General features: G+C 60.0%; 60 protein-coding genes and 1 pseudogene (1 of these 61 only partly in view). 31 read left to right on the forward strand and 30 right to left on the reverse strand.

Going from position 1 to position 54777, the window contains the following annotated elements; translation table 11 throughout:
- The 5 genes and pseudogenes from PMI11_RS37970 to tsaD all read right to left on the reverse strand — a co-directional run.
- Positions 1 to 153 (reverse strand): annotated as a pseudogene (locus PMI11_RS37970) (methyltransferase); the annotation flags it as partial.
- 6 nt (positions 154 to 159) lie between these two features.
- Positions 160 to 591, reverse strand: a complete 432-nt coding sequence (locus tag PMI11_RS05890) for an EVE domain-containing protein (RefSeq protein WP_007814468.1) — start codon at positions 589 to 591, stop codon at positions 160 to 162.
- Between the two features lie 5 nt (positions 592 to 596).
- On the reverse strand, positions 597 to 890 hold the full coding sequence (locus tag PMI11_RS05895; protein ID WP_007814473.1) for a YciI-like protein: 294 nt from the start codon (positions 888 to 890) through the stop codon (positions 597 to 599).
- Positions 891 to 899: 9 nt separating this feature from the next.
- Positions 900 to 1883 (reverse strand): NAD(P)H-dependent glycerol-3-phosphate dehydrogenase, encoded by a 984-nt coding sequence (locus tag PMI11_RS05900; protein WP_007814475.1) that lies wholly within the window; start codon positions 1881 to 1883, stop codon positions 900 to 902.
- Positions 1880 to 2977: a tRNA (adenosine(37)-N6)-threonylcarbamoyltransferase complex transferase subunit TsaD gene (tsaD, locus tag PMI11_RS05905; RefSeq protein WP_007814477.1), complete on the reverse strand. Its 1098-nt coding sequence runs from the start codon at positions 2975 to 2977 to the stop codon at positions 1880 to 1882. The genes PMI11_RS05900 and tsaD overlap by 4 nt, the downstream gene beginning before the upstream one ends.
- Positions 2978 to 3049: 72 nt before the next feature.
- On the opposite strand from tsaD, the gene hemC reads away from it, so the two are divergent.
- Genes hemC through PMI11_RS05935 form a run of 6 tightly spaced genes read left to right on the forward strand, consistent with a single transcriptional unit; the run spans position 3050 to position 8885 of the window.
- Positions 3050 to 3979, forward strand: coding sequence for a hydroxymethylbilane synthase (gene hemC, locus PMI11_RS05910; protein WP_007814479.1), 930 nt, complete (start codon positions 3050 to 3052; stop codon positions 3977 to 3979).
- A gap of 5 nt (positions 3980 to 3984) precedes the next feature.
- Complete coding sequence (locus PMI11_RS05915) at positions 3985 to 4701, forward strand: uroporphyrinogen-III synthase (protein WP_007814481.1); 717 nt, start codon at positions 3985 to 3987, stop codon at positions 4699 to 4701.
- A gap of 59 nt (positions 4702 to 4760) precedes the next feature.
- Positions 4761 to 6035 (forward strand): COG4223 family protein, encoded by a 1275-nt coding sequence (locus PMI11_RS05920; RefSeq protein ID WP_193385597.1) that lies wholly within the window; start codon positions 4761 to 4763, stop codon positions 6033 to 6035.
- Between the two features lie 2 nt (positions 6036 to 6037).
- Positions 6038 to 7645 carry a heme biosynthesis protein HemY gene (locus PMI11_RS05925; protein ID WP_007814485.1) on the forward strand — a complete coding sequence of 536 codons (1608 nt, stop codon included), beginning with the start codon at positions 6038 to 6040 and terminating at the stop codon, positions 7643 to 7645.
- Positions 7646 to 7663: 18 nt separating this feature from the next.
- Entirely contained in the window at positions 7664 to 8149 is a 486-nt protein-coding gene (locus PMI11_RS05930; RefSeq protein WP_007814487.1) for a tellurite resistance TerB family protein, read from the forward strand.
- Positions 8136 to 8885 carry a glutamine amidotransferase gene (locus tag PMI11_RS05935; protein WP_007814489.1) on the forward strand — a complete coding sequence of 250 codons (750 nt, stop codon included), beginning with the start codon at positions 8136 to 8138 and terminating at the stop codon, positions 8883 to 8885. Before PMI11_RS05930 ends, PMI11_RS05935 begins: the two co-directional genes overlap by 14 nt.
- On the opposite strand, the gene PMI11_RS05940 is transcribed toward PMI11_RS05935, so the two are convergent.
- The gene (locus PMI11_RS05940; protein ID WP_007814491.1) at positions 8866 to 10110 is read right to left on the reverse strand and encodes an MFS transporter; all 1245 of its coding nucleotides are present in this window, start codon (positions 10108 to 10110) and stop codon (positions 8866 to 8868) included. The genes PMI11_RS05935 and PMI11_RS05940 overlap by 20 nt on opposite strands.
- Positions 10111 to 10173: 63 nt before the next feature.
- On the opposite strand from PMI11_RS05940, the gene PMI11_RS05945 reads away from it, so the two are divergent.
- Both PMI11_RS05945 and PMI11_RS05950 read left to right on the forward strand, forming a co-directional pair.
- Entirely contained in the window at positions 10174 to 10563 is a 390-nt protein-coding gene (locus tag PMI11_RS05945) for a YggT family protein (RefSeq protein WP_037070792.1), read from the forward strand.
- Positions 10560 to 10871, forward strand: a complete 312-nt coding sequence (locus tag PMI11_RS05950; protein WP_007814496.1) for a DUF167 domain-containing protein — start codon at positions 10560 to 10562, stop codon at positions 10869 to 10871. Before PMI11_RS05945 ends, PMI11_RS05950 begins: the two co-directional genes overlap by 4 nt.
- A 57-nt stretch (positions 10872 to 10928) precedes the next feature.
- Here the strand turns inward: PMI11_RS05950 and ppa are convergent, their stop codons facing one another.
- The 4 genes from ppa to PMI11_RS05970 all read right to left on the reverse strand — a co-directional run bounded on the left by ppa (position 10929) and on the right by PMI11_RS05970 (position 16386).
- Positions 10929 to 11465 carry an inorganic diphosphatase gene (gene ppa, locus PMI11_RS05955; protein WP_007814499.1) on the reverse strand — a complete coding sequence of 179 codons (537 nt, stop codon included), beginning with the start codon at positions 11463 to 11465 and terminating at the stop codon, positions 10929 to 10931.
- Positions 11466 to 11612: 147 nt separating this feature from the next.
- Positions 11613 to 12119 carry a GNAT family N-acetyltransferase gene (locus tag PMI11_RS05960; protein ID WP_007814501.1) on the reverse strand — a complete coding sequence of 169 codons (507 nt, stop codon included), beginning with the start codon at positions 12117 to 12119 and terminating at the stop codon, positions 11613 to 11615.
- A gap of 198 nt (positions 12120 to 12317) precedes the next feature.
- Positions 12318 to 14138: a translational GTPase TypA gene (gene typA / locus PMI11_RS05965; RefSeq protein WP_007814503.1), complete on the reverse strand. Its 1821-nt coding sequence runs from the start codon at positions 14136 to 14138 to the stop codon at positions 12318 to 12320.
- Between the two features lie 160 nt (positions 14139 to 14298).
- Positions 14299 to 16386, reverse strand: coding sequence for a M3 family metallopeptidase (locus tag PMI11_RS05970; RefSeq protein ID WP_007814504.1), 2088 nt, complete (start codon positions 16384 to 16386; stop codon positions 14299 to 14301).
- A gap of 206 nt (positions 16387 to 16592) precedes the next feature.
- Here PMI11_RS05970 and PMI11_RS05975 point away from each other — a divergent pair, with 206 nt between their 5' ends.
- Positions 16593 to 17039, forward strand: coding sequence for a hypothetical protein (locus PMI11_RS05975; protein WP_007814507.1), 447 nt, complete (start codon positions 16593 to 16595; stop codon positions 17037 to 17039).
- Here PMI11_RS05975 and PMI11_RS05980 read toward each other — a convergent pair whose 3' ends face one another.
- Both PMI11_RS05980 and PMI11_RS05985 read right to left on the reverse strand, forming a co-directional pair.
- The gene (locus PMI11_RS05980; RefSeq protein WP_007814508.1) at positions 17040 to 17681 is read right to left on the reverse strand and encodes a LysE family translocator; all 642 of its coding nucleotides are present in this window, start codon (positions 17679 to 17681) and stop codon (positions 17040 to 17042) included.
- A gap of 137 nt (positions 17682 to 17818) precedes the next feature.
- Positions 17819 to 19042, reverse strand: a complete 1224-nt coding sequence (locus tag PMI11_RS05985; protein WP_007814510.1) for an argininosuccinate synthase — start codon at positions 19040 to 19042, stop codon at positions 17819 to 17821.
- A 188-nt stretch (positions 19043 to 19230) separates the two neighbouring features.
- On the opposite strand from PMI11_RS05985, the gene PMI11_RS05990 reads away from it, so the two are divergent.
- Together PMI11_RS05990 and PMI11_RS05995 are read left to right on the forward strand one after the other, a co-directional pair.
- Positions 19231 to 20082: an SDR family NAD(P)-dependent oxidoreductase gene (locus PMI11_RS05990; RefSeq protein ID WP_007814511.1), complete on the forward strand. Its 852-nt coding sequence runs from the start codon at positions 19231 to 19233 to the stop codon at positions 20080 to 20082.
- Between the two features lie 85 nt (positions 20083 to 20167).
- Positions 20168 to 20809, forward strand: coding sequence for a LysE family translocator (locus tag PMI11_RS05995; protein ID WP_007814513.1), 642 nt, complete (start codon positions 20168 to 20170; stop codon positions 20807 to 20809).
- Between the two features lie 8 nt (positions 20810 to 20817).
- Here the strand turns inward: PMI11_RS05995 and PMI11_RS06000 are convergent, their stop codons facing one another.
- The 5 genes from PMI11_RS06000 to PMI11_RS06020 form a co-directional block, all read right to left on the reverse strand.
- Positions 20818 to 21612 (reverse strand): ABC transporter ATP-binding protein, encoded by a 795-nt coding sequence (locus PMI11_RS06000; RefSeq protein WP_007814516.1) that lies wholly within the window; start codon positions 21610 to 21612, stop codon positions 20818 to 20820.
- Positions 21609 to 22487: an ABC transporter permease gene (locus PMI11_RS06005; protein ID WP_007814517.1), complete on the reverse strand. Its 879-nt coding sequence runs from the start codon at positions 22485 to 22487 to the stop codon at positions 21609 to 21611. Before PMI11_RS06005 ends, PMI11_RS06000 begins: the two co-directional genes overlap by 4 nt.
- 224 nt (positions 22488 to 22711) lie before the next feature.
- Entirely contained in the window at positions 22712 to 23665 is a 954-nt protein-coding gene (locus tag PMI11_RS06010) for an ABC transporter substrate-binding protein (RefSeq protein WP_007814520.1), read from the reverse strand.
- A gap of 93 nt (positions 23666 to 23758) precedes the next feature.
- Entirely contained in the window at positions 23759 to 24994 is a 1236-nt protein-coding gene (gene rlmN / locus PMI11_RS06015; protein WP_007814522.1) for a 23S rRNA (adenine(2503)-C(2))-methyltransferase RlmN, read from the reverse strand.
- 258 nt (positions 24995 to 25252) lie between these two features.
- Entirely contained in the window at positions 25253 to 25777 is a 525-nt protein-coding gene (locus tag PMI11_RS06020; RefSeq protein WP_007814524.1) for an invasion associated locus B family protein, read from the reverse strand.
- A 336-nt stretch (positions 25778 to 26113) separates the two neighbouring features.
- Here PMI11_RS06020 and PMI11_RS06025 point away from each other — a divergent pair, with 336 nt between their 5' ends.
- Positions 26114 to 26674: a sigma-70 family RNA polymerase sigma factor gene (locus tag PMI11_RS06025; protein WP_007814526.1), complete on the forward strand. Its 561-nt coding sequence runs from the start codon at positions 26114 to 26116 to the stop codon at positions 26672 to 26674.
- 100 nt (positions 26675 to 26774) lie between these two features.
- Here the strand turns inward: PMI11_RS06025 and PMI11_RS06030 are convergent, their stop codons facing one another.
- Both PMI11_RS06030 and PMI11_RS06035 read right to left on the reverse strand, forming a co-directional pair.
- The gene (locus PMI11_RS06030) at positions 26775 to 27167 is read right to left on the reverse strand and encodes a YkvA family protein (protein WP_007814528.1); all 393 of its coding nucleotides are present in this window, start codon (positions 27165 to 27167) and stop codon (positions 26775 to 26777) included.
- Between the two features lie 64 nt (positions 27168 to 27231).
- On the reverse strand, positions 27232 to 27537 hold the full coding sequence (locus PMI11_RS06035) for a 4a-hydroxytetrahydrobiopterin dehydratase (protein WP_007814530.1): 306 nt from the start codon (positions 27535 to 27537) through the stop codon (positions 27232 to 27234).
- 35 nt (positions 27538 to 27572) lie between these two features.
- Here PMI11_RS06035 and PMI11_RS36335 point away from each other — a divergent pair, with 35 nt between their 5' ends.
- A complete protein-coding gene (locus PMI11_RS36335) occupies positions 27573 to 28073 on the forward strand; it encodes a low molecular weight protein-tyrosine-phosphatase (RefSeq protein WP_007814532.1) in 501 nt (166 codons plus the stop codon).
- Here PMI11_RS36335 and thpR read toward each other — a convergent pair.
- Entirely contained in the window at positions 27980 to 28573 is a 594-nt protein-coding gene (gene thpR / locus PMI11_RS06045) for an RNA 2',3'-cyclic phosphodiesterase (protein ID WP_007814535.1), read from the reverse strand. The two genes, PMI11_RS36335 and thpR, sit on opposite strands and share 94 nt — an antisense overlap.
- A gap of 68 nt (positions 28574 to 28641) precedes the next feature.
- Positions 28642 to 29286 carry an arylesterase gene (locus PMI11_RS06050; RefSeq protein WP_007814537.1) on the reverse strand — a complete coding sequence of 215 codons (645 nt, stop codon included), beginning with the start codon at positions 29284 to 29286 and terminating at the stop codon, positions 28642 to 28644.
- 71 nt (positions 29287 to 29357) lie between these two features.
- On the opposite strand from PMI11_RS06050, the gene PMI11_RS06055 reads away from it, so the two are divergent.
- The 4 genes from PMI11_RS06055 to PMI11_RS06070 all read left to right on the forward strand — a co-directional run bounded on the left by PMI11_RS06055 (position 29358) and on the right by PMI11_RS06070 (position 34194).
- Positions 29358 to 30077, forward strand: a complete 720-nt coding sequence (locus PMI11_RS06055; RefSeq protein ID WP_007814539.1) for an ABC transporter ATP-binding protein — start codon at positions 29358 to 29360, stop codon at positions 30075 to 30077.
- The gene (locus PMI11_RS06060) at positions 30074 to 32617 is read left to right on the forward strand and encodes an ABC transporter permease (RefSeq protein ID WP_007814541.1); all 2544 of its coding nucleotides are present in this window, start codon (positions 30074 to 30076) and stop codon (positions 32615 to 32617) included. Before PMI11_RS06055 ends, PMI11_RS06060 begins: the two co-directional genes overlap by 4 nt.
- Positions 32618 to 32796: 179 nt before the next feature.
- Complete coding sequence (locus PMI11_RS06065; protein WP_007814543.1) at positions 32797 to 33525, forward strand: Bax inhibitor-1/YccA family protein; 729 nt, start codon at positions 32797 to 32799, stop codon at positions 33523 to 33525.
- A gap of 111 nt (positions 33526 to 33636) precedes the next feature.
- Positions 33637 to 34194 (forward strand): GNAT family N-acetyltransferase, encoded by a 558-nt coding sequence (locus PMI11_RS06070; protein ID WP_007814546.1) that lies wholly within the window; start codon positions 33637 to 33639, stop codon positions 34192 to 34194.
- Positions 34195 to 34200: 6 nt separating this feature from the next.
- On the opposite strand, the gene PMI11_RS06075 is transcribed toward PMI11_RS06070, so the two are convergent.
- The 3 genes from PMI11_RS06075 to acnA form a co-directional block, all read right to left on the reverse strand.
- Positions 34201 to 34602: a DUF2794 domain-containing protein gene (locus PMI11_RS06075; RefSeq protein ID WP_007814548.1), complete on the reverse strand. Its 402-nt coding sequence runs from the start codon at positions 34600 to 34602 to the stop codon at positions 34201 to 34203.
- Positions 34603 to 34875: 273 nt separating this feature from the next.
- A complete protein-coding gene (locus tag PMI11_RS06080; RefSeq protein ID WP_007814549.1) occupies positions 34876 to 35616 on the reverse strand; it encodes a DUF1223 domain-containing protein in 741 nt (246 codons plus the stop codon).
- Positions 35617 to 35852: 236 nt separating this feature from the next.
- Positions 35853 to 38543 (reverse strand): aconitate hydratase AcnA, encoded by a 2691-nt coding sequence (gene acnA, locus PMI11_RS06085; protein ID WP_007814550.1) that lies wholly within the window; start codon positions 38541 to 38543, stop codon positions 35853 to 35855.
- Positions 38544 to 38804: 261 nt separating this feature from the next.
- Between acnA and ccmA the strand changes: the two genes are divergently transcribed.
- Genes ccmA through PMI11_RS06110 form a run of 5 tightly spaced genes read left to right on the forward strand, consistent with a single transcriptional unit; the run spans position 38805 to position 41693 of the window.
- The gene (gene ccmA / locus PMI11_RS06090; RefSeq protein WP_007814551.1) at positions 38805 to 39449 is read left to right on the forward strand and encodes a heme ABC exporter ATP-binding protein CcmA; all 645 of its coding nucleotides are present in this window, start codon (positions 38805 to 38807) and stop codon (positions 39447 to 39449) included.
- Complete coding sequence (gene ccmB, locus PMI11_RS06095; RefSeq protein ID WP_007814552.1) at positions 39446 to 40105, forward strand: heme exporter protein CcmB; 660 nt, start codon at positions 39446 to 39448, stop codon at positions 40103 to 40105. The genes ccmA and ccmB overlap by 4 nt, the downstream gene beginning before the upstream one ends.
- Before the next feature lie 48 nt (positions 40106 to 40153).
- Positions 40154 to 40915 (forward strand): heme ABC transporter permease, encoded by a 762-nt coding sequence (locus PMI11_RS06100; RefSeq protein ID WP_007814553.1) that lies wholly within the window; start codon positions 40154 to 40156, stop codon positions 40913 to 40915.
- A gap of 2 nt (positions 40916 to 40917) precedes the next feature.
- Positions 40918 to 41088: a heme exporter protein CcmD gene (gene ccmD, locus PMI11_RS06105; protein ID WP_007814554.1), complete on the forward strand. Its 171-nt coding sequence runs from the start codon at positions 40918 to 40920 to the stop codon at positions 41086 to 41088.
- Positions 41085 to 41693 carry a DsbE family thiol:disulfide interchange protein gene (locus PMI11_RS06110; RefSeq protein WP_007814555.1) on the forward strand — a complete coding sequence of 203 codons (609 nt, stop codon included), beginning with the start codon at positions 41085 to 41087 and terminating at the stop codon, positions 41691 to 41693. Before ccmD ends, PMI11_RS06110 begins: the two co-directional genes overlap by 4 nt.
- Here PMI11_RS06110 and PMI11_RS06115 read toward each other — a convergent pair.
- From PMI11_RS06115 to PMI11_RS06140, 6 genes are all read right to left on the reverse strand, one after another.
- Positions 41690 to 42277 (reverse strand): DUF2585 domain-containing protein, encoded by a 588-nt coding sequence (locus tag PMI11_RS06115; RefSeq protein ID WP_007814556.1) that lies wholly within the window; start codon positions 42275 to 42277, stop codon positions 41690 to 41692. The two genes, PMI11_RS06110 and PMI11_RS06115, sit on opposite strands and share 4 nt — an antisense overlap.
- A complete protein-coding gene (locus PMI11_RS06120; RefSeq protein WP_007814557.1) occupies positions 42274 to 42918 on the reverse strand; it encodes a septation protein A in 645 nt (214 codons plus the stop codon). Before PMI11_RS06120 ends, PMI11_RS06115 begins: the two co-directional genes overlap by 4 nt.
- 59 nt (positions 42919 to 42977) lie before the next feature.
- A complete protein-coding gene (gene ftsY, locus PMI11_RS06125; protein ID WP_007814558.1) occupies positions 42978 to 44516 on the reverse strand; it encodes a signal recognition particle-docking protein FtsY in 1539 nt (512 codons plus the stop codon).
- A gap of 15 nt (positions 44517 to 44531) precedes the next feature.
- On the reverse strand, positions 44532 to 45806 hold the full coding sequence (gene mtaB, locus PMI11_RS06130; protein ID WP_007814559.1) for a tRNA (N(6)-L-threonylcarbamoyladenosine(37)-C(2))-methylthiotransferase MtaB: 1275 nt from the start codon (positions 45804 to 45806) through the stop codon (positions 44532 to 44534).
- Positions 45803 to 46705, reverse strand: a complete 903-nt coding sequence (gene dapF, locus PMI11_RS06135; protein WP_007814560.1) for a diaminopimelate epimerase — start codon at positions 46703 to 46705, stop codon at positions 45803 to 45805. Before dapF ends, mtaB begins: the two co-directional genes overlap by 4 nt.
- Before the next feature lie 168 nt (positions 46706 to 46873).
- Positions 46874 to 47098: a hypothetical protein gene (locus PMI11_RS06140; RefSeq protein WP_193385598.1), complete on the reverse strand. Its 225-nt coding sequence runs from the start codon at positions 47096 to 47098 to the stop codon at positions 46874 to 46876.
- A 485-nt stretch (positions 47099 to 47583) separates the two neighbouring features.
- On the opposite strand from PMI11_RS06140, the gene ffh reads away from it, so the two are divergent.
- The 9 genes from ffh to leuC all read left to right on the forward strand — a co-directional run.
- Positions 47584 to 49167, forward strand: a complete 1584-nt coding sequence (gene ffh, locus PMI11_RS06145) for a signal recognition particle protein (RefSeq protein WP_007814562.1) — start codon at positions 47584 to 47586, stop codon at positions 49165 to 49167.
- Between the two features lie 16 nt (positions 49168 to 49183).
- Positions 49184 to 49504 (forward strand): chorismate mutase, encoded by a 321-nt coding sequence (locus PMI11_RS06150; protein WP_007814564.1) that lies wholly within the window; start codon positions 49184 to 49186, stop codon positions 49502 to 49504.
- Positions 49505 to 49553: 49 nt separating this feature from the next.
- Entirely contained in the window at positions 49554 to 49922 is a 369-nt protein-coding gene (rpsP, locus tag PMI11_RS06155; protein ID WP_007814565.1) for a 30S ribosomal protein S16, read from the forward strand.
- A 126-nt stretch (positions 49923 to 50048) separates the two neighbouring features.
- Complete coding sequence (rimM, locus tag PMI11_RS06160; RefSeq protein ID WP_007814567.1) at positions 50049 to 50618, forward strand: ribosome maturation factor RimM; 570 nt, start codon at positions 50049 to 50051, stop codon at positions 50616 to 50618.
- Between the two features lie 7 nt (positions 50619 to 50625).
- Entirely contained in the window at positions 50626 to 51327 is a 702-nt protein-coding gene (gene trmD, locus PMI11_RS06165) for a tRNA (guanosine(37)-N1)-methyltransferase TrmD (protein WP_007814570.1), read from the forward strand.
- A gap of 199 nt (positions 51328 to 51526) precedes the next feature.
- Positions 51527 to 52063, forward strand: a complete 537-nt coding sequence (gene rplS, locus PMI11_RS06170; protein ID WP_037070794.1) for a 50S ribosomal protein L19 — start codon at positions 51527 to 51529, stop codon at positions 52061 to 52063.
- A 146-nt stretch (positions 52064 to 52209) separates the two neighbouring features.
- Positions 52210 to 53007, forward strand: a complete 798-nt coding sequence (locus PMI11_RS06175) for a basic amino acid ABC transporter substrate-binding protein (RefSeq protein WP_007814573.1) — start codon at positions 52210 to 52212, stop codon at positions 53005 to 53007.
- 18 nt (positions 53008 to 53025) lie between these two features.
- Positions 53026 to 53844, forward strand: coding sequence for an amino acid ABC transporter permease (locus tag PMI11_RS06180; RefSeq protein ID WP_007814575.1), 819 nt, complete (start codon positions 53026 to 53028; stop codon positions 53842 to 53844).
- Positions 53845 to 54088: 244 nt separating this feature from the next.
- Positions 54089 to 54777, forward strand: the beginning of a protein-coding gene (gene leuC / locus PMI11_RS06185) for a 3-isopropylmalate dehydratase large subunit (RefSeq protein WP_007814578.1). Its footprint extends 721 nt past the window's final position; the window shows 689 of its 1410 coding nt (coding positions 1-689); its start codon is at positions 54089 to 54091; its stop codon lies beyond the right edge, outside the window.

A 54777-nucleotide genomic window follows, 5' to 3' on the forward strand; every position in this document is an offset into this window, starting at 1 on the left:
CGGCGGCGGCAGGCCGATCGCCTCCAACTCCTCTTCCGTCTTTAGCCAAAGCTCATGGGCCTCGCTGGCCAGGTACAGCCGGATTTCCGGCACATGCGGCGGCGCAAGCAGGCTGGTATTGGCGCGGATGAAGGTTTCCGGGTCGGTTTTCAAAACTACTCAGCGCGGCGGGTTTTCGAAACCGCCCATGCGGCAGACCTCAGCCCATTCGTCATCCGTCACCGGCTGCACGGAAAGCCGCATCGAGGTGACCAGCGACATCTCGGACAGCTTCTCGTTTGCCTTGATGTCCTTCAGCGTCACCGGCTTCGGCACATCCATGACCGCGCGGATATCGACACAATCCCAGCGATCGTCGCCCTTCGCAGTCGAATCCGGATGCGAGAGCGCGCAGACCTCGACGATACCGACGATCTCCAGCCCGTCATTGGAATGGTAGAAGAAACCCTTGTCGCCGATCTGCATGGCCCGCATGTTGTTGCGCGCAAGGTAGTTGCGCACACCGGTCCATTCGGTGCCCTTCTCGCCGGCCGCCTTCTGCTGTTCCCAGGACCAGGCTGCGGGCTCGGATTTATAAAGCCAGTGCGCCATGTCCTTTAAGCCTCCGGCTTGTTGAAGACCCAGTTGAAGGGCTTCACCTCGACGCTTTCGAACAGGCCGGCGAGTGCATAGGGATCGGCAGCGCCGAGTGCCTTGGCATCATCAGCCGTTTCGGCATGGACCATCACGAGGCTGCCGTTCGGCTTGCCTTCCGCATCGAGGAACGGGCCTGCCATGGCAAGCTTGCCTTCGGCATTGAGCTTGTTGAGATAATCAAGATGGGTCGAGCGCGTTTCCATGCGCACGTTGAGATGGCCGGGCTTGTCCTTGCAGAGAAGGGCGAAAAGCATGTCTGTCTCCTATTCGGTCGTAATCGGACGTGTCATCAATTGTTCGATGGCTTCGGATATGCCGAGCTTGCCTTCGATGATCGCTGATACCGCATCGGTGATCGGCATCTCGACGCCGAGCTCTTCGGCTAGCCGCGAGGCAACCGCCGCAGCAAAAGCCCCTTCCACCAATTCGCCGCGCGAAGGGTCGACCTTTTCGCCGCGCCCGAGCGCAATGCCGAAACGCAGGTTGCGCGACTGATGGCTGGTTGCCGTCAGCACGAGATCGCCCAGGCCGGAAAGCCCCCGCGCCGTATCGGCATTGCCGCCCTTGGCGACGATGAAGCGCGACATCTCGGCAAGCCCGCGGGCAATCAGCGCCGCACGCGCCGAATCGCCGATACCGCGGCCTTCGACAATGCCGCAGGCAATCGCCAGTACATTCTTCAATGCTCCGCCAAGCTGCACGCCGATACGGTCTGCCGAGGCATAGAGCCGGAAGGTGCGGCCAGAAATCGCCTGCGCCAGCCGCTCGGCAACCTGCATGTCGGCCGCAGCGATCGCCATGGCCGTCGGCAGCCCCTTGGCTATGTCGGCAGCAAAGCCTGGACCCGAGAGTACGCCAACCGGATGATCAGGCAATTCCCGCTCCAGCATGTCGGTCAAAAGCGCACCGGTCTTCCGTTCGATGCCCTTCGCGCAGGTGACCACAACGGCATCCTTAGCCAGGTAAGGACCATATTGCCGCGCGGCGTCCGCCTGCGCCTGTGACGGCATGGCAAAGAGCACGATGCCTGCACCGCCGATTGCATCCGCCTCAGCAGAGAATTCCAGTGTTTCCGGCAGCGGGATGCCGGGCAGAACAGCATCATGCAGCCGCTCTGCCTTGAGGTCTTCGATCAGCGACGGATCGCGGCCGACAAGGATTACCGAATTTCGCCCGGTCAGGGCGACCACGGCCGCAAGCGCCGTGCCGAAAGCTCCAGATCCGACGACGGCGATGCGCTCGCTCATGCCTTGGCTCCACGCTTTCCGGACCCGAGCATGGTCTCTGCCTTGGTATCGAGCGGCCAGCGCGAACGCGGCTGCACATCGAGATCGTCAGGCGCAACGCCCTTCGCCATGCGCTCCAGCCCGGCCCACGCAATCATCACGGCATTGTCGGTGCAGAGGCGGAGCGGCGGCGCAATGAAGCGGAAGCCATTCTTGTCGCAAAGCGCCTGAAGGGTGCTGCGGATTTCCAGATTGGCGGCGACACCACCAGCCACCACAAGCGCAGGCTTTTCCGGGAGGCTTGGAAATTCCGTCTTGAACCGCTGCAGGCCGCGGCCGATGCGATCCTTCATCGTGCGGGAAATCGCCTTCTGGAAGGAGGCGCAGATATCGGCGACATCCTGATCCGTCAGCGGCGCAATCTCGGTCGCCGCCTGGCGCACGGCCGTCTTCAGGCCCGAGAAGGAAAAATCGAGCCGCGCCTCGCCGACAAGTGGCCGCGGAAAATTGAAACGATCGGCATTGCCGTCCTGCGCCATCTGCTCCACCGCCGGCCCGCCGGGATAGGGAAGGCCAAGCAGTTTCGCCGTCTTGTCGAAGGCTTCGCCCAGCGCATCGTCGATCGTCGTACCCCAGCGCTCGTACTCGCCGATGCCGCGCACGAGGATGAGCTGCGTATGGCCGCCGGAAACCAGCAGCATGAGATAGGGAAAGGAAAGACCGTCCGTCAACCGCGCCGTCAGCGCATGGCCTTCGAGATGGTTGACTGCATAAAGTGGCTTGCCGGCCGCCTTGGCGATCGCCTTGCCGGTCATCAGCCCGACAAGCAGCCCCCCGATGAGGCCAGGCCCTGACGTCGCGGCGATCGCATCGACATCCGAGAGCGACACATTGGCGCGCTTCAGAGCCTCGTCGATCAGCTCGTCCAGCGCTTCGACATGGGCACGCGCGGCGATCTCCGGCACCACGCCGCCATAGGCGCTATGCTCGTCCAACTGGGAAAGAACGACATCCGACAGCACGTTGGAGCGGCCTTCCGCATCGCGCTCGACGACTGCAGCAGCGGTCTCGTCGCAGCTTGTCTCGATGCCGAGGATGCGCAGAAAGGGAGCCATGAAACCTGTTCGTTGATTGCGATAGGGGATAAACCTGTTTACGAGAACTCCGGTAACAACGGATCAAAGCGGATGCAAACAAAACCTTTCCGGATCGGCACACGCGGCAGCCCGCTGGCGCTCGCGCAGGCACACGAAGCCCGCGACCGGCTGATGGCAGCCCACAATCTGCCGCAGGAGATGTTCGAGATCGTCGTGCTGACGACCAAGGGCGATCGTATCACCGACCGCTCGCTGGCCGAGATCGGCGGCAAGGGACTTTTCACGGCAGAACTGGAGCAGCAGCTCGTCGCCGGCGATCTCGATCTTGCCGTGCATTCGAGCAAGGACATGCCGACTGTCCTGCCGGAAGGTCTCTATCTCTCCGCCTACCTTCCGCGCGAAGATATCCGCGACGCTGTCGTCGGCCGCACCGCGCCGAAGCTGATTGACCTGCCGCATGGTGCGACCGTCGGTTCATCCTCGCTTCGCCGTCAGGCGCTCATCCGCCGCATGCGGCCGGATATCAATGTCATTACCTTCCGCGGCCTCGTCGACACGCGCCTGCGCAAACTGCAGGAAGGCCAGGTCGATGCGACGCTTCTGGCGCTTGCCGGCCTCAAACGCCTCGGCAAGGTCGAGGTGATCACCGATATCCTCGACCCCGACAGCTTCCCACCGGCACCCGCCCAGGGCGCTATCTGCATCGAAAGCCGCATCGGCGACACAAGGATCGACGAGCTGCTGGCGCCGATCAATGATGCGCCGACCTTCGACACGGTCTCCTGCGAGCGCGCCTTCCTTGCCGCCCTTGATGGCTCCTGTCGCACGCCGATCGGCGGTTACGCCGTCTGCGAGGGTGATCAGATCCGCTTCTCGGGCCTCATCCTCACGCCTGACGGCCGCCACCAGCATGCAATCACCATCGACGGCAACCGCCGCGACGCCGCTGCACTTGGCACCCGCGCCGGACAGGACGTGCGCGCAAGGGCGGGCAGCAGCTTCTTCGAGGACTGGAGCTAGCCTGCATGCGCGTGCTTGTCACCCGTCCGGCGCATTCGGGCGAGCGCACCGCTCAACGTTTGCGCGAGCTGGGTCACGAGCCACTATTGCTGCCGCTCACCCGTCCCGTCCACGACATGGCGGCCGCTCGGCAGGCTCTGGAAACAACCACTGGGGCGATAGCCATTACGAGCGCCGAAACGGTGCGCACCTTGCAGTCTCTGGGGGAGGCGCTGGCACCTCACCTTTCGCGCCGTCTCTTTGCCGTTGGCGAAACGACGGCCGACGAGGCTCGCAAGCTGGGGTTCCATTCTGTCACGGCGTCGTCGGGCAGCGGCCGCGAGCTGGCCGAGCTGATCGCGGCAAACGAGGCCGACAGGCTTCTCTATCTCGCCGGCAGTCCGCGCGCCGAGACCTTCGAGACGCGTCTGACGGAGCTCGGGCGGCAATTCTCGGTGGCCGAGTGTTACCGGATGGAGCCTGTCACGCCCAGCCCAGAGGCCGTCGCAGCTCTCCTGACGAACAGCCCTCCTGATGCTGTTCTTTTCTATTCTCGCCACACGGCCGGAAATTTCTTTCATATCCCGCAGGTAGAGTCCCTTTTGCTGCAGTTGCCGAAAATCCGTCTCATTTGCCTCAGCAATACTGTTGCGGAAGCTGTTCCACCGGTTTTGAGAACAGTCCTGGAGATTTCGCCGATGCCGGATGAAAAAAGCCTTTTGTCGCTGCTTAGAAGGCTTTAGCCGCCCAAATTTGATCTAACCTCTTCCCTTAATTGCCATCCCTGTCTAGTTTCGTTGCAATGCAGGATAATGAGGACCTCATGGTATCGGGAAATCCGCCACGCCACTCGAAGAGCTCCGACAAGCCGGTCACGATTGACCTGGACGCGCAGGACTTCGCCTCGGCGACTGATCCTGAAAAGCCTGCTGAAGAAGCCGCACAAGCAGCCGATGACGCACCTGTCACTGAGGCCGTAGCCGCTGCGGAAGCCGGCGGTGAACCGCTGTCGGAACACGAGAGCGACCGCGCTGCCGGCGCGCAGGAAGAGCCCCTCCCGAAGGAGCCCCCGCTATCGGAACCGGTACAGCCGCCTCCGCCACAGAAGGGCGTCATCACGTCGGGCCTGATTGCCGCCGGCATTTTCGGCGGCCTTGTCGCCCTGCTTGGCGCCGGCGCGATTCAATATGCCGGTTATCTGCCGGGCTCCTCCACCCAGCAGACGAACTCTCCGGAAGTGGCCGACCTATCCGGCGAGATCGAAGGCCTCAAGCAATCGGTCGCAAGCCTTGCCGCCAATCCGATGCCAGCCGTCGATAACAGTGCCCTCGAAAAGCGCATCGCAGCTCTCGAAGCGGCCCCTCAGACACCGGCGTCCGGCACATCGACCGACTCGGCCGATGTCGAAGCACTCAACCAGAAGATTGCAGATCTGGCCGCTCAGATTGAGCAGTTGAAGACGAGCCTTGCGCAGACCACCGAACAGCAGGCCTCAAACGGCGCCGATATTACGAGCCGCCTTGCCGAAGCCGAAAAGAAGCTGAACGAGCCGCGCGAGGATGTCGCCGTTGCCCGCGCCATCGCCGCCGCAGCTCTCAAGGCCGCGATCGACCGCGGTGGCCCCTTCATCGCCGAACTCGATACATTTGCCGGCGTAGCACCCGATGATCCGGCTGCAACCGATCTGCGCGGCTTTGCCGAGACCGGCGTGCCCTCACGCGCCGAACTGATCCGTCAGGTTCCCGATGTCGCCAACGCCATCGTCGAATCCGTCAATCAGCCGGATCCCAACCAGAGCTGGTCGGACCGGCTTATGTCGAGCGCCAAATCCCTGGTCTCGGTCCGCCCCGTCGGCAATGTCGAAGGCGAAAGCGTTGAAGCGATCGCCGCGCGCATGGAGGACAAGGTGAAGAACGGCGATCTGCCCGGCGCAGCCACCGAATGGAACAGCCTGCCTGCTGTCGCCAAGCAGGCTTCCGCCGCCTTCAAGCAGTCGCTCGAAGCTCGCATCCGCGTCGAGGATCTCGTTGGCGGTGCTCTCTCCAAGGCCGTTTCCGGCACCGGCAGGGAAGGATGAGCATGGTCCGCCTGATTATCTTCGCGCTCCTCGTCCTCATTCTCGCCTATGGTTTCTCCTGGCTTGCCGATCGCCCCGGCGATCTGTCGCTGATCTGGGAAGGCCAGATCTACCAGACCAAGCTGATCGTCGCGGCAAGCGCCATCATCGCGCTGATCGCCGCCGTCATGGTGGCCTGGTGGTTCGTCCGCCTGATCTGGACTTCGCCGCATTCCGTGACGCGCTTTTTCCGCGCTCGCAAACGCGATCGCGGCTACCAGGCCCTCTCGACCGGCCTCATCGCTGCCGGCGCAGGCAATGCCCTGCTCGCCCGCAAGATGGCTGCCCGCTCGCGCGGCCTCATCCGCGCCGATCAGGAACCGCTGATCAATCTCCTGGAAGCACAGGCCGCTCTCATCGAAGGCCGCTATGATGAAGCGCGTTCCAAATTCGAGGCCATGGCCAACGATCCTGAAACGCGCGAACTCGGCCTGCGCGGTCTTTACCTGGAGGCCAAGCGCCTCGGTGCCAACGAAGCTGCCCGCCAGTACGCCGAAAAGGCAGCCGATAACGCGCCCTACCTGCCCTGGGCCGCTCAGGCGACGCTCGAATATCGCAGCCAATCCGGTCGCTGGGATGACGCCATCCGTCTGCTGGAACAGCAGAAAGCCGCCAAGGTTGTCGAAAAAGCAGAGGCAAACCGCCTGCATGCCGTGCTGCTGACGGCCCGTGCCGATGACAAGCTGGAAAGCAACCCTGCCGGCGCCCGCGACGATGCCCTGCAGGCACTGAAGCTGTCCGCCGATTTTGTACCCGCCGCCCTGATTGCCGCAAAGGCGCTGTTCCGCGAAGGCGGCATCCGCAAGGCGGCCTCCATTCTCGAACAGACCTGGAAGGCTGGACCGCATCCCGAGATTGGCCGCGTCTATGTCCGCGCCCGCAGCGGCGATTCAACACTTGATCGCCTGAAGCGCGCCGAACGACTGGAGAGCATGCGGCCGAACAATGTCGAATCTCTCCTCGTCATCGCACAGGCGGCGCTTGACGCGCAGGAATTCTCCAAGGCCCGCGCCAAGGCGGAAGCTGCCGCCCGCATCGAGCCCCGCGAGGCGGCCTTCCTCTTGCTTGCGGATATCGAGGAAGCAGAGACCGGCGATCAGGGCCGCGTGCGCCATTGGCTGGCACAGGCGCTGAAGGCACCGCGCGATCCAGCCTGGGTTGCCGATGGTTTCGTTTCCGACAAATGGCTGCCGGTTTCGCCGGTGACCGGCCGTCTCGACGCCTTCGAATGGAAGGCACCGTTCGGCCAGCTTGAAGGACCGGTCGAGGAAGGTTCGACCGCCTCTATCGAAACGGCGCTGAAGACCCTACCGCCGCTGCGCGAAACCCGACCGGAAAGCGTGGTCAACGACCACCGCATCATCGAGCTGGAACGGGCAGCGACGATTGCCGAAGCCGTGCGCCCGGCAACTCCGGCACCCGCACCGGCAAAAGCAGCCGAACCGTCCGCGTCCCGGCCGGCTCCTTCCACATCTGAACCAAAACCCTTTTTTGGCGGCCTGCCGGATGACCCCGGCGTCCGCGATCCCAAGATGGAACCGGAACCCAAGACTCGGCTCCGCCTTTTCTGAAATGGAACGAAAAACCGTATGTTCGAACGCTTTCAGGCATTCTTCCAGAATCTGACCGCCGACCGCCCCAAAGCAGGCTTTGCCCCCGATGACCCGCGCATCGCAGTTGCTGCACTCTGTATGCAGGTCATGGAAGCCGACGGCCAGATCAAGGACAGCGAAAAGAAGCGGCTGCGCAAACTCCTGAAGGAGCAATATGCGCTCGACGGCAAACAGCTCGATGCGCTGATGGCCGCGGGGCTGGAAGCCGAAAGCTCGGCGGTTGATTATTTCCGCTTCACCTCCGATCTAAAGAGACATCTCAATACCGAGCAGCGTCTGGAGCTGATCGGTATTCTCTGGGATATCGTCTATGCCGACGGCGAGCGAAGCGAAATGGAAGACCATGTGATCTGGCGGATTGCCGATCTCCTGGGTGTGTCTTCCCGTGAGCGCATTCAGAAGCGGCAGGAGGCGGCCGCAAGGGTTACGAACGCACAGGTGGTGCAGGATGACGCTGACTGACAGAAGCATGAGACGCGACAGGCGCCCTATTCTCATCATTCTTCATCAGGAGCGCTCCAGCCCCGGTCGTGTCGGACAGCTTCTCGTCGAGAAAGGTTATGATCTCGATATTCGTCGCCCGGTCCTTGGCGACCCCCTGCCTTGCACCCTTGAAAACCATGCCGGTGCGGTGATTTTCGGCGGCCCGATGAGCGCCAATGATCCAGACGAATTCGTCAAGGCGGAGATCGACTGGCTGGAAGTGCCCCTCAAGGAAAACCGACCCTATCTCGGTATATGCCTCGGTGCACAGATGCTGGCGCGCCAGCTCGGCAGCAAGGTTGCGGCCAATTGTGACGGATCGACAGAGATCGGCTGGTATCCACTGCATACGACCGATAGAGGCCGGCGGCTGATGCGCTGGCCGAAAATGGTCTACCACTTCCACCGGGAAGGTTTCGAACTGCCGCATGGCGCCGAGTTGCTGGCATCCGGCGACGCCTATCCCAACCAGGCCTTCCGCTACAACGACAATGCCTGGGGCCTGCAATTCCATGCGGAGCTGACACGGGTGATGATGCATCGCTGGGTCGTGCACGGCGCACACCGCTTCATCCTGCCGAACGCGCAGCAGGGACGCGAACATCTGGAAGGCCGCATGCTGTTCGATGCGCCGCTTAAAGCGTGGCTCGACGAATTTCTTGATGTCGTCTTCGAAGGCAAGTCGGCAGCAGCCGCTACACCGCTTCTCGTATAGGCGCGTCGAGCGTATCGATCTTCCTGAGTTTCGGAAAACCGCTTGCCCAGATGGCGGCTACGGCGAGCGTACCGATGCCACCGATAATGACGGCCGGGACGGCGCCGAAAACCGATGCCATAGTACCCGCGCGGAATTCCCCGAGCTCGTTGGATGCGCCGACAAAGACCGTATTGACCGCGTTGACGCGGCCGCGTAGATGGTCCGGCGTCCAAAGCGCAATCAGGCTCTCTCGGACATAAACGGAGATCATGTCCGCAGCGCCCATGATGGCGAGCGCTGCGATGGAAACCTCGGTATTGGTCGACAGGCCGAACACGATCGTACCGAGGCCGAAGATCGCCACGCCGATGAACATATACATGCCGGCCTTATGCTTCAGTGGATAGGCGGCAAGAAAGATCGCCATGATGATGGCACCGACACCCGGCGCCGAACGAAGCAGGCCGAGGCCCCACGGCCCGAGCGTAAGGATATCGCGCGCAAAGATCGGCATCAGTGCGGTAGCGCCGCCAAGCAAAACGGCGAAGAGATCGAGCGAGATGGCGCCAAGCACGATTTTCTCTTCCCGGATATAGCGGAAGCCACCGAGGATCATGTCCCAGCTCCTAGCCTCGCCCGTCGTCTTCTGCGGCGGCTTGGGGATCATGTAGAGCAGGATCGCGCCGAGCGCAGAAAAGATGACGGCGACCGTATAGGCCGTCGAAGCGCTGACGCCATAAAGCAGACCGCCGAGCACAGGGCCGGTGATGGCCGCCAGCTGCCAGGAGGACGAATTCCATGCGATCGCATTGGAGAGATCTTTCTCCGGCACCAGATTCGGCGCAAGCGACTGTACGGCCGGCGTCATAAAGGCGCGCTCGATGCCGAAGATCAAAAGCACGATGAAGACGGGGATCGGTGAAAAGCTGCCGGTGATCGTCATCCCCAGGAGCGCGAGCGTGCAGAGCGCGCTGACGAGCGAGCAGATCGAGGCGATGGCGCGGCGATTGTGCCGATCCGCCACCGAACCGGTGACGAGGATCAGCACGAGAGACGGCAGGAACTGCACAAGCCCGATCAGACCGAGGTAGATGGCGCTTCCGGTCTGGTCATACATTTGCCAGCCAACCGCGACGCTGACGATCTGCTGCGAGAAGGAAAGCAGGAACTTCGCGAAGAAGAAACGCGTATAGGACGGATGCCGGAACGCGGCAAAACGGTCTCCGGTGGGCGAAAGCGACATGAAGCTTTTCCGAGAAAGCGGGTGCGGAATGCCTGCGAAGCGACCCGTTAAACATGATTTGCCATGCGTCTCCACACGGCCCTTGCTCGTTTAATCGCCAATGTCTACATATCTGTCAACAACGAACTGGAGACGGTAATGGCGGGAATTCTTCAGGCCATATTTCTAATCATCGATGTGGCTTTGAACCTTTATTGGTACGTGATCATTGCCAGCGCCATTTTCTCATGGCTGTACGCATTCAACGTCATCAATTCGAACAACCAGTTTGTGAACCAGTTGGGCATGTTCTTCTATAACGCGACTGAACCCGCGTTGCGGCCCATACGCCGCTTTCTGCCCAATCTGGGCGGCATCGACATCTCTCCGATTATCCTGCTGCTGATCATCATATTCATACAGGCCATACTCAACAATCCGATCAAGCCCTTCCTATACTCGCTGGTCGTTTGAACCGCCCCTGGAGGCTTTCCGGTGATCACATCCGTCTCGCCGTACGGCTGACGCCAAATGGCGGGCGGGATGCCATCGAAGGGATCGAACCAGATGGCGAAGGCGGTATGCTCTTGAAGGCGCGCGTCACCGCCGTCCCGGAAAAGGGAAAAGCCAACAAGGCACTCATAGCGCTCGTCGCCAAGTCTTTGGGTATTGCCAAGTCCTCGGTCAGCCTCGCTTCCGGCGATACGTCGCGCAAAAAAATCCTCCGGATCGATGGCGACCCGGAGGATGTGATGAAAAAGCTCGAAAGGCTGTTCGGCTAAGGCAATTCCCGAAAAGCTATGCAGCGGTTTTGCGTCGGGAATTGCGTAGAGCTGGAATCAGGCCTTTTCTTTCTTGGCGCGTTCGATCGCTTCGAGGATGAGCCCGCCGGCTTCCTTGTAATCGCCCCAGCCGTAGATCTTCACCCACTTGCCGGGTTCCAGATCCTTGTAATGCTCGAAGAAGTGTTCGATCTGCTTCAGCGTGATCTCAGGAAGGTCGGTATAATCCTTGACCTTGTCATAGCGCTGCGTCAGCTTCGGCGACGGGACGGCGATGATCTTCTCATCCTTGCCCGAATTGTCTTCCATCTTCAGAACGCCGATCGGGCGGACATTGATGACGCAGCCGGGAACCAGCGGACGGGTGCTGGCGATCAGGACGTCGATCGGGTCGCCATCTTCGGAAAGCGTGTGCGGTACGAAACCGTAGTTACCCGGATAGGTCATCGGCGTATAGAGGAAACGATCGACGACCAGCGTGCCGGCTTCCTTGTCCATTTCATACTTGATCGGATGACCGCCGACCGGAACCTCGACGATAACGTTGACGTCTTCAGGTGGATTCTTACCGATTGAAACGGCGTCGATGCGCATAGGAAACTCCCGCGAGGTTGAATTGCTCGAAGCCAGTTAATCGGTTTCATGACGCAACGCAACATGCCTCGCAAGCAATGCTTAATATGCGAGACGGGCAGAAATATAATTTTTCTAACAAGGGATGCGAGGCTGCGGCACCCGCAATCAGTTCCAGATGAAGCCGATCTTTTTGATCTGCTTATGGTCGAAATTTTCCACGCCTTCGCAGAAATCGATACCGCCATGGTCGCGATAAAAGTCGGCGGCCGTTTCATTTTCTTCCAGGCACCAGACGACCAGGCCGTTGCAGCCCAGAGATTTTAAAAGCCGTCGGGCTTCGCCGAAAAGCAGCTTGCCGAGGCCGATGCCCTGATATTCCGGGCGCAAATAGAGTTCGTAGATTTCGCCTTCCTGAGGCAGCGCGCGGGCGCGATTGAGGCCGAGGGTCGCATAACCAGCGACAGTCCCCGCCACATCCAGAACGAGCAATGTCGCCGGGCCGCGAGTAGCTTTGCGCCACCAATTTTCACCGCGGCGCTCGATCATCTGGGTCAGAGCACGATGTGGAATGATGCCCGCATAAGTATGCTGCCAGGAAAGCCGATGGGCTTCCGAAATGGCTCGGGCATCATGCGGTTCAGCCCGCCGGACATCGATCGACAACGTCTTCATAACGCTTACTCTGGTCCTGCCGGAGGCAATTAACCATATGCGTCGACCGCATTGTGATCGATTGCCCACAGACTTGATATGTGGACGACAGGCAAAATTTAACGCTTTTTTAACGATTGTCACAAGTCGGAATCGACGCAGCGCACAATAAAAAACCCCGGCGCGAAGGCCGGGGTTTTAAAGGAGTAGCCGAGGCTCTTAGAGAGCTGCCTTCGACTTTTCGAAACGCTTGCGGTCGTTGGCATCGAGATACATCTTGCGCAGACGAATGTTCTTCGGCGTCACTTCCATCAGTTCGTCGTCCTGGATCCAGGAGAGCGCGCGATCGAGTGTCATGCGGATCGGCGGGGTCAGCTTCACGGCTTCGTCCTTGCCGGCGGCGCGGATGTTGGTGAGCTGCTTGCCCTTGAGGACATTGACTTCAAGGTCGTTATCGCGCGAATGGATGCCGATGATCATGCCGGCATAGACCTTTTCGCCCGGCTCGATGATCATCGGGCCGCGATCTTCCAGATTGAACATTGCATAGGCGACGGCTTCACCGGAAGCGTTGGCCAGCAGCACGCCGTTGACGCGGCCACCGATGACGCCCTTGTAGGGCTGGTAGTCGTGGAACAGGCGGTTCATGATCGCCGTGCCCCGCGTATCGGTCAGCAGCTCCGACTGGTAGCCGATCAGGCCGCGCGTCGGTGCGTAGAAACGCAGGCGAAGGCGGTTGCCGCCAGACGGACGCAGCTCGACCATTTCGGCCTTGCGCTCGGACATCTTCTGCACGACGACACCGGAGTGTTCTTCGTCGACGTCGACGACAACTTCTTCGATCGGCTCGAGAAGCTGGCCGCTTTCATCCTTGTGCATCACGACGCGCGGACGCGAGACGGCAAGCTCGAAGCCTTCACGACGCATGGTTTCGATGAGAACCGCGAGCTGAAGTTCGCCTCGGCCGGACACGTAGAACGAATCCTTGCCTTCGGCTTCTTCGATCTTCAGGGCGACGTTGCCTTCGGCTTCCTTGAAGAGACGGTCGCGGATGACGCGGCTCGTCACCTTGTCGCCTTCGGTGCCCGCCAGCGGGCTGTCGTTTACGATGAAGGACATGGTGACTGTCGGCGGATCGATAGGCTGCGCCTTCATGGCTTCCGAAACGGCCGGATCACAGAAAGTGTCGGCGACGGTACCCTTGGAGAGGCCTGCAATCGCGACGATGTCGCCCGCATGCGCTTCTTCGATCGCCGTGCGCTCGATGCCGCGGAAGGCGAGGATTTTGGAAATTCTGCCGGTTTCGATCAGCTTGCCGTCCTGGCCGAGGACCTTGACGGCCTGGTTCGGCTTGATCGAACCCGATGCGATGCGGCCGGTGATGATACGGCCGAGGAAGGGGTTGGCTTCGAGGATCGTGCCGATCATGCGGAACGGACCTTCTTCGACAGTCGGCTCAGGCACATGCTTGAGCACCAGGTCGAGAAGCGGCGCGAGACCCTGATCCTTCGGACCTTCCGGGTTGACGTTCATCCAGCCATCGCGACCGGAACCATAGAGGATCGGGAAGTCGAGCTGCTCGTCGGTCGCATCGAGGTTGGCAAAGAGATCGAAGACTTCGTTGATGACTTCTTCGTGGCGGCCATCCGGACGGTCAATCTTGTTGATCGCGACGATCGGGCGAAGACCGACCTTCAGAGCCTTGCCGACCACGAACTTGGTCTGCGGCATCGGGCCTTCGGAAGCGTCGACGAGAACGATCGCACCATCCACCATCGAGAGAATGCGCTCGACTTCACCGCCGAAGTCGGCGTGGCCGGGGGTGTCGACGATGTTGATGCGGACACCCTTCCATTCCACCGAGGTCGCCTTGGCGAGAATGGTGATGCCGCGTTCCTTTTCGAGATCGTTCGAGTCCATCACGCGTTCTGCAACGCGCTGGTTCTCGCGGAACGAACCGGACTGTTTCAGGAGCTCGTCGACGAGGGTCGTTTTGCCATGGTCAACGTGCGCGATGATCGCGATGTTGCGAAGTGCCATTTGTCATAATCTCTGAGGCTGGGGCGCTACGCTTAGTGGACGCGCCATTTATGTTTGGCGCGCTCATACCGTTTTTTTCGCGATTGCGAAAGGGGGTGGCACGCGAAAGCTGCGGCATGGCTATTCACCATGCCGCTTTGCTCGATGTCATCAAACTGTCTTAAGCGTCGCTGCCTGTCAATTCCTCGAAGGTCGCAAGCCCCTTCTTGACCAGCATCGCATCCGGGCTCGGCAGCTTGCCGCGGAACGCCTTGTAGGCATCTTCCGGATCGACGGAGCCGCCCGTGGAGTAGATATTGTCCCGAAGCTTCCTGGCCATTTCGCCATTGAAGGCATCGCCCGTCTCCTCGAAGGCGGCGAAGGCATCGGCATCGAGCACTTCCGACCACATGTAGGAGTAATAACCCGCCGAATAGCCGCCGGAGAATATATGCTGGAAGTGCGGCGTGGCGTGGCGCATGACGATCGATTTCGGCATGCCGATTTCGACAAGCACTTCCGCCTGCACCGCCATCGGGTCTTCCACCTTGTCACGGGTATGGAAGGCCATGTCGACCAATGCCGAGGAGGTGAACTCCACCGTGTTGAAGCCGGAATTGAAGGTGCGGGCTGCCAGAACCTTGTCGAGCAATGCCTGCGGCATCGGTTCCCCGGTCTCGAAATGCACGGCATATTCCCTAAGGATGGCGGGAACCGTCAGCCAGTGTTCGTAGAGCTGCGAGGGCAACTCCACGAAATCGCGCGAGACGCCTGTACCGGCGACCGAGGGATAGGTGACGTTGGAGAGCATGCCATGCAGCGCATGACCGAACTCGTGAAACAGCGTGCGCGCGTCATCGAGCGAAAGCAGGGCGGGCTTGCCTTCGGCCGGTTTTGCGAAGTTGCAGACATTGTAGATGATCGGCAACTCGCCATGATGGCCATTCTTCAGCGTCAGCTTGTGCTGCGACTGGAAGGAACTCATCCAGGCGCCTGAGCGTTTCGAGCTGCGAGCGAAATAATCGCCGAGGAAGAGCGCGACCAGCTTGTCATCCCGATCGCGAATCTCGAAGACGCGCACATCGGGATGGTAGGCAGCAATGCCCTTCTTCTCCACCGCGCGAATGCCGAACAGCCGGCCGGCAACATCGAAGCAGGCATCGATGATCTTTTCGAGCTGCAGATAGGGCTTCAACTCCGCTTCCGAGAAATTGAACCGCTGCGCACGGATCTTCTCCGCATAATGGCGCCAGTCCCAGGGCATGACCTCGTGGTTCTTACCCTCACCGGCGATCAGTTCGGCGATATCGGCTTCTTCCTCATGGGCGCGTTTCACCGCTCTGGCCCAGACGGCGCGCAACAGATCGTTCACAGCCTCGGGTGTCTTCGCCATCGTGTTATCGAGCTTCAATTCGGCGAAGTTGCCGTAGCCGAGAAGCTTCGCCACTTCGTCGCGCAGGGCAAGCGTCTCTCTGATAATGCCGCGATTGTCGGTCGCGCCGACATTCTCACCACGCGCCACCCAGGCCTTGAAGGCCTGCTCGCGCAGATCCCGGCGCTCAGAAAAGGTCAGGAAGGGCTCGATGATCGAGCGCGACAGGGTCACGGCATATTTGCCCTCCTCACCACGCTCACGGGCAGCCGCCGCCATCGCGTCGCGCAGGAAATCGGGAATGCCGGCAAGTTCGTCTTCGCTGGAGAGGATTAGCGACCAGCTCTTCTCATCGGCGAGCACATTCTGCCCAAAGCTGGTGCTGAGGCCCGCGAGCTTTTCGTTGATCGCGGCAAGTTTCTCCTGCTCGGCCTTCGGCAGTTTGGCGCCCGATTTCACGAAGCCTTTCCAGTGCCGCTCCAGCACGCGTGTCTGTTCCAGCGTCAGACCAAGGCTTTCGCGCTTTTCCCAGAGTGTATCAATGCGCTTGAAGAGATCCGCATTCATGCCGATCTTCGAATAATGCCGCGACATCTTCGGCGAAATATCCCGCTCCAGCGCCTGAATGACATCGTTGGTATGAGCACCTGCCCGATTCCAGAAAAGAGCGGAAACGCGCGACAGCTCATCGCCGGCGATTTCGAGCGCGACAACCGTATTGTCGAAACTCGGCTCTTGCCTGTCGCCGGCAATCGCATCGATCTCTCTTTCGTGCGAGGCAAGAGCGGACTCGAAGGCGGCAGCGAAATCGCCGTCGGCGACCGCGTCAAAACGCGGCAGGCCATGAAGGCCATTCCAGTTGACAAGTGCCTGATTGAATTGACTGGGAGAAGACATATGAAAGTCCTTTATGCCGGCAAGTGGATCGGTAATATAGGGAGGCCATCACGGAATTGATATGTGGCTGACTTGGACTTTTGCCCGCCCCGGCTAAATCTTAGGGGCAAGAATTGATACATAAAAATTAACCAATCGTTAACGATTGACGCGAATCAGGCCGAGACGCTAGTTTCTCTTTAATCTTCATGTAAGAGGACATGCGCATGGAAATCTTTTCCGTGCGGTCTTCTCAGAGTTTGCTATTCAAAAATAATCCCAATAATAACGCAAAAAGTTCGAAGACCGCTGATATTACAATTGAGCCGAAGCCGACCGTCGCCCAAGGCTCATTCCAGATCGAAGACTCTGACAACAGGCAGGCGCTCGATTTTACAGCCGTCAGCCCGGGTGAATTGCGCAGCTATGCGCGCCAGGGTTACGACAACGGACTGATCGATCAGAATACGTTCGCCGCAATATCCGAACCGCTGCCGATGCACGCGATCGATCCGCTCGGCAATGTCATCGATCTGTCCAACGTCACGGACGGCACGAGCTTCAACTTCCTCGATTACTATCGCAACCAGCTTCAGATCGCCATGTCGATCGGCGATCCGAATGAGGTTCAGACGCTGAATTCGGTCGTCGGCTTTCTCGTTAACGAGGCCTGATCAGGCCTTTCGCCAGCCAAGCAGGCCGGGTGTGGCGTGCCACAGCGCCTGTACGGCAAAGCCCATGAAGAGCACACCGGAGCAGCGGACGATCAGCCGCTCATGCGCGCGGTAGAAGCGGCGTACGACGCCGGCGCCGATGATGCCGATCAGGATGATGTCAGCCGTGACGAAACCGATGAAGGAAACGCTGAGCAGCATCGGCAGAGCTTGGAAATCGAGGGCGCTTGCCGAGCCCGCGACCAGCGCCGTGAAGGTGGCAAGCGCAACGGGATAGCCCTTCGGATTGGTGACGCCGAAGATCAGCCCGCGGCGAAATGGCCGCTCCACCACCATCAGCGCCTGCCCCTCGGCCTTCGGCTTGGCATTGACGGCACTCCAGCCGATCCAGGCGAGATAGAAACCGCAGGCAAGTCCGAGCAGGTCGAATACGAAGGTGCCGATCGTCTTGGCCCCAACGATCGCGATCAGCGCCAGTCCCGACCAGATAATGTCACCCACGAGATGACCCATCATGAAAAAGGCCCCTGCCTTGCGCCCCTGCCCGGCGCCGATGCCGAGAAGCTGCAGGAAGGCCGGGCCGGGAATGAGCACATAAAAAAGCGCAGCCAGGAAGGCGCCGAGAAGCAGGGATTGCGGCATGGAAATGCTCCGGTGATGACGGCTCAGCTTATGCGATACCCCTGCCGCGTCAAGACGTTACAACCAGTAATCGGCGCGACAAAGAAAAAGCCCGCACAGCGGAACTGGCGGGCTTTTCCTGATCGGTCTGAAACGACTTACTTCTTCAGGTTACGCTTGCCAAGCGTGCGCAGACGCAGCGCATTGAGCTTGATGAAGCCGGCAGCATCCTTCTGGTCGTAAGCGCCCTGGTCGTCTTCGAAGGTAACGAGCTTGTCGGAATAAAGCGACTTTTCGCTCTCGCGGCCGATGACCATGACATTGCCCTTGTAGAGCTTCAGCGTCACTTCACCTTCGACATGCTCCTGGCTCTTGTCGATGAGCGCCTGCAGCATTTCACGCTCCGGCGAGAACCAGAAGCCATAATAGATGAGCTCGGCATAACGCGGCATCAGCTCGTCCTTGAGGTGAGCGGCACCACGGTCGAGCGTGATCGACTCGATAGCGCGGTGCGCTGCGAGCAGGATCGTGCCGCCGGGGGTCTCATACACACCCCGCGACTTCATGCCGACGTAGCGGTTCTCGACGAGGTCGAGGCGGCCGATGCCGTTGTCGCGGCCGTAATTGTTCAGCGTCGCGAGCAGCGTTGCCGGCGACATCTCGACACCGTTGATCGAGACGGCATCACCCTTGCGGAAACCGACCTTGATGGTAGTCGCCTTGTCGGGCGCTGCTTCCGGCGAAATGGTGCGCATATGCACATATTCAGGCGCTTCCTGCGCCGGATCTTCCAGAACCTTGCCCTCGGAAGAGGAGTGCAGCAGGTTGGCATCGACGGAGAAGGGAGCTTCGCCCTTCTTGTCCTTGGCGACCGGGATCTGGTGCTTCTCCGCAAATTCCAGCAGATCGGTACGGCTCTTGAACGACCAGTCGCGCCATGGTGCGATGATCTTGATATCGGGATTCAGCGCATAGGCCGAAAGCTCGAAACGGACCTGGTCGTTTCCCTTGCCGGTCGCGCCGTGTGCGATCGCATCTGCGCCGGTCTTCCGGGCGATATCGATGAGGTGCTTGGAAATCAGCGGACGGGCAATCGAAGTGCCGAGCAGGTAGACGCCTTCATAGACGGCATTGGCACGGAACATTGGGAAGACGAAATCGCGCACGAATTCCTCGCGCACGTCCTCGATATAGATCTCCTTGATGCCGAGCATCTCGGCCTTCTTGCGCGCCGGCTCCAGCTCTTCGCCCTGGCCGAGATCGGCCGTGAAGGTGACGACTTCAGCGCCGAGTTCGGTCTGCAGCCACTTCAGGATGATCGAGGTATCGAGACCGCCGGAATAGGCGAGCACGACTTTCTTCACGTCTTTGTATGATGCCATGATGATGAGGTCCGTTGCATAGAGGCCGCGGCACACCCGCAAAGCCCGGTATCCCGGCACTTTTAGCGAGATTGGCGCGTGACGCAAGGGCAACGAGGACAGCAACCGACCCGATGGGGTTTGACAGCGCAGAACCGGAGCCCATATTCGGCACCGTCCGAACAATGCTCCGAGGAGAGGCTAGGCCCGTGACAAATATTCAAGACATTTTCAGGAGATCCAATGTTGCCGTCATCACCGGCGGCGCCTCCGGCATCGGCCTTGCGGCCGCAAAGCACTTTGCCAAGGCCGGCATGAGCGTGGTGATCGCCGATCTCGGCGGCGACAAGCTGGCGGAAGCACGCGCCGAACTGGAGGTGATCGCCGGCCAGGAAGACGTGATGGCCGTGGAGACCGATGTCTCGCAGAAGGATCAAATCGAAGCGCTCGAGCGAGCCGTCATTCAGCGCTTCGGCCGCGTGCATGTGCTGATGAACAACGCTGGTATCGGCCCGGAAACTTCGATCTTCAGCGCTCAGGCCAATTGGGACAATATCCTCGCCGTCAATCTCCTCGGTGTCATCAACGGCGTCAGAGCCTTCGGCCCCGGCATGATCGCCCATAACGAACCCGGCCTCATCATCAATACCGGCTCCAAGCAGGGCATTACCACACCGCCCGGCAACCCCGCCTACAATGTCTCCAAGGCCGGCGTGAAGGTCTTCACCGAAGCACTCGAACATGAGCTGCGTAACACTGAAGGCGCAGGTATTTCCGCGCACCTGCTGATCCCGGGCTTCGTCTTCACCGGTCTCACCAAGGGCGACCGCAGGGAAAAGCCTGCCGGCGCCTGGACGCCGGAACAGACTGTTGATTTCATGGTCGAAAGCCTTCAGCGCGGCGATTTCTACATCCTATGCCCCGATAACGACGTCGCCCGCCCGGTCGACGAACGCCGCATGGCCTGGGCGATCGGCGATATCATCGAGAACCGTCCGCCGCTGTCGCGCTGGCACAAGGACTATGCCGACAAGTTCAAGGCCTTCCTCGAACAGAAGTAATCGGGGCCATCACAAGGTTTGATTGGTAATTTTCTGGAAGCCGGGTAAGAGGTTGTCAAAACTTTTCCGGCTTTCAGAGTAGACCATGGATTTCCTGCCGAGCTTTCCGACGCTTCTCGCCTTTGCCGCCGCCACCCTGTTGCTTGCGGCAACCCCCGGCCCCGACATGACCCTGTCGATCAGCCGTGCGCTTGTGCAGGGCAAGAAGGCAGCGCTTTTCGTGGTGCTCGGCACGAGCCTCGGCATCGTCGTGCACACGATGCTGGTTGCCTTTGGCATTTCGGCGCTGATTACCGCTTCCCCGACCGCCTTCCTGATCCTGAAGACCGGCGGTGCGGCCTATCTCTTCTGGCTGGCCCTGCAGGCGATCCGCTACGGCTCGAAGCTGACAGTTGCCAAGGTCGAAGGCCCGAAGGGCACGATCCTCTCGAACATCTCCTCGGGTTTCTGGGTCAACCTGCTGAACCCGAAGGTCATCATCTTCTTCATGACCTTCCTGCCGCAATTCGTCAGCGCCAACGACCCCGCCGTCACGCACAAGCTGCTCTTCCTCGGCCTCTGCTTCATCCTGGTCGGCATGCCGGTCAACGCGGCCGTCGTCATGGCAGCCGACTGGCTGTCGAGCTGGCTGCAGAACAACAGGAAGGTGCTGCGCGGCATGGATTATACCTTTGCCGGCGTCTTCTCGGTCTTCGCCGCCAAGATACTGCTTACTCAGGCGCGCTGATCAGCCAATCAACCAATCAGCAAGGCGTCGTCATCGAGCGTTTGACCACGCATCTTGCGGAACATGGCGATCAGGTCTTCAACCTGCAGGTTCTTCCTGTTGTCGCCCGCCACGTCGAGAACGATCTCACCGCCATGCAGCATGATCGTGCGGTGGCCGTAATCCAGCGCCTGCCTCATGGAATGCGTCACCATCATCGTTGTCAGCTTGCGCTCGGCAACGATCTTCTGCGTGAGGTTCATCACGAACTCTGCCATGCCCGGATCGAGCGCTGCCGTATGTTCATCGAGCAGCAGCACTTCGGAGCCGGCAAGCGTCGCCATGACGAGCGAAACGGCCTGTCGTTGCCCGCCGGATAGCAGGTCCATACGGTCTTTCAGCCGATTTTCCAGCCCGAGGTTCAGCTCGGCAATCCGCTCACGGAAATAGTCGCGCCTGTTGCCGCCAAGCGCCGCGCCAAGCCCGCGTTTTTCGCCGCGGCGGGCCGCCAGAGCAAGGTTTTCCTCGATCGACAGCGCACCGCAGCTTCCCGTCAGCGGATCCTGGAAGACACGTGCCACCAGACCGGCACGTGCCGATGTGGACTTGCGCGTCACATCGGTCTTGCCGATCAGAACCGAGCCTTCGCTCGGAATGACATCACCGGCGAGAACGCCGAGCAGCGTCGATTTACCGGCACCATTGGAGCCGATGACGGTGACGAAGGAGCCTTCCTCAATGGTCAGGCTGACACCGTTCAGCGCCTGTTTCTGCAGCGGCGTGCCGCGCCCGAAGATGACCTTGATATCCTTGACGCTGATCATGATGCGGCACCTCCGCGAAGGCGGGGAAGAATGAGCGCGACCGTCACGAGAACCGCCGTGACGAAATTGAGATCGGAGGCCTGCAGGCCGATGACATCGCTCGACAGCGCAAGCTGGATGGCGATGCGGTAGATGATCGAGCCGAACACGCATCCGACAAGCGCAATCAGCAGCCCCCGCCGCCCGAGAAGCGTCTCGCCGATGATGACCGCAGCAAGGCCGACGACGATGGTGCCGACACCCGAAGTGACATCCGCAAAACCGTTGGTCTGCGCAAAGAGCGCGCCGCCAAGCGCCACCAGGGCATTGGAAATCGCCATGCCCAGATAGACCTGCCGGCTGGTATCGACGCCCTGGGCGCGGGCCATGCGGGCATTGGCGCCTGTTGCACGCATCGCAAGCCCGGCATCGCTTTCAAGGAAGCGCCAAACGACAATAACAGCGATGATTACCAGAACGCCGACGAAAAGCGGCCGAACGTAAAAATCTCTGAGCCCGTGGCCGAAGAAGGGAGTGATCATCGTATCGGCATTGATGAGCGCGACATTCGGCTTTCCCATCACCCGCAGATTGACGGAGAAGAGCGCTATCATCGTCAGGATCGAGGCGAGAAGGTTGAGGATCTTGAAGCGCACATTGAGGAGCGCCGTCACCATGCCGGCCGCAGAACCCGCACCCATCGCAATCAACGCCGCCAGCCAGGCATTGACACCGGCAATGATCAGCACGGCCGTGACGGCTGCACCGAGCGGAAACGAGCCGTCCACCGTCAGGTCCGGAAAATCGAGGACGCGGAAGGCAAGATAGACGCCGAGAGCGACGAAGGAATAGACCAGGCCGAGCTCTACGGCCCCCCAGAATGCGATTTGGCTCAAGGCTTTCAGCCCCTTTTTGTTTCCGTTCCGCCCGTCGCGAAACCGCAGCCTTTTAGCGCATAACCCCTTAAATCGGAACCGATTTAAGGAAAGGATTATGCGCAGTTTTTACACTGTTACAGGGTCCTTTGCGCGCCATCTGGCGCGCGGCCCTGTAATGCAACAGCCGCCCCCGTGCAAACGGGAGCGGCTGATCATCACTAAGACTTTGGAACGACAACCGATTATTCGATGACCTTGTTGGCGCGCGACACAACGCTCTCGGGCAGGGTCACGCCCATCTTCGCCGCAGCAGACTTGTTGATGACAAGATCGCTGCCGGCTGCGGTCTTCACCGCGATATCGCCAGGATTTTCACCCTTCAGCACGCGCACGACGATCTCGCCCGTCTGCTTGCCGACGTCGTAATAGTTGAAACCGAGCGCTGCGATCGAGCCGCGCGAAACAGAATCCGTATCGGCGGTAAAGAGCGGCAGCTTGCTTTCTTCGGCAACGGCAACGGCTCCTTCAAGCGCCGAGATGATCGTGTTGTCGGTCGGGATGTAGATCGCATCGGCGCGGCCGACGAGGGCACGCGCTGCACCCTGCACTTCAGCGGACTTCGTCGCAGCAGATTCGACGATCGTGATGCCGGCCTTGTCGGCTTCGGCCTTCAGCGCTGCCAGCAGCGAGACGGAGTTCGCCTCGCCGGAATTGTAGAGATAGCCGATCGTCTTCACGTTCGGCAGGATTTCCTTGATCAGCGCGATGTGCTCGCCGACCGGCGACATGTCGGAAAGACCGGTCACGTTGCCGCCCGGCTTGTCCATGTTCTTGACGAGCTGCGCGCCGAGCGGATCGGACACAGCGGTGAAGACGACAGGAATATCGCGCGTCGAGGAAACGACGGCCTGGGCCGACGGCGTGGAGATCGGCACGATGACATTGGGTTCGTCACCCGCGAACTGGCGGGCGATCTGGGCTGCCGTTGCCGGATTGCCCTGCGCGGATTCGAAGACGAACTTGAGGTTCTCGCCTTCCTTGTAGCCGGCAGCGGCCAGCGCATCGCGCACGCCGTTGCGGGCCGCATCGAGCGCCGGATGTTCGACGATCGCGGTTACGGCAACCGTGACGTTATCGGCCTTCGCCGGCAGCGTCAGGGCCAAAGTTGCGGCAAAAGCCAGAAGAATTGAACGCATGAGTGTCCTCCATGATGATTTTGGGGGCATTTTTAGGAAAAGCGCCCCCTTTAATCAATCGCGGAGAATTGTAATGAGGATCAAACTTGCTGATCAATCATCGGCGCCGTGGTTGGCGATCATCATCGCTTCGAAGGCAAGGCGCTCGGTCTTGCGCATGCGCTCGGATTCCGACTTGAGCTGACCGCAGGCGGCGAGAATGTCGCGGCCACGCGGCGTACGGATCGGCGAAGCGTAGCCGGCCGAATTGATGAAATCGGCAAACTTCTCGATCTGCGCCCAGTCGGAACACTGGTAGTTCGTGCCTGGCCACGGATTGAACGGGATGAGATTGATCTTTGCCGGCACGCCTTTCAGAAGCTGGATCAGTCCCTTGGCGTCTTCCAGGCTGTCGTTGACATCCTTCAGCATCACATATTCGAAGGTGATGCGCCGCGCATTTGAAAGCCCCGGATAGTTCTTGCAGGCCTCGATCAGCTCCTTCAGCGGATACTTCTTGTTGATCGGCACGAGGATATCGCGCAGGTCGTCGCGCACCGCATGCAGCGAGATTGCCAGCATGACACCGATTTCCTCGCCGGTGCGGAGAATTTCGGGCACGACGCCGGAGGTGGAAAGCGTCACCCGGCGCTTGGACAGCGACAGGCCATCGCCGTCAGTCGCGATCAGCAGGGCCTGCTTGACGGCATCGAAATTATAGAGCGGCTCGCCCATGCCCATCATCACGATATTGCTGACCTTGCGGCCTTCGGAGGGCACCACGGCGCCGACAGGCACGTCGCGGTCCGGGAAATCGCCGAGCCGGTCGCGGGCGAGCAGAAGCTGGGACAGGATTTCCTCAGCCGTCAGGTTGCGCACCAGCCGCTGCGTGCCGGTGTGACAGAAGGAACAGGTCAGCGTGCAGCCGACCTGGCTGGAAATGCAGAGCGTGCCGCGCCCTTCCTCGGGGATGTAGACGGCCTCGATCTCGACCGGCCGACCCGCACCGCGCGGCGGAAAACGCAGAAGCCACTTGCGCGTACCATCATTGGAAATCTGTTCTTCGACGATTTCGGGCCGGGCAATGGTAAAATGCTGCTTCAGCATCTCGCGCATGTCCTTGGCGACATTCGTCATGTGGTCGAAGTCGGAGACGCCGCGCACATAGATCCAGTTCCAGAGCTGCGAGACGCGCATCTTGAGCTGCTTGTCCGGCACGCCCTTTTCGCGCAGCGCAGCACCCATTTCCTCGCGCGTCAGGCCGATCAGCGAGGGCTTTGGCGAAAGCTCAGTGCCGAGAGGCGCCCGCCCGGCGGGCTTGGCAACGGTCATCGCATCCATAACGGACATAATCTTCTAATCCCGAACTCAACATGGCAACCATCCCGGAAAGCCGGAAGACTTGCGGGGCCGTTGACGCATGATTGCAGAAATGAATGGGCGGAGCGGCGATAAATCGCCATCCTTCCGCAGTTGCGCGCCGCTTTAGCATCATTTTCCTCTCACGTCACTAGACCCACGTATCGAGAGATGGAAGCGTCACTATACATGGAAACGACGAAGGCCGGCACAAGGCCGGCCTTCGAAACATTGCCTTAATCAATCGGCTTACTTGCAGCTTTCGATCTGCTTCAGTGCAGCCGAAATGCCCGAAAGCGAATAGCTGTAGGAGGTGCCGGTGCCCTTGCGCGAAACCGCGTTGACAGTCATGGAATGACCCGTCTTCATGGCTGCGACGAGCGCAGGCTCCTGCGCGGCGTTCTCGACCCAGGCGGCTTTGTCCTTGGTGAACATCACGAAGGTCTTGTTGTCGATGACCACGTTGACCTTGGAGTTTTCCTGCAGCGAATAGCCCATCATCGCCTGCGGCTCGTAGGAGATGTTCTGGCCCGGGCGCTGCGACACGATGAAGAAGTTGTCGCCGTGATCGACGCTCGCCGGCTGCTTGGCGGTCGGCACCGAAAGCACGTAGCAGACGGTGGAGGCGCCCGATTTGTAGGAATAAGCGCCCCATGCCTGGAACTGCTGGATGCGGGTCGGCGCCGCTGCTGCTGATGCCGCCTGCTGCGCTGCCGCCACTCCGGACATAGCAATTGTGAGGGCGAAAGCGGATACGATACTTTTTACGAACATGGAATTCCTGCCGGTTCTTGCGGTTCAAGGCCCGAAGCGATCATTGCGGGCGGCGCATAATCACGATCTGCTTTATTTTGACTTAATTCAGGTTACCAAATGGTCAACAATGGCTGCGAATTGTCTCTGCCTGTTTCATTTTCGCCCGACGGTTAACTTGCGAACCGACAGCGGCGCGTGAGATTGCGCGCTGTCTCGATGGCCCAGCCCATCGGTTCGGGTGAATTTAAGACACAAAGATTCAGGCAAGAGTTTGACCTTTCTAAAATCCGTTGTAGGTCGTTAAGATAAGGAAATTCAGACCGAAATCTTGACTGCAGGGAGTTCGTGAGAGGGATGGATGCCGAGGAAAGACAGCGTTTCGCTGCCCTCGCAAAGGCCGTTGCCGATGAGCGCGACGAGTCCGCATTCTCCGTACTCTTCGACTATTTCGCACCGCGCCTGAAATCATGGCTGATGCGCCAGAAAATGACATCGGGCGAGGCCGAGGAACTGGTGCAGGAAATCATGATCGTTCTCTGGCATAAGGCCGCTCTCTACGACCCGGCTCGCTCCTCGCTTTCCACCTGGCTTTTTTGCATCGCCCGCAACCGGCGCATCGATCTGCAGCGCCGCGCTCAGGTTCGTGTTCTCGATGGCGAGGATCCGACGCTGCAGCCGCCGGAGGAATTGCGCGCCGATGAGATCGTCGCCAATGACGACCGTGATGCGCAGGTGCGCGATGCCGTCAGTCAATTGCCCGAGGAGCAGCGAGCGCTGCTGCAGGCTGCCTTCTTCCTTGGCCAGTCGCATACCGAAATCGCAGATGCGACCGGCCTGCCGCTCGGCACGGTGAAATCACGCATCAGGCTCGCCTTCGGCAAGCTCAGAAACCTGCTGGAGCGGGAAGAGGTCTAAAGCATGTCGCGCAAAAGTGTGCAGCGGTTTTGCGATAACGACATTCGCAAAAACGAAGACCTAAAGTGCGGCGAACGGATCTGAAAGATCGCGACGCGCTTTAGATCGTCTTCATGCCGTCTTCGGAACGGTCAGCGAGAACGCGATCGGCCGCCTCGTAGTGGCTCGGCCGGACATTGCCCCTCACCATGGCAAAGGCTGCCGACAGGACGGCGACATCGTCCGAAAAGCCGATAACGGCGAAGATATCGGGGATGATATCAACAGGCATGACGAAGTAGGCAAGGGCTGCCAGAAGAACGCCGCGCACTCTGGTGGGCGTCTGCGGATCGAGCGCGCAGTAGAAACCGGCAACCACATCGCGGGAAAATGGAATCTGCCGCACGGCGCGGCGAAAGGTCGGCCAGAATTTCTGCCGAACCGTCTTTTCACGACGGTTCTGCGTATCCTCGTCGCCCGGCAACAGAATTTCCCCGTATTTGACCTCGTCCATCCCGATATTCCTTGTGGTCGCTCCGAAAATATGGTGATGGCGCAAGCCGTTTCAATCGGCCGATTCAACCAGCCCGCCGCGCCGAAGCCTTTTCCATGGCCCTTGCGAGCTTGAAATCCAGCTCCGTCAGCCCGCCGGCATCATGCGTGTTGAGCTTCACCTCCACGCGGGAATAGACGTTGAACCATTCCGGATGATGGTTGAGTTTTTCGGCCGCAAGTGCGGATTCCGTCATGAAACCGAAAGCTTCCACGAAATTCGCGAATTTGAATGTCTTCGAAATCGAGCCCGCCGCATCATCGAGCGTCCAGCCCGTGAGTTCACCAAGCAACTGGTTGATCGCCGGCCTTTCGAGCTTTTCCATTTTCATGCCATGTTCCTTTCATCCTTCCGTCGGATCCTCAGATGAAACGTATCAGCATCCTCTTTGTTTGCATGGGCAATATCTGCCGCTCTCCGCTTGCCGAGGGGATATTTTGCCATGTCGCTGACGAAGCTGGCCTTGGCGATGCTTTCCGCATCGATTCCGCCGGTCTCGGCAGCTGGCATCAGGGAGAACTTCCCGACCGACGCTCGATCACCACCGCAAGCGCGCATGGCATCGACATTACCGGGCAGAGCGCCCGGAAGATATTACCTGAGGATTTTGACGATTTCGATCTGATCCTCGCTATGGACCGCTCGAATGTCGCGGAACTGCGCCGGCGTTCACCGCTCGGGGACAACATCCATCTCTTCGGCGATTTCGCGCTCGGCACCGGTGAAGATATTCCCGATCCCTATTATGGCGACCGGGAAGACTTCGAGTTCGTTTACGCCAGGCTCTTCAGCGGCTGCAGCACGCTGGTAGAGAGGCTCGGCACCAGCCTTGGCTCGTGGAGCGGGAAGACCTCTTCAGTCAGGTAAGGTCCGCCGCCAACCGATTCGCGCGACGACAGAAGCACGAAACGCGGCACGGTGAAGGTCGAGGTCTGGAAGTTGCCGCGGCCGGCGAGGTAATGGACGACATCATCGACACGTGAATATTTCAGCCGGGCAAGCGTGACATGCGGTGTGAACTTGCGCGGGTCCGGCGGCAGGCCGATGCGCTGGCAGATCCGCTCGATCTCGCCCTGCAAGGCGTACATTTCAGGCGAAGGAGAAACTCCCGCCCAGATCGAATGCGGTTTTTTGGAGCCGAAGGAGCCGATGCCTTCAAGCCGGAGCTGGAATTCCGGCCGGTCGATGCGATCGAGACGCTCGACGATTTCGTCTGCCGTGCGTCCATCGACATCGCCGATGAAGCGAAGTGTGATGTGGTAATTCTCCACATCGATCCATCGTGCTCCGGGAAGACCACCGCGCAACAATGACAGGCTCATCGCCGCATTGCGCGGAATTTCGAGGGCGGTAAAAAGTCTCGGCATAACGAGCACTCCCCGAATCTTTTGCAGGTGCTCACACGGAATCACGCATTACAAACCTGTGCAAGCCCCTATTTCTTCACAGAAGAAATCGTCTCGACGAATTTTGTGACAGCCGGCTCCATCTTCTCCACCATCACGTCCACACCCTTGGCATTGGGATGCATGCCATCATCGAGCTTCAGGCCGGCATCCAGAACCACACCGTCGAGGAAAAATGGATAGAGTTCAACCCCATGTTTTTCCGCAAGTTTCTGGTAGATCGGGTTGAAGCGTTCGGCATAGTCCGCACCCATGTTCGGCGGCGCCATCATGCCGGCAAGTAGCACGGCAATGCCGCGCTCTTTTAACCGGCTTATCATCTGGTCGAGATTCTTTTCGCTCTGCTCCGGCGGAATGCCACGAAGCGCGTCATTGGCACCGAGTTCGAGAATCACCCCGTCGGTTCCGTCAGGAATGGACCAGTCGATTCGCGCAAGCCCGCCCGTGGTAGTGTCGCCCGAGACACCGGCATTGGTGATCGAAACGTCGATCCCTCTGGCCTTCAGTGCAGCCTGCAGCTTCTCGGGAAAGCCGTCGCCCGGCGGCAGCTGGTAACCCGCCATCAGGCTGTCGCCAAACCCGACCAGATTGATCGTGCGCGCTTCGGCAACTGTCGAGAAAATCAGCGAGAGGATGATGACAGCGAAGTGAAGGGCGGCAACTTTAAATCTCATAATGCTTTCCCTAGATTGGCTAGGTGCCGTTATGCGGCCATTCGGTTGGGAATTATATAGGGCGATTTCTGTTGGCCAAAACCATCATCGATCTGAAACACGCCGATTTGACGCTCGGTAATGCTGCTGCCTCCGTCCATGTGCTGAAAGGCATTGATCTGGAGATCAGCGCTGGCGAATCCGTCGGTATCGTCGGCCCTTCGGGCTCCGGCAAGTCCACGCTGCTGATGGTGCTTGCAGGCCTGGAAAAGCTCGACAGCGGCGAGATCAACATCAATGACACGCCCCTGCATGCACTGACTGAGGATCAGGTCGCTGATTTCCGCGGCCGCAACATCGGCATCGTCTTCCAGTCCTTTCATCTGATCGCCAACATGACGGCGCTGGAAAATGTCGCAGTGCCGCTCGAGCTCGCCAATGTTCCCAATCCCTTCGAAATCGCCCAACGCGAGCTGAACTCCGTCGGCCTCGGCGAACGCCTGAGCCACTATCCCGGCCAGCTCTCGGGCGGCGAGCAGCAGCGTGTGGCGATCGCCCGTGCACTCGCCCCCTCGCCCGCCCTGCTGATTGCTGACGAGCCAACCGGCAACCTCGACACCGATACCGGCCGGCAAATAGCCGACCTCCTGTTTTCCAAACAGGCCGAGCGCGGCATGACCCTGCTGCTCGTGACCCACGATATCGGCCTCGCCAATCGCTGCTCGCGCCAGATCCGCGTCCGTTCCGGGCGCATCGAAGGCGATAGCGCCGTCCGCCAATCAGAGGCTACGTCCGAGGCGGCGATTGCATGACGATCGTCACTCCGCGCATCTCGCTCGCCTTCCGTCTGGCCCTTCGCGAGCTGCGTGGCGGCTTGAGGGGCTTCTACATCTTCCTGGCCTGTATCGCGCTCGGCACCGCCGCGATCGCTGCCGTCAACTCGGTCTCGCAGTCGATCACTGATACGATCGCCTTGCAGGGGCAGGAACTCTTGGCCGGTGACGTCCGCTTCGAACTTAACAACCGCGAGGCAACGCCGCAGGAAATGAATTTCCTGCGTGGCCTTGGCGAAGTCTCCGTTTCCACCGGCTTGCGCTCCATGGCTCGCAAGCCGGATGGATCCGATCAAGCGCTGGTCGAGGTCAAGGCCGTCGACGATGCCTATCCGCTCTACGGCACTTTTGAAGCGGAGCCGAACTATCCGCTCGCATCCCTACTATCAGGCGAAGGCGGCACCTACGGCGCTATCGTCGCTCCGCTGCTGCTGCAGCGACTGGGATTGCGGATCGGCGACGAACTGCTGCTCGGCAACGTCAAGCTCAGCATCACGGGCACGGTCAAGACCGAGCCGGATGCGCTCTCTGAAGGCTTCGGCTTCGCCCCCCGCATGCTTGTCAGCCGAAACGCGCTTCAGGCGTCCGGCCTGATCCAGACCGGCAGCCTTGTGGAACATGCCTACAAGATCAGGCTGGAAGACCGTAGCACGATGAGCGGTATCCAGGCTCGCGCCACCAGGGAATTCCCTTCGGCCGGTTGGTCCGTCCGCACCAGCGATCGCGCCGCCCCATCGCTGACGGAAAACATCACCCGCTTTTCGCAATTCCTCACGCTGGTCGGCCTGACCGCACTGATCGTCGGCGGCGTCGGCGTCGCCAATGCCGTGCGCGCCTTCCTTGATGCCAAACGCACGACGATTGCGACCTTCAAATGCCTGGGCGCCCCGGCAGCCGTCGTGGTCTGGATCTATCTCTTCCAGATCGCCATTATCGCGGCAGGCGGCATCTTGATCGGCCTTGTGCTCGGAGCGCTGTCCCCGATGCTGGCCGCACAGTTCCTCGCCCAGTTCCTGCCGGTCTCCACCGATCCGACCCTCTATCCCGGCGCTCTGCTGCTTGCAGCCCTCTTCGGCATGCTGACGACGCTTGCCTTTGCCATCCTGCCGCTCGGCCATGCGCGCGAAGTGCCAGCAACGGCACTCTTCCGCGAGCAGGGTTTCGAGGCACGCCACCTGCCCTCCTGGCCCTATGTGTTACTCGCCGCGCTCTTCATGGCTGCGCTCGCAGGCCTTGCCATCTTTACCGCCTATGACCGCTTCATCGCCGTGATCTTCGTCGGCGCCATCATCTTCGCCTTCGTCATCCTGCGTCTCGTCGCGGCTTTGATCGCCTGGCTGGCGCGCAGAAGCCCGCGCGTCAACTCGCCGGCGCTGCGGCTGGCGATCGGCAATATCCATCGCCCCGGAGCACTGACGCCCTCCGTCGTCCTCTCGCTCGGTCTCGGCCTCGCGCTGCTGGTCACCCTCACACTGATCGACGGCAACCTGCGCCAGCAGCTGACCGGCCGCATGAATGAAGGTGCGCCGAACTTCTTCTTTGTCGATATCCAGAGCGCCGAAGTCGATGCCTTCCGCAACCTGATCCACACCCAGTCGCCGAACGGCAAGCTGGTGGAAGTGCCGATGCTGCGCGGCCGCATCATCGCCTTTAATGGCCAGGATGTGACCAAGATGAATGTGCCGGCGGCGGGCCGCTGGGTGCTGAATGGCGACCGCGGCATTACCTACGAGGAAAGCCCGCCGGAGAATTCCGCCCTTACCGAAGGCCAGTGGTGGGGCAAAGACTATAGCGGCGAACCGCTCGTTTCCTTCTCGGCCGAGGAGGCGCATGAGCTCGGCCTCAAGATCGGCGACGCTGTGACCGTCAACGTACTCGGCCGCAACATCACCGCCAAGATCGCCAATCTGCGGCGGGTCGAGTGGGAATCGCTGTCGATCAACTTCGTCATGATTTTCTCGCCGAACACGTTCCGCGGTGCGCCGCACGCGTGGCTGGCGACACTGACCGATCCCGCCTCGACAGAGGCAGAGGACGCCGCGATCCTGAAATCGGTGACCAACGCCTATCCGACGATCACAAGCGTGCGCGTCAAGGACGCGATCGATATCGTCAACCAGCTGGTCGGCGAGCTTGCGACCGCAATCCGCGCCGCAGCTTCCGTTGCACTCATCGCCTCCGTTCTCGTGCTGGCCGGCGCACTTGCCGCCGGAAATCGGGCGCGCACGCATGATGCGGTGGTGCTGAAAACGCTCGGTGCGACGAGAACCATGCTGATCCGTGCCTTCAGCTATGAATATCTCATCCTCGGTGTGGCCACCGCCATTTTCGCGCTCTTCGCCGGCGGTGTGGCTGCCTGGTTCATCGTCAGCCGCATCATGCGCCTGCCCTCCAGCTTCATGCCCGATGTCGCAGGTCTCACCCTTATCACAGCCCTTGTATTGACCGTCGGTATCGGCCTGATCGGCACCTGGCGCATCCTCGGGCAGAAGGCAGCACCCGTTTTGCGCGAGCTGTAACGCGTGAGGGGCCTAAATCCCTTCACCTTACGGCGATTTAACCGAACGGCAGATTGCAAAGCCCTTGTTTGAAATGGGCGAAAGCCTCATATTGTCAGCAGGCATGCTGGAAGCTCCGCAGCGGCGCCCGGGTCGTAAACCCGACACCGTATTTCCATCGGAGCTTGTAAGAGGAAACTATGGCTGATCTCCGTAACTATCAAAGCCGCGCACAAGCCGGCGAAGTGATTGATCAAGGCCTCCGCGCTTATATGCTCAAGGTCTACAACCTGATGGCGCTGGGTCTGGCGATCACTGGTGTGGCCGCCTATCTGTCATTCCAGTTCGCTTTCGCCAATGGCGAGCTAACTGCATTCGGTCAGGCGATTTATGCAAGCCCGCTTCGCTGGGTTGTCATTCTTGCGCCGCTTGCTGCAGTGTTCTTCCTGAGCTTCCGTATTAACCAGATGAGCGTGGCTGCAGCGCAGACCACTTTCTGGGTCTATTCCGCACTGGTCGGGTTGTCGCTATCGTCAATCTTCATAATTTATACCGGCCAGAGCATCGTACAGACCTTCTTCGTGACGGCCGCTTCCTTCGGTGCGCTGTCGCTTTACGGCTACACGACCAAGCGCAACCTGTCGGCAATGGGTTCGTTCCTGATCATGGGTCTCTTCGGCCTGATCATCGCTTCGATCGTCAACATCTTCCTGGCTTCGTCCGCCGTGCAGTTCGCGATCTCCGCGATCGGCGTGCTGATCTTTGCAGGCCTCACCGCCTACGACACGCAGCGCATCAAGGAAATGTATTTCGAAGCAGACGGTTATGACGTCGCCGGCCGCAAGGCCATCATGGGCGCCCTGACGCTCTACCTCGACTTCATCAACCTCTTCATGTTCCTGCTGCAGTTCATGGGCAACCGTAAGTAAGCAGGCTGGACTGAAAAACGAAAAGGCGGCTTCGGCCGCCTTTTTTGTTGCGGGCAGTTCGCTGGAGTGCTTCAACGTGAGCCTTCGTTCAACTGTGCCGATCGATCCGAAATGCTCCCTCTCCTGTGCGACGCCCTTCCCTCCGATCTCCCCGCCATTACTGAAATCTATCGCGAGTCCGTGCTGAACGGCATCTCGAGCTATGAGATCGTGCCGCCAACCGAAGCGGAAATGACGGCCCGCTACGCCGCTATTCGCGAGCAGGGCTATCCCTACATCGCCGCGACAGCCGAGGACGGAACCCTGCTCGGCTATGCCTATGCCTCGGCATTCCGCACCCGCCCGGCCTATCGCTGGCTGGTCGAGGATTCGATTTATCTGGGCACGGAGGCGCGCGGCAAGGGTATTGGCAAGCTGCTCCTTGGAGAGCTGATTTCGCGCTGCACTGTCTCTGGCTTCCGCCAGATGACCGCCGTCATCGGCGGTGCAAGCCCGGCTTCTATCGCGCTTCATCGTTCGCTGGGTTTTGAAGAGATCGGTCTAATGAAAGGTGCCGGTTACAAGCACGGCCGCTGGCTGGATACGATGCTGATGCAGCGCAGACTGGGCGAAGGAACGGAAACCCATCCCGATCCGGATGCCTATCCGGGCACGCTGTTCAAAGGGTGATGTCGCTTACTTGTCGACGAGCTTCAGCGACTTGTCGAAAACCTTCAGGACTGGCCCAAGCTCGTGGCCGCGCTTCAGAATCATCCCGTTGATGTTCACGACCGAAAAGGCGCCCTGCTTGGCAGCGAGCTTCGGATTCTTCTCGATGCGGAAGAGCGGCATTTCGCCCGAACGCTTGAAGACGGAGAACACCGCCTTCTCCCCAGTGTGGTCGATGGCGTAGTCTTTCCACTCGCCTTCGCCCACCATTCGACCGTAGATCCACAGAATCTGGTCGAGCTCCCGCCGGTGAAATGTCACTGGCATCGGATCTTTGTTTTGTCTGTATTCCTTGAGATCAACGACGGTTGAAGAGCTATTGTCGACGGAGCGGCTTTCGCCGTGTCGCAAATCCGGCGTATCTGTCATCAGACTCCCAAGACCTCCACGTGTGACAGGAGAGTGACAGTTTGCCCGAGCCGCAGCAAATTGCAAGGGCACCGACTGTCACACTGGGGACGAAACCTGCTTTCTCCGGCGTGCCGCATTTCAGTCAAAACAGCGCCTCATTTCCAAGAGAACTATAGGTTCCAGTTTGGCGCCAGCGCGCCAAAGGGCCCGGCGGAGCGTATCGACCTTAACCCCAGCCCCGAATACGCTTGGCCGGGCCGCCTGACATTCATCCGCAAGCGGATGAAATCCTTAGATATTTTTTCCTGCCATGACGACTGTTGCGCCGAGGATCGCTCCCGGATCGCCGTTATCAGTCACAGACTGCAAGAGAATCGCTGATCCCTCGAGATCCGGTTTTTCCATCACGCTGGCCGGCAGAGTGAGCGTCGTAGCCTTACCATCCCACATACCGACCGTCTCCACATCGGTCACACTGTGGAGGTAGGAAATCTTCTGGCCACTGTTTTCGCCCTTCTCGACATCGATCGTTTTTTCCTTGTCGAAATAGACGATCACCACATTGGCCTTGCCCTGACCGGCACCGAGCTTGATCTCTAATTCGTCGCCGCTCATGCGAGCGCTGACAGGCACGGTCAGGCCTTTGCCCTCGTCGGCATAGCCGTTTATCTTGCCGTTGATGCCGGCAAGATCGGCGCCTGCGAGATGGTCACGGCCATTGACGATTACCTGCGGCGTATAGACGTTGCTGCGGCCCATCATGCGGGCATAGCCGTACTGCCGCTCGGTATTTTCCTTCGAGCTCAGCGTGTCGGCCCAGCCGAGATAATTCCAGTAATCGACATGATAGGCGAGCGCGATGACATTGCCCTGGCTGACGAGCTTGCGGAATGCGGCATCGGCCGGCGGACAGGAGGCGCAGCCCTGCGCCGTGAACAGCTCTACGACGCCTTTCGGCGTGCCATCTTCGGCCAGGAGAGGACCTGCAAAAGCAAGCCCGGCGATCAGCGGGATCATAAAACGCGGGGACATTCACCAGCACCTCTTTTCCAGGGCCAGCAGCGGTCCTGAACCGCCGGCTCTGAGATATGAACGTACGAATAATCCTTCCGGGTCCAAACGGAAAGTCACGAACGGGTGAGACGGAGCCCCAGGCGGATGGCGGCCGAAACACATCACCGTGAGCAGTGAAACAGCCTCGTTTTCCACAAAGAAAAACCGCCGGAAATTGCTCTCCGGCGGTCATTATCAGGCAAGTATCTTAACAATCAGGCTGCGAGATCGCGCAGAACCGTCTGCAGGATGCCGCCATTGTTGAGGTAGACGACCTCGTCCAGCGTATCGACGCGCGACACCAGCGGAACGTCCTTCACCGTGCCATCGGCATAGGTGATCTTGGCGATCTTCTTTTCACGCGGCTTGATGTTCTCGAGGCCCTCGATGGTAACGAGTTCGTCGCCCTTCAGGTTGAGGCTCTGCCATGTCGTGCCCTCTTCGAAGACGAAGGGGATAACGCCCATGCCGACCAGGTTCGAACGGTGGATACGCTCGAAGCTCTGGGCGATCACGGCCTTGACGCCGAGCAGGTTCGTGCCTTTCGCAGCCCAGTCACGCGAGGAGCCGTTGCCATATTCCACGCCGGCGAAGATGACGAGCGGAACGCCCTCGGCCTTGTACTGCATGGCCGCATCGTAGATCGACGTCTCTTCCTTGGACGGATAGTGGATGGTGTAGCCACCTTCCTTGCCGTTCGCACCGAGCATGAAGTTTCGGATGCGGATGTTGGCGAAGGTGCCACGCATCATGACTTCGTGGTTGCCACGACGCGTGCCGTACTGGTTGAAGTCGGTAACGGCGACGTCATGGCCGAGCAGGTAGGCGCCTGCCGGTGAAGCAGCCTTGATCGAACCGGCCGGAGAAATGTGGTCGGTGGTGATCTTGTCGCCGAAGAGGCCGAGAACGCGGGCGCCCTTGATATCGGAAATGCCGGTGCCCTTCTTGCCCATGCCGACGAAGTACGGCGGGTTCTGGACATAGGTCGAATCGTCGTCCCATGCATAGGTCTGGCCCGGGGGAACCTGAACGGCCTGCCAGTTTTCATCGCCCTTGAAGACGTCGGCATACTTTGTCTCGTAAAGCTCGCGGGTGACGTACTTCTGGATGAATTCCTGAACCTCATGCGAGGTCGGCCAGATATCCTTCAGGAACACCGGATTGCCATCCTGGTCTTCGCCGATCGGCTCATTGGTCAGATCCTTCTGGACCGTACCGGCAAGAGCGTAAGCGACGACGAGCGGCGGCGAAGCGAGGTAGTTCGCCTGGACGTCGGGCGAAATGCGGCCTTCGAAGTTGCGGTTGCCGGAGAGCACACCGGAAACGATCAGGCCCTTGTCGTTGATCGTCTTCGAGATCGGTGCCGGCAATGGGCCGGAATTACCGATGCAGGTCGTGCAGCCGAAGCCGACGAGGTTGAAGCCGAGCTTGTCGAGATCAGCCTGCAGGCCTGACTTGGCAAGATATTCACCGACGACCTGCGATCCCGGAGCAAGCGAGGTCTTGACCCACGGCTTGGTCTTCAGGCCCTTGGCAACGGCGTTGCGGGCGAGAAGGCCGGCAGCGATCAGCACCGACGGGTTGGAGGTGTTGGTGCAGGAGGTGATGGCGGCAATAGCGACGTCACCATGGCCGAGATCGAAATCCGTGCCTTCGACCGCATAACGGTTGTTGAGCTGGCCGGGCTTCTTGTAGTCGGCATCCATCGAGCCGGCGAAACCGGAAGCAATGTTTTCGAGCGCGATGCGGCCTTCCGGACGCTTGGGGCCGGCCATCGACGGCACGACGTCGCCGAGGTCGAGTTCCAGCGTGTCGGTGAAGACAAGCTCTGAGCCGTCGCCATCGCGCCACATGCCCTGGGCCTTCGAATAGGCTTCGACGAGAGCGATCCGGTCATGCGTGCGGCCGGACATGGTGAGGTAGTTGATGGTTTCGCCGTCGACCGGGAAGAAGCCACAGGTCGCGCCATATTCCGGACCCATGTTGCCGATCGTCGCGCGGTCGGCGAGCGGCATGTTGTCCATGCCCGGGCCAAAGAATTCGACGAACTTGGAAACGACGCCCTTCTTGCGCAGCATCTGTACGACGGTCAGAACGAGGTCGGTCGCCGTGACGCCTTCCTTCAGCTTGCCGGTCAGTTTGAAGCCGATGACTTCAGGCAGGAGCATCGAAACCGGCTGGCCGAGCATGGCGGCTTCAGCTTCGATACCGCCGACACCCCAGCCGAGAACGCCAAGGCCGTTGATCATCGTCGTGTGCGAGTCGGTGCCGACGCAGGTATCCGGATAAGCGATCGTTTCGCCATCCTCTTCCTTCGTCCAGACGGTCTGGCCGAGATATTCGAGGTTGACCTGGTGACAGATGCCGGTGCCCGGAGGAACGACGCGGAAATTCTTGAATGCCTGCTGGCCCCACTTCAGGAACCGGTAGCGCTCGCCATTGCGCTGGTATTCCAGCTCGACGTTCTTGGCGAAAGCCTGCGGCGTGCCGAATTCGTCGACGATGACGGAGTGGTCGATGACGAGATCGACGGGCACGAGCGGGTTGATCTTTTCCGGATCGCCACCGAGGGAAACCATCGCGTCTCGCATCGCGGCAAGATCGACGACGGCGGGAACGCCGGTGAAATCCTGCATCAGCACGCGCGCCGGGCGATAGGCGATTTCATTCTCGACGGCGCCCTTGTTATCAAGCCATTCCGCGACGGCAAGGATGTGCTCCTTGGTGACCGACTGGCCATCTTCGAAGCGCAGCAGGTTTTCCAGCAGCACCTTCATCGAATAGGGGAGCTTCGATACGCCGGGGAGACCGTTTGCCTCAGCCTTCGGCAGGCTGTAGTAGACGTAGTCCTTTCCACCAACGGAAAGCGTGGACCGACAATTGAAACTGTCAAGAGATTTAGACACGAGAGACCCCGTTTCTGATAGCCAACACAGTCGTGCGAACGCCTATGCACTTAATGCACATCAGGATGCGGGTACGGCCATTTCCGCTGTCCGCACGTGAGGAAAGACCCCAAGTTCGGCGCAAGGATGAAATTCACGCCGACCGCTGGCGTGGTTGCAGGTCTTATAGATAATTTCGTAAAGACTTGCCATACCGACAAAGGTCAAAATTGGACATTTTTTGAGCCTTGTTGATGGCGCCAACGAAGAAAGAGCCGATGCATGCATCTCACTGCTGAAAATCTGGCAGCCCGGCGCGGTGAAGATCTGATTTTCGTTAACGTTTCCTTTCACTTGCCGGCTGGCGAAGCGCTGATTCTGACGGGTAAAAACGGATCGGGAAAGTCCACTTTATTGCGCGTTATCGCCGGCCTTTTGAGGCCGGAAAAAGGCTCCATCACAGTCGCTGATTCGGTCGGTGCCGAGAGGCGTCCGGCAGCCGAAGCGAGCCACTACCTTGGCCATCGTAACGCCATGAAGACTGAACTTACGGTTGCAGAGAATCTGGATTTCTGGAGATCCTTCCTCGGACCTGGCAAAACCGCCGGTCTGGGCACAGAAGAAGCCGCCGAAGCCGTCGGCCTACCGGGCATCACCCACCTGCCCTTCGGCTACCTCTCGGCCGGCCAGCAACGCCGCTTCGCCTTCGCCAAGCTTCTGGTTGCGCATCGCTCGGTCTGGATCCTGGACGAGCCGACTGCGGCGCTGGATGCAAGTGCAGACAGGTTGTTTACGGAATTGATTGAAGCGCATCGCAAGGAAGGCGGGATCATCGTCGCCGCGACGCATCAGCCTCTTGGGCTGGAAGGGACTAGGGAACTGAAAATGACCGGTTTTGCCGGGGTGGACCAGGGAGTGTGGGGATGACCGCCCTCTTCCTGCGTGACCTGAGACTCTCCATTCGCGCCGGCGGCGGTGCGCTGATCGGCATTCTGTTCTTCCTGACGATAGTCGCCGTCATCCCCTTCGGCGTCGGGCCTGATCTTGCTCTTCTCTCCCGCATCGGCCCGGCCATCGTCTGGATCGGTGCGCTGCTCGCTGCCCTGCTCGGGCTCGACCGCTTGTTCCAGGCGGAGCGTGACGACGGGTCGCTCGATTTGATGCTGATGCAGGAAACGCCGCTGGTACTGACCGTGCTCATCAAATGCGCCGCACACTGGACGGCGACAAGCCTGCCACTCGTCATCGCCTCCCCATTGCTCGGCCTCTTCATGAACATGAACGAAACGGCGATCGGCGCGACCATGCTCACGCTCCTTGTCGGCTCGCCGGCAATCACCTTCATTGGCGCTGTCGGCGCAGCCGTTGCCGTCGCGCTACCTCGCGGCGGCCTGCTGGTCTCGGTACTCATCCTACCGCTGACGATCCCCGTGCTGATCTTTGGCGTCAGCGCCACCTATGCGGCGGTTGTGGGACCGTCGCCCTTCCTGCCGCCATTTCTGATCCTCATCGCCTTGACGCTCTTCTTCGCCGTCATCGGTCCGGCAGCGGCGGCCCTGGCGCTCAGAAACACGGCGGATTGATCGGCGCTTCGATTGCGGCTCCGGGCGGATCAAGGTAAGGAAGCGGATATGAGCGAAACGAGCCTTGCCATCAGCAAATTCAGCGATCTCGCCAACCCGACGCGGTTTCTGGCGCTGGCATCGCGCGTCATTCCGTGGCTGGCCGGCATCACGGCCCTCTGTTTTATCATCGGGCTCTATCTGAGCTTCTCGACTGAGGGCGACTATCAGCAGGGCGAGACTGTGCGCATCATGTATGTGCATGTGCCCTCCGCCTGGCTCTCCATGATGTGCTATACGATCATGAGCATTTCAGCGATCGGCACGCTCGTCTGGCGCCATCCGCTGGCGGATGTTTCGGCTAAGGCCGCAGCTCCGCTCGGCGCTGCCTTCACGCTCCTTGCACTCGTCACCGGCTCACTCTGGGGCAAGCCCATGTGGGGCACATGGTGGGTCTGGGATGCGCGGCTGACCTCTGTCTTTATCCTCTTCCTGATGTATCTCGGCCTGATCGCGCTGAACCGCGCCATGGATGAGCCCTCGAAGGCTGCGCGCGTTACCGCCGTGCTCATCCTCGTCGGCTTCGTCAATATCCCGATCATCAAGTTTTCGGTCGACTGGTGGAACACGCTGCATCAGTCTGCAAGCGTCCTGCGCCTCGATGGACCGGCGATCGATCCGGAATTCCTGCGCCCGCTGCTGATCATGGCGATCGCCTTCACCCTGCTCTTCTTCACGCTGCATCTGATGGCGATCAGAAACGAAATCTGGCGCCGCCGCATCGCCTCCCAGCGCCGCATGGCCGCCCGCATGGCAAGCCGGGAGGACTGACGATGGGCTCCTACGCTTTCTACGTCTACGGCTCCTATGGCTTTGCCGCTGTTGTGACGATCGCGGTGACGCTCTGGACCTGGGCTGACGGGCGAGCACGCCAGAAGGAATTGGCAGCGCTTGAAGCCGCCGGTATCCGCCGCCGGTCGGCCCGACCGAAGGACGACGAATGACCGCGGCTCCGCAAGAGAATAGACCGAAAAGCCGCGGCGTCAGCCGCTATGCGCTTGCCCTGATCCCGCTGCTCGTCTTCGGCGGCATTGCGGCAACGGCAGCGAAAATGCTCTACGACCAGGATTTTCACGGCAAGAATATCGCCGAAATCCCCTCCGCTTTGATCGGCACCAAGGCGCCGTCGCTGAACCTGCCGCCGCTCGAAGGCTCCAATCTGCCGGCGCTGACGGATGAGACGGTCAGGGGCAAGCTCACCCTCGTCAACGTTTTCGCCTCCTGGTGCATTCCCTGCCGCGATGAACATCCCCTTCTCAAGCAGCTTGCCGAGGACGGGCGGCTGAACATCGTCGCGATCAACTACAAGGACAAGAACGAGAACGCCTTGCGCTTCCTCGGCGAACTCGGCAATCCCTACCACGCCATCGGCGTCGACCCGAACGGCAAGGCGGCAATCGACTGGGGCGTCTACGGCATTCCGGAAAGCTATCTCGTCGCGCCCGATGGCACGATCATCTACAAGCGTGTCGGCCCCTTCGACGATATCAGCCTGAAGGAAGGGTTGTTTCCCGCGATGGAGAAGGCACTGGCCAAGCCGGTCTCCTAAGCGCCGCCCTGCCAGACCTTGATCGCCTCGACCGGCCAGATCAGCATCAATACATTCAGCGTCAGATTGTCCCGGATCATATAACCGGTGAAAATCTCTAAGAAGATGGCAATGGCAACGGTCAGCGCCACAGGCGCTCTCGAGGCGAAGAAGAAGCCGACGGCCATGAAGATCGTGTCCATGGCCGAATTGATGATGCTGTCGCCATAATAGTCGAGCGAGATTGTCGCCGTACGGTAGCGATCGATGATCAGAGGCGAATTTTCCAGAAGCTCCCAGCCGGATTCGATGAGAACAGCCAGGAGCAGGCGCGCCGCAAACGGCTTGCCGCGGAGCACAAGATGCGCCAGCCCGTAGAACAGGAAGCCGTGAATGATATGCGACGGCGTGTACCAGTCTGACAGGTGCTGGGAATTGCCGCTGGAATTGACAGTGCCTTCCCACAGCTTGACATAGCCGCAAGTGCAGATCGGCACCCGGCCCATCAGATATTCGGCAATGATCTGGATGACCAGCACTGCAAGGCAGGCGGAAAACCAGAAGATCTGATGCCGTGACCGGTCGGTGCCCTCTATAACAGTCACTTCTCGCTTTCAGCCTCGGTGGAAATGCTGTGCTTCAGCACCAGCGGCATCTGCGCCATGGTGAAGATGATGGTGATCGGCATCGTGCCCCAGACCTTGAAAGCAATCCAGAAATTATCCGAGAAATTACGCCAGACGACTTCGTTCAGTACCGCAAGAAACAGGAAGAAGATGCCCCAGCGGACCGTCAGCTTGCGCCAGCCTTCGGCATCGAGCTGGAAGGCGGCATTGAAGACATAGCCGAGCAGCGACTTGCCGAAGGCGAGGCCGCCAAGCAGGGCAAAACCGAAGAGCGCATTGACGATCGTCGGCTTCATCTTGATGAAGGTTTCGTTCTGCAGCCAGATCGACAAAGAACCGAAGATCAACACGACAATGCCCGAAACGAAAGGCATGATCGGCAGATGGCCAAGCATGATCTTGGAAACCACCAGCGAGAGAATGGTCGCGCCCATGAACAGTCCGGTCGCCACGAAGAGCGGACCGCCGAGTTCGGCCAATGCCGGAAAACGCGCGACGAGCCACTCACCACGCAGATTGGCAAAGAAAAAGACCAGAAGCGGCCCGAGTTCCAGCGCCAGTTTCAGAAGCGGATGATGCCGGTCTGCGGCGCTGGGAGTAATATCGCTTTCAGTCGTCATGCTTCTTCAAACCTGCTTTTTTGCAATGCATGCAAGCCATCAACGGCTAATCTGTGGCATCATTGGCCAATACCGGCAATGGCCTGCGCAAAATCCTCTGCCTCGAACGGTTCGAGATCGTCGACCCCTTCCCCGACACCGATGAAATAGACCGGCAGCTTATGTTTGGCGGAAATCGCCACCAGAATGCCGCCACGCGCCGTGCCGTCAAGCTTGGTCATGATCAGCCCACTGACGCCGGCGACATTGCGGAAGATTTCCACCTGATTAAGTGCGTTCTGACCCGTCGTCGCATCTAGCGTCTGGAGAACGGTGTGCGGCGCATCCGGGTCGAGCTTGCCGAGCACGCGCACGATCTTCTCGAGCTCGGCCATCAGCTCTGCCTTGTTTTGCAGGCGGCCAGCCGTATCAATGATCAGCACATCGCATTTCCTGGCCTTCGCCTGCTCGAAGGCATCATAGGCAAGGCCCGCCGCATCCGCGCCGAGCTTGGTACCGATGAATTCGGACTTGGTACGATCGGCCCAGATTTTCAGCTGCTCGATGGCGGCTGCACGGAACGTATCGCCGGCCGCCACCATGACCTTCAGGCCGGAGCCGGAAAGCTTGGCCGCAAGCTTGCCGATCGTCGTCGTCTTGCCGGTGCCGTTGACGCCGACGACGAGGATCACATGCGGCTTGTGCGAAAGATCGAGCTGCAGCGGCTTGGCGACCGGCTTCAGCACTTTGGCGATTTCGGCCGCCATGATGCGGCTGACATCCTCGCCGGTCACGTCCTTGCCGTAACGTTCGGAAGCGAGCGTATCGGTCACGCGCATCGCCGTCTCGACGCCGAGGTCGGCCTGGATGAGCAGGTCTTCGAGATCCTGCAGCGTCTCGTCGTCGAGCTTGCGCTTGGTGAAGAGCGCGGCGATCTGGCCGGTGAGCTGCGAGGATGTGCGCGCCAGACCATTGCGCAGGCGCTGAAACCAGGAGAGTCTCGGCTGCGGGGCGGCTACCGGTTCCGGTTCAGCGGTCGGTCCGGTGGCGAAGCCTTTGGGAAGGATGGGGTTCGGTGCCGGCCCGTCGGAGGTGGCACCCTCCTCTGTCCTGCCGAACATCTCCTCTACAGGGGAAGAGATCGGCAAGGATTGAGAATCCTGCTCAGCCTCAGTCGGAATTTCCAGGGCGTCGCGAGTCGGAATCTCTTCCGGAAATGTCTCAGTTGGCTCGACCCTGCCTTCTGCTCTTACGGCAACGTCATCCTCCGGAAGATCTCGCTCAGTGTCGGAGAGGGGTGCCGCGACATGATCTTCGTTCGCTTCCGCCTCAGCTTCCAACAGCGACAAAGGCACGACGCCCATATCGCCGAGATCATCGACGGGCGGTAGTAATTCCGGCTCAGCCTCAACGGGCTCCGGCTCCGTCGCGCCATCCTGCCCGACATCTGCGGCCGGACCGCCGGCGGTTTCCATTTCTGCGGCAAGAACGGGATCATCCGCAACTGGCAGATCTTCGTCGCGCGAGCGCGGCTCCAGCTCCCTTTCAACGGCCTCTGGCACAGGCTCTTCCGCCGGCTTGCCGAAGGTGAAGACCTTTTTGATGAAACTGAGCGCCATGAGCTGTCCGTGAAGTCAGGCCGCCGCGGCGGCCGTCAATTGCATGTCGAGATGCTTGCCATTGTGGCCAGTGATCGTCGCTTCGACGATATCGCGCGGACGAAGACCGGGGACAGTGACAAGCGTGAAGTTTTCCGTATGGGCGAGACCGTTATTTTCCACCAGCAGCCATTGCCGCGTTCCGACCATCTTGTCCAGATGGCGCTGGTGCAGCATCTGTCCAGTGGCGCGGAGGCGAGCGGCGCGATCCTTGATGAGCGAGCGATCGAGCTGTGGCATGCGCGCGGCAGGCGTGCCGGGCCGTGGGCTGTAGGGGAAGACATGCAGATGCGCGATGTCGGCTTCGTCGGCGAGTCGCACCGCGTTTTCGAACATCTCCTCGGTCTCCGTCGGGAAGCCGGCGATCATGTCTGCACCAAAGCTGATCTCCGGACGCAGCCGGCGAACGTCTTCGATGAAACGCAGAGCATCGGCACGCAGATGGCGGCGTTTCATGCGCTTAAGGATCATGTCGTCGCCATGCTGCAGGGAGAGATGTAGATGCGGCATGAAGCGCGGTTCGTTCGCGATGAGGTCCATAAGATGACGGTCGGCCTCGATACTGTCGATCGAAGATAACCGCAGCCTGCGTATGTCAGGCACCTGCTTGAGCAGCGTCTTTGCGAGCAGCCCGAGCGTCGGCTCGCCGGGAAGATCTGCGCCGTAGCTCGTAGCATCGACGCCGGTCAGCACGATTTCACGATAGCCGCCTTCCACGAGATTGCGTGCCTGATCGACCACCGCACCCATCGGCACCGAACGCGAATTGCCGCGCCCATAGGGGATGATGCAGAAGGTGCAGCGATGGTCGCAGCCGTTCTGCACCTGGATGAAGGCGCGTACGTGGCCGTCAATATGCTTGACCATCTGCGGCGCGGTGTGGCGCACGCTCATGATGTCGTTGACGCGCAGCTTCTCTTCCGCCGAAACGCCGAAATCCGGAAGCGCGCGATAAGAGGCGGCCTTCAGCTTCTCCTCATTGCCGAGCACGGCATCGACTTCGGCCATTTCGGCGAAGGTCTGCTTTTCCGTCTGGGCTGCACAGCCAGTGACGATGATGCGGGCATGCGGATTGTCGCGGCGCGCGCGGCGTATCGCCTGGCGGGCCTGGCGCACGGCCTCACCGGTCACGGCGCACGTATTGACCAGGATAGCATTGTTGAGCCCGGCCGCTTCCGCCTGCGATCTCATGACTTCGGATTCATAGGTATTGAGACGGCAGCCGAAGGTGATGACCTCGACGCCGCTCACCGCGCTTCCGCTCCGGGTACAGCATCGCGGGACCATGTGCCGGTCGAAGGATCGACTGCACCGGACCATTCCCATTCGGCAGGGCCGGTCATGACGACATGATCATCCTCGCGCCAGTCGATGACCAGCGGCTGGCGGATCGGGCTGGAGGCAACGTCAATAGTCACCTTGCGGCCGGTGCGGCCAGTGCGCGCAGCACTGACGGCAGAGGCGCAGGCAGCCGAACCGCAGGCGAGCGTCAGGCCGGCGCCGCGTTCCCATGTGCGTGTCCGCAGCGCCGAATCCGAGATGACCTGCGCCAGCGTGATATTGGCCTTTTCCGGGAACATCGGATGGTTTTCGAGCAGTGGCCCGAAACGTTCGAGATCGAAGCTCATCGGATCACGGTCGACCCAGAAGATCGCATGCGGATTACCCATCGACATGGCCGAAGGCGAATGCAGCACCGGATTATCGATCGGCCCGATCTGCAGCTCGATGCGGCTCGTATCGTGGAATTCTTCAGCGAGCGGAATACGGTTCCATTCGAAAACCGGCCGGCCCATATCGACGGAGATCGTGCCATCCTCATGCTCGACTGCGTTCAGGATGCCGGCAACCGTCTGGAAGGTGAAGGCCTTCTTGCCGGTCTCCGCGGCAAGCGCCTGCACGACACAGCGCGTACCATTGCCGCAGGCCTGCGCCTTGGATCCGTCAGAATTGAGGATGTCGATGTATGCGTCGGTTCCCTGCGCCTTCGGATCGTGGATCGCCATGATCTGATCGAACTGCGTCTCGGCATCGGCATTAAGGGCAATCGCCGCCTGCGGCGCCACCTTGTCGGTCCGCCCGCGCATGTCGACAACCAGGATCTTGTTGCCAAGCCCGTTCATCTTCGCGAATTCGACCGTGTTACTCATCTGACTATTCCGCTGCGTTTTGGCTGTATATGGCGGAAATGCTCGGGGATTACCAGTGGGTGAGCGCCAGGCGAGGTTCGTCCTCTTTCTCACGCATAAAGGCTGGGCCTGCGAAATCAGAACAGGTACGGCACAGCCGGGCTATCGGAAATCAGGCGAAATCCAGATCTACCGCACCGTGCCCTCGGAATTGAGAGACGCCGCGTGGGCTTCGACAATAGCAGCGGTAATGACCTTTCTGAGCTCGTAGACCAGCAAGCGGGACCGTTTGCGATCCAGGTCCTGTGCCGCCTTCGCCAAATTCAGGCCTTCCTTCAGAACTATATTATGGGCGCGCGCCAACGCCCAGCTTTCTATATCTGGGTTTATCATTTGATATCTCCGCCGATTCATTCGGCATCAAGGATATTCACGAATCATTTTACAGAATTTACTTAAGTAGAAAGTAGAATCAGAAGTGGAATATTTTGCAACTGGCATTCAGTGTGAATTTGGCTTGCCGATCGAAATATTCGACTAAACATCAGTGAATTTTAAAGCGAATATGTTAGTATATATAGATATATACTTCCGTCGCGCGACCGGCTGCATAGCGGAATATCCCCGCACCGGTCCTGTCACCCGACTTCGAAAAAGCCTGCCACGACGCCATCGAACGCATTCGCCTTGACTTTCCCGCAGCTTTCCTGTTTATCGCGCCCAATCTGCGACGAGTAACAGACTCCGAGCCGCCGACCGGGACTGGATTCCGGAGGTCAACACCCGACAGCGCGCTGCGCCCTCGGGTGCTTTTTGGCTTTGCGTCTTGTTTTCGTCAAGGAAAAGCACGACGTTCCAGGGCATCCCAAAACTCCCCGAAACGTATCAAGGAAGAGCCGATGTTTGAGAACCTCCAGGACCGTCTTGGTTCCATCCTGAATGGACTGACAGGCCGTGGCGCGCTTTCGGAAAGTGATGTTTCCGCAGCGCTGCGGGAGGTTCGCCGTGCGCTTCTGGAAGCCGACGTTTCGCTGGAAGTGGTCCGCTCCTTTACCGACCGCGTGCGTGAAAAGGCCGTTGGCGCCGAGATCTTGAAGTCGATCAAGCCAGGCCAGATGGTCGTCAAGATCGTCCATGACGAGCTCATCGAGATGCTCGGCGGCGAAGGTGTCGGTGTCGACCTTCATGCAGCCGCCCCGGTCGTCATCATGATGGTCGGCCTGCAGGGCTCCGGTAAGACGACGACGACGGCAAAGATCGCCAATCGCCTGACGACGCGCGAGAAGAAGAAGGTGCTGATGGCATCGCTCGACACGCGCCGGCCGGCAGCGCAAGAGCAGCTTCGCCAGCTCGGCGCTCAGGCAAATATCGACACGCTGCCTGTTATTGCCGGCCAGTCTCCGACCGATATCGCCGCCCGCGCCGTTCAGGCCGCCAAGCTTGGCGGCCATGATGTCGTCATTCTCGACACCGCCGGCCGTACCCATATCGACGAACCTTTGATGGTCGAAATGGCCGACATCAAGAAGAAGTCGAACCCGCACGAAATCCTGCTGGTCGCAGACAGCCTGACCGGTCAGGACGCCGTCAACCTCGCCCGCAGTTTCGATGAACGCGTCGGCATCACCGGCCTCGTACTGACCCGCATGGATGGCGATGGCCGCGGCGGTGCAGCCCTTTCCATGCGCGCTGTCACCGGCAAGCCGATCAAGCTGATCGGCGTCGGCGAGCGAATGGGCGAGCTGGAGGAATTCCATCCCCGTCGTATCGCCGACCGTATCCTCGGCATGGGCGATATCGTCTCGCTCGTCGAGAAGGCTGCTGAGAACATCGACGCCGAAAAGGCGGCTGCCATGGCCGCCAAGATGGCCAAGGGCAAGTTTGACCTGAACGACCTCGCCGACCAGCTGCGTCAGATGCAGAAGATGGGCGGCATGGGCGGCATCATGGGCCTGATGCCCGGCATGGCCGGCATGAAGGACAAGATGGCCGCCGCGGGCTTGGACGACAAGCTGTTCGGCCGCCAGATCGCCATCATCCAGTCGATGACCAAGGCCGAGCGCGCCAATCCTGATATGCTCAAGCATTCGCGCAAGAAGCGCATCGCTGCCGGCTCCGGCACGGATGCCGCTGCCATCAACAAGCTTCTGAAGATGCACCGCCAGATGGCCGACATGATGAAGATGATGGGCGGCAAGGGCAAAGGCGGCATGATGAAGCAGATGATGGGCGGCCTTGCCGGCAAGATGGGGCTGGGGGGCCTCGGCGGCATGGGCGGCATGCCCGATCTCTCGAATATCGACCCGAAGCAGCTTGAAGCGCTACAGAAGCAGGCGGAAGCCGCGGGTCTCGGAAAGCCGGGTGGGGGTATGCCCGGTCTAGGCGGAGGCTTGCCGGGCGGATTGCCCGGTCTTGGCGGCGCAAAGCTGCCGGGCCTCGGTGGTGGTTTCCCGGGCCTGCCCGGATTGCCCAAGAAGAAGTGAAAGGATCGCCTGCCCCATGATTGATCCAGACATCAAAGCCCAGCTTTCGAGCTACCGCCAGTCGATCGACAATATCGATGCGGCGCTCGTTCACATTCTGGCCGAACGCTTCCGCTGCACCAAAGAGGTCGGCGTGCTGAAGGCTAAGTACAAGTTGCCGCCGGCCGATCCGGCGCGCGAGGAATACCAGATCGCTCGCCTTCGTCAGCTTGCCGAAGATGCGCATCTGGACCCGGATTTCGCCGAGAAGTTCCTGAACTTCGTTATCAAGGAAGTCATCCGGCATCATGAGCAGATCGCTGCGGACCACGCTGAACAGAGCGCCGCAACCCGATAACCATGCCGCTCAACGAAGCGGTTCAAGAAAAGCCTAAGGAGTAAAGACTATGGCACTGAAAATTCGTCTCGCACGCGGTGGTTCCAAGAAGCGCCCGTACTACCACGTCGTTCTCGCTGATGCCCGCAGCCCGCGTGACGGCCGTTTCCTGGAGAACCTCGGTTCCTGGAACCCGATGCTCGCCAAGGACGACGAGAAGCGCGTTCAGCTGAACGGCGAGCGCATCAAGCACTGGCTCGACCACGGCGCCCTGCCGACCGACCGCGTCCTGCGCTTCCTCGACGAAGCCGGCATCTCCAAGCGCGAAACCCGCAACAACCCGGAAAAGGCAAAGCCGGGCAAGAAGGCTCAGGAACGCGCTGCCGAGAAGGCTCAGAAGGCCGCTGACGCCGCTGAAGCTGCTGCTTCAGCCGAATAATCGGCTTCGACCCCATCCAAACGGGCGGCATGGCGACATGCCGCCCGTTTTCGTTTCCATTCCCACGCACTTCGTTTATGAGAAGCGTGATCTCAGCTTCTTGCCTGCGTTCGAATGAAGGAACCCATGACCAAGCTTGAAAATCCGGTGCTGATGGCAACCATCGGCGGCGCGCAGGGCATTCGCGGCGAGGTGCGCGTAAAGGCCTATACGGCCGATCCGACCGCGCTCGGCGACTACGGCCACCTGCACAGCATGGATGGACGCGTTTTCGAAGTTCTCGAACTGCGCGAGATGAAAAATATGGTCGTCGTCCGCTTCCGCGGCGTCAACGACCGCAACGCCGCCGAGGCGTTGAACGGCTTGGAACTCTATATCGAACGCGGCAACCTGTCGGATGAGGAACTGGAGGACGACGAGTTCTTCTATGCCGATCTGGAAGGGCTCGAAGCCTTCGACGATCAGGGCATCAGTTACGGCACAGTGACCGGAGTCTTCGATTTCGGCGCCGGTGATCTTCTGGAGCTCAAAGGTCCCGGCAAGCGTCCGGTGCTGATCCCCTTTTCGGAAGCCTCCGTGCTGGAAATCGACCTTGAAGCCGGCAAGCTGCTCATTGATCCGCTTGCAGCTGGCCTCATCGACAATCCCGACGACCTGAAGGGGCTCAGCCCCGGCAAGCCGAAGAAAAAGAAGTAGGCGCGCCATGGCTTTCCGGGCGACCGTACTGACACTCTACCCGGAAATGTTTCCGGGTCATCTGGATTTTTCGCTCGCTGGCAAGGCGGCAGAGCGTGGACAATGGTCGCTCGATACCGTGCAGATCCGCGATTTTGCGGCGGATAAACACCGAACCGTCGATGATACGCCGGCCGGCGGCGGCGCCGGCATGGTGCTGAAACCCGATGTGCTCGCCCGGGCCATCGACAGCGCTTCTGAAAATGACAACCGCCCGCGCCTGCTGATGAGCCCGCGTGGCAAGCCGCTGACGCAGGAGCGCGTGCGGCAGCTGGCGGCCGGCAACGGGGTGATCATCGTCTGCGGCCGTTTCGAAGGCGTCGACCAGCGTGTGATAGAGGCACGCGAACTCGAGGAAGTCTCGATCGGCGATTACGTACTGTCAGGCGGCGAGCCGGCGGCCCTGATCCTGCTCGACGCGATCGTCCGCATCCTGCCGGGCGTCATGGGCAATGACCTCTCCGGCCTGCATGAAAGCTTCGAAGGCGGACTTCTGGAACATCCGCATTACACCCGCCCGCAGGAATGGGAGGGCCGCGAGATTCCGGCGACCCTCACTTCCGGCAATCACGGCGCCATCGAGAAATGGCGCCATGAACAATCCGTCTCGCTAACAAAAGAACGGCGGCCAGACCTGATTAGGGCGCAGAAGCCCGAAAAAGCAGGCTGATTTCATAAATTTGTCGTCCAAGGGATGACAGGTGGAAGTCTTTCGTGTAATGGCGCACGCGGAAATGGGGTTTAACCCCGTCTGCCAGCAAACAAAGAATGGCGAATCCGCTCCCGCCCACAAGGGCAAACTCCGGAGGCATCGACCGAAGGACAGTGTGAGGGCTCTGGCTGTTTCAGAAGAACCAAAGGTTAAGACGATGAACATCATTCAGCAGCTTGAGGCCGAACAGGCCGCCAAGATCGAAGCCAAGCGCACGCTTCCCGAATTCTCCCCGGGCGACACTGTCCGCGTCAACGTGAAGGTTACGGAAGGCAACCGTACCCGCGTTCAGGCCTATGAAGGCGTTTGCATCGCCCGCTCCGGCGGCGGCCTGCAGGAAAACTTCACGGTCCGCAAGATCTCCTACGGCGAAGGCGTCGAGCGCGTGTTCCCGGTCTACTCCCCGATGATCGAAAGCGTCGAAGTCGTTCGCCGCGGTAAGGTCCGTCGTGCCAAGCTCTACTACCTCCGCGATCGTCGCGGTAAGTCGGCTCGTATCGTCGAGAACACCGGTACCCGCGCCCGCAAGCTCAATGATGCCGAGCGTCAGGCCCTTGCCGAGGAAAAGGCACGTATCGAAGCTGAAAAGGTTGCAGCAGCACAGGCTCTCGCCGCCGAAAAGGCAGCTGCGGAAGCCGCTGAAGCAAAGGCCGCCGCAGAAGCAGCAGCCGCTGCTGAAGGTTCGGCTGAATAAGCACCTCGCGAAAGCGAAATCATTGCATGGGAAAGGCGGTCTTTGGGCCGCCTTTTCTTTTTTGCGCCGATCGGCGCCGCCTGCAGCCTTGCCATATCGGCATCTTCCGTGACAATTCTGCCGTTCAAATATTGGGGAGCCACATCATGTTCTTTCGCCGCACCGTACTTGCCGGCCTGACCGTCGCAATGCTTTCGCCGCTCGCAGCTTTCGCCGCCGGCTTGCCGGATCTTGGCGGCAAGACAGTCGTCGTGGTGACGGAGAATGCCTATCCGCCGCTGCAGTTCGTCGACCCCAAGTCCGGTCAGCAGATCGGCTGGGAATATGACGCGATGAACGAGATCGCCAAGCGGCTGAACTTCAAGGTCGAATACCAGAACACCAGCTGGGACGCGATGATCCAGGCCGTATCCGACGGCCAGTACAACATCGGCATGACCGGCATCACCATCAAGGACGATCGCAAGCAGAAGGTCGACTTTTCCGACCCTTACATGCGCTCGCAGCAGTTCATGCTGGTTCGTGGCGACGAGAAGCGCTTCACCGACGCCAAGAGCTTCGGTGCCTTCAACGATGGCCTGATCGGCGCCCAGCCTGGGACTTCGCCTTTCTATACCGCCGTCTATGAAATCCTCGATGGCAACGAACAGAACCCACGCATCAAGCTCTTCGAAACCTTCGGCGCAACCGTGCAGGCTCTGAAGACCGGCGATGTCGATCTCGTCCTGACCGACAGTGTCGCTGCCAAGGGCTATGTCGATTCCTCGAATGGCGGGCTGAAGGTCGTCGGTGAACCGCTCGGCACCGAGGATTTCGGCTTCATCTTCCCGAAGGGTTCCGATCTCGTCGCTCCCGTCAATGCCGCCATTGCCGACCTGAAGGCGGACGGCACCTTTGATGCACTGAACAAGAAGTGGTTCCTCGACTACAAGATGGGCCAGTAATCCCCCGAGCGATCGCAGATGGCATTACCACCATCCCCGCGACACGAGAAGGACGACCGTCCCTGGTGGCTGGTCGTCCTTGTTCTGATCGGCATCGTTCTCGCCGTCGTCATCATTACCAACGATATTTACACGCAGGTCTTCCGGACCGTCGTGAATGGTGCCGGCATTACCGTGTTCGTGACACTCGTCGCCTTTGTGCTGGCGACCGTGCTCGGTCTGGGCATTGCGCTGCTTGGCCTCTCCGACAATATCGTGCTGCGCCAGGTCGCCCGATTCTACATCGAGATTGTCAGGGGCATTCCAATCCTCGTGCTGCTCTTCTATATCGCCTTCGTCGGCGCGCCGGGCGTTGTCGCAGCCTATAATTTCCTGATCACCCCCCTGGTGAAGGCCGGTATTGCCGAGCCGATCCTCGTGCGCGACCTGTCGCTGATGTGGCGTGCCATCATCGCCCTGATGATCGGCTATTCCTCCTTCATCGCCGAAATCTTCCGCGCCGGTTTCCAGTCGGTCGATATCGGCCAAATCGAGGCGGCCAAATCGCTCGGCCTGTCGCGCTACCGCCGTTTCAGGCTCGTTGTTTTCCCGCAAGCGATCCGGGTGATCTTCCCGCCGCTCTCCAACGACTTCGTCTCGATGGTGAAGGATTCCTCCCTCGTCTCCGTTCTCGGCGTCGCCGACATCACGCAGATGGGCAAGGTCTATGCCTCCGGCTCCTTCCGCTTCTTCGAGACGTATTCAATCGTCACTTATATCTACCTGATTTTGACGATCGGCCTGTCACTCTTCCTGCGGCGGATCGAGAAGAAGATGAAGCAGATGCCGCGGCGCTAGAGCCGCCGCACGATTCGAATTGCCGTTTCGATCAAAAATCGCTATATCCAGCGCCATGGAATCCAAGTTCAGATGCATCGGTGCGCATATTTTCGTGCTGCAGGACCATTATCGCCTGCCGGCACGTTTCTTTGCGTCCGTTTCCGGTGCGCTCAACAGCCGACTTCGTTGATCGAATGACGGCCTGCGGAGCCTCTCCGCCACATCCTTTATTCCACGCTCCAGCCAAAACGGACGATTAGCCATGAGCGCACCGCGTACCCTTTACGACAAGATCTGGGCCGACCACCTGGTCGACGAACAGCCTGACGGCACCTGTCTTCTCTATATCGACCGTCACCTGGTCCACGAAGTTACCTCGCCGCAGGCTTTCGAAGGTCTGCGCATGACCGGCCGCAAGGTTCGCGCGCCGGAAAAGACGCTTGCCGTCGTCGACCACAACGTTCCGACCTCCGCTGACCGCCATCTCGGCATCAAGAACGAGGAAAGCCGCATTCAGGTCGAGCAGCTCGCCAAGAATGCCGCCGAATTCAACGTCGAATATTATTCCGAGAACGACAAGCGCCAGGGCATCGTCCACATCATCGGGCCGGAACAGGGCTTCACGCTGCCGGGCATGACGATCGTTTGCGGCGATAGCCACACCTCCACGCACGGCGCCTTCGGCTCGCTCGCTCACGGTATCGGCACGTCGGAAGTCGAGCACGTTCTCGCGACCCAGACACTGATCCAGAAGAAGGCGAAGAACATGCTGGTGCAGGTCGACGGCCAGCTGCCGGCAGGCGTCACCGCCAAGGATATCGTTCTTGCCATCATCGGCGAGATCGGCACGGCCGGCGGTACCGGCTACGTCATCGAATATGCCGGCGAAGCCATTCGCTCGCTGTCGATGGAAGGCCGCATGACGATCTGCAACATGTCGATCGAAGGCGG

This window comes from Rhizobium sp. CF142 (assembly GCF_000281145.1).
Taxonomy (GTDB): domain Bacteria; phylum Pseudomonadota; class Alphaproteobacteria; order Rhizobiales; family Rhizobiaceae; genus Rhizobium.

What these genes read in the sequence shown, in the direction of transcription:
- PMI11_RS36335 (WP_007814532.1), top strand. Translation starts at nt 27,573, where the DNA reads ATGAAACGTATCAGCATCCTCTTTGTTTGCATGGGCAATATCTGCCGC.
- PMI11_RS06175 (WP_007814573.1), top strand. Translation starts at nt 52,210, where the DNA reads ATGTTCTTTCGCCGCACCGTACTTGCCGGCCTGACCGTCGCAATGCTT.
- PMI11_RS06025 (WP_007814526.1), top strand. Translation starts at nt 26,114, where the DNA reads ATGGATGCCGAGGAAAGACAGCGTTTCGCTGCCCTCGCAAAGGCCGTT.
- PMI11_RS06010 (WP_007814520.1), bottom strand. Translation starts at nt 23,665, where the DNA reads ATGCGTTCAATTCTTCTGGCTTTTGCCGCAACTTTGGCCCTGACGCTG.
- PMI11_RS05960 (WP_007814501.1), bottom strand. Translation starts at nt 12,119, where the DNA reads ATGAAGACGTTGTCGATCGATGTCCGGCGGGCTGAACCGCATGATGCC.
- hemC (WP_007814479.1), top strand. Translation starts at nt 3,050, where the DNA reads ATGCAAACAAAACCTTTCCGGATCGGCACACGCGGCAGCCCGCTGGCG.
- rimM (WP_007814567.1), top strand. Translation starts at nt 50,049, where the DNA reads ATGACCAAGCTTGAAAATCCGGTGCTGATGGCAACCATCGGCGGCGCG.
- ftsY (WP_007814558.1), bottom strand. Translation starts at nt 44,516, where the DNA reads ATGGCGCTCAGTTTCATCAAAAAGGTCTTCACCTTCGGCAAGCCGGCG.
- PMI11_RS05985 (WP_007814510.1), bottom strand. Translation starts at nt 19,042, where the DNA reads ATGGCATCATACAAAGACGTGAAGAAAGTCGTGCTCGCCTATTCCGGC.
- PMI11_RS06080 (WP_007814549.1), bottom strand. Translation starts at nt 35,616, where the DNA reads ATGTCCCCGCGTTTTATGATCCCGCTGATCGCCGGGCTTGCTTTTGCA.
- ppa (WP_007814499.1), bottom strand. Translation starts at nt 11,465, where the DNA reads ATGCGCATCGACGCCGTTTCAATCGGTAAGAATCCACCTGAAGACGTC.
- PMI11_RS06035 (WP_007814530.1), bottom strand. Translation starts at nt 27,537, where the DNA reads ATGAAAATGGAAAAGCTCGAAAGGCCGGCGATCAACCAGTTGCTTGGT.
- PMI11_RS06100 (WP_007814553.1), top strand. Translation starts at nt 40,154, where the DNA reads ATGAGCGAAACGAGCCTTGCCATCAGCAAATTCAGCGATCTCGCCAAC.
- PMI11_RS05915 (WP_007814481.1), top strand. Translation starts at nt 3,985, where the DNA reads ATGCGCGTGCTTGTCACCCGTCCGGCGCATTCGGGCGAGCGCACCGCT.
- ccmD (WP_007814554.1), top strand. Translation starts at nt 40,918, where the DNA reads ATGGGCTCCTACGCTTTCTACGTCTACGGCTCCTATGGCTTTGCCGCT.
- PMI11_RS06075 (WP_007814548.1), bottom strand. Translation starts at nt 34,602, where the DNA reads ATGACAGATACGCCGGATTTGCGACACGGCGAAAGCCGCTCCGTCGAC.
- ccmA (WP_007814551.1), top strand. Translation starts at nt 38,805, where the DNA reads ATGCATCTCACTGCTGAAAATCTGGCAGCCCGGCGCGGTGAAGATCTG.
- PMI11_RS05890 (WP_007814468.1), bottom strand. Translation starts at nt 591, where the DNA reads ATGGCGCACTGGCTTTATAAATCCGAGCCCGCAGCCTGGTCCTGGGAA.
- PMI11_RS05925 (WP_007814485.1), top strand. Translation starts at nt 6,038, where the DNA reads ATGGTCCGCCTGATTATCTTCGCGCTCCTCGTCCTCATTCTCGCCTAT.
- PMI11_RS05940 (WP_007814491.1), bottom strand. Translation starts at nt 10,110, where the DNA reads ATGTCGCTTTCGCCCACCGGAGACCGTTTTGCCGCGTTCCGGCATCCG.
- PMI11_RS05980 (WP_007814508.1), bottom strand. Translation starts at nt 17,681, where the DNA reads ATGCCGCAATCCCTGCTTCTCGGCGCCTTCCTGGCTGCGCTTTTTTAT.
- PMI11_RS06030 (WP_007814528.1), bottom strand. Translation starts at nt 27,167, where the DNA reads ATGGACGAGGTCAAATACGGGGAAATTCTGTTGCCGGGCGACGAGGAT.
- PMI11_RS06020 (WP_007814524.1), bottom strand. Translation starts at nt 25,777, where the DNA reads ATGTTCGTAAAAAGTATCGTATCCGCTTTCGCCCTCACAATTGCTATG.
- ffh (WP_007814562.1), top strand. Translation starts at nt 47,584, where the DNA reads ATGTTTGAGAACCTCCAGGACCGTCTTGGTTCCATCCTGAATGGACTG.
- rplS (WP_037070794.1), top strand. Translation starts at nt 51,527, where the DNA reads ATGAACATCATTCAGCAGCTTGAGGCCGAACAGGCCGCCAAGATCGAA.
- PMI11_RS05970 (WP_007814504.1), bottom strand. Translation starts at nt 16,386, where the DNA reads ATGTCTTCTCCCAGTCAATTCAATCAGGCACTTGTCAACTGGAATGGC.
- PMI11_RS06065 (WP_007814543.1), top strand. Translation starts at nt 32,797, where the DNA reads ATGGCTGATCTCCGTAACTATCAAAGCCGCGCACAAGCCGGCGAAGTG.
- ccmB (WP_007814552.1), top strand. Translation starts at nt 39,446, where the DNA reads ATGACCGCCCTCTTCCTGCGTGACCTGAGACTCTCCATTCGCGCCGGC.
- PMI11_RS06120 (WP_007814557.1), bottom strand. Translation starts at nt 42,918, where the DNA reads ATGACGACTGAAAGCGATATTACTCCCAGCGCCGCAGACCGGCATCAT.
- PMI11_RS06070 (WP_007814546.1), top strand. Translation starts at nt 33,637, where the DNA reads ATGCTCCCTCTCCTGTGCGACGCCCTTCCCTCCGATCTCCCCGCCATT.
- rpsP (WP_007814565.1), top strand. Translation starts at nt 49,554, where the DNA reads ATGGCACTGAAAATTCGTCTCGCACGCGGTGGTTCCAAGAAGCGCCCG.
- PMI11_RS05900 (WP_007814475.1), bottom strand. Translation starts at nt 1,883, where the DNA reads ATGAGCGAGCGCATCGCCGTCGTCGGATCTGGAGCTTTCGGCACGGCG.
- PMI11_RS06150 (WP_007814564.1), top strand. Translation starts at nt 49,184, where the DNA reads ATGATTGATCCAGACATCAAAGCCCAGCTTTCGAGCTACCGCCAGTCG.
- PMI11_RS05920 (WP_193385597.1), top strand. Translation starts at nt 4,761, where the DNA reads ATGCAGGATAATGAGGACCTCATGGTATCGGGAAATCCGCCACGCCAC.
- PMI11_RS06060 (WP_007814541.1), top strand. Translation starts at nt 30,074, where the DNA reads ATGACGATCGTCACTCCGCGCATCTCGCTCGCCTTCCGTCTGGCCCTT.
- PMI11_RS05930 (WP_007814487.1), top strand. Translation starts at nt 7,664, where the DNA reads ATGTTCGAACGCTTTCAGGCATTCTTCCAGAATCTGACCGCCGACCGC.
- PMI11_RS05975 (WP_007814507.1), top strand. Translation starts at nt 16,593, where the DNA reads ATGGAAATCTTTTCCGTGCGGTCTTCTCAGAGTTTGCTATTCAAAAAT.
- dapF (WP_007814560.1), bottom strand. Translation starts at nt 46,705, where the DNA reads ATGAGTAACACGGTCGAATTCGCGAAGATGAACGGGCTTGGCAACAAG.
- PMI11_RS06140 (WP_193385598.1), bottom strand. Translation starts at nt 47,098, where the DNA reads ATGAATCGGCGGAGATATCAAATGATAAACCCAGATATAGAAAGCTGG.
- thpR (WP_007814535.1), bottom strand. Translation starts at nt 28,573, where the DNA reads ATGCCGAGACTTTTTACCGCCCTCGAAATTCCGCGCAATGCGGCGATG.
- PMI11_RS05895 (WP_007814473.1), bottom strand. Translation starts at nt 890, where the DNA reads ATGCTTTTCGCCCTTCTCTGCAAGGACAAGCCCGGCCATCTCAACGTG.
- typA (WP_007814503.1), bottom strand. Translation starts at nt 14,138, where the DNA reads ATGGCACTTCGCAACATCGCGATCATCGCGCACGTTGACCATGGCAAA.
- PMI11_RS05945 (WP_037070792.1), top strand. Translation starts at nt 10,174, where the DNA reads ATGCGTCTCCACACGGCCCTTGCTCGTTTAATCGCCAATGTCTACATA.
- PMI11_RS05995 (WP_007814513.1), top strand. Translation starts at nt 20,168, where the DNA reads ATGGATTTCCTGCCGAGCTTTCCGACGCTTCTCGCCTTTGCCGCCGCC.
- PMI11_RS06110 (WP_007814555.1), top strand. Translation starts at nt 41,085, where the DNA reads ATGACCGCGGCTCCGCAAGAGAATAGACCGAAAAGCCGCGGCGTCAGC.
- PMI11_RS05935 (WP_007814489.1), top strand. Translation starts at nt 8,136, where the DNA reads ATGACGCTGACTGACAGAAGCATGAGACGCGACAGGCGCCCTATTCTC.
- PMI11_RS06180 (WP_007814575.1), top strand. Translation starts at nt 53,026, where the DNA reads ATGGCATTACCACCATCCCCGCGACACGAGAAGGACGACCGTCCCTGG.
- trmD (WP_007814570.1), top strand. Translation starts at nt 50,626, where the DNA reads ATGGCTTTCCGGGCGACCGTACTGACACTCTACCCGGAAATGTTTCCG.
- rlmN (WP_007814522.1), bottom strand. Translation starts at nt 24,994, where the DNA reads ATGTCCGTTATGGATGCGATGACCGTTGCCAAGCCCGCCGGGCGGGCG.
- tsaD (WP_007814477.1), bottom strand. Translation starts at nt 2,977, where the DNA reads ATGGCTCCCTTTCTGCGCATCCTCGGCATCGAGACAAGCTGCGACGAG.
- PMI11_RS06000 (WP_007814516.1), bottom strand. Translation starts at nt 21,612, where the DNA reads ATGATCAGCGTCAAGGATATCAAGGTCATCTTCGGGCGCGGCACGCCG.
- PMI11_RS06050 (WP_007814537.1), bottom strand. Translation starts at nt 29,286, where the DNA reads ATGAGATTTAAAGTTGCCGCCCTTCACTTCGCTGTCATCATCCTCTCG.